37 protein-coding genes and 12 pseudogenes are annotated in these 48,252 nt (G+C 44.4%); 21 read left to right on the forward strand and 28 right to left on the reverse strand.

Annotated elements, in window-relative coordinates; all coding sequences use genetic code 11:
* The 3 genes from BN1115_RS21380 to BN1115_RS01815 form a co-directional block, all read right to left on the reverse strand.
* On the reverse strand, positions 1-438 hold a 438-nt coding region (locus BN1115_RS21380; RefSeq protein ID WP_042655817.1), incomplete at its 3' end, for an alpha/beta hydrolase.
* Between the two features lie 146 nt (positions 439-584).
* Positions 585-1,322 carry an SDR family oxidoreductase gene (locus BN1115_RS01810; RefSeq protein ID WP_208597743.1) on the reverse strand — a complete coding sequence of 246 codons (738 nt, stop codon included), beginning with the start codon at positions 1,320-1,322 and terminating at the stop codon, positions 585-587.
* Positions 1,323-1,398: 76 nt separating this feature from the next.
* The gene (locus tag BN1115_RS01815) at positions 1,399-2,493 is read right to left on the reverse strand and encodes an NADH:flavin oxidoreductase/NADH oxidase (RefSeq protein ID WP_042655818.1); all 1,095 of its coding nucleotides are present in this window, start codon (positions 2,491-2,493) and stop codon (positions 1,399-1,401) included.
* 173 nt (positions 2,494-2,666) lie between these two features.
* Between BN1115_RS01815 and BN1115_RS01820 the strand changes: the two genes are divergently transcribed.
* Complete coding sequence (locus tag BN1115_RS01820) at positions 2,667-3,593, forward strand: AraC family transcriptional regulator (RefSeq protein WP_042655819.1); 927 nt, start codon at positions 2,667-2,669, stop codon at positions 3,591-3,593.
* Between the two features lie 45 nt (positions 3,594-3,638).
* Here BN1115_RS01820 and BN1115_RS22500 read toward each other — a convergent pair whose 3' ends face one another.
* The 3 genes and pseudogenes from BN1115_RS22500 to BN1115_RS21385 form a co-directional block, all read right to left on the reverse strand.
* Positions 3,639-3,827 carry a hypothetical protein gene (locus BN1115_RS22500; protein ID WP_167335541.1) on the reverse strand — a complete coding sequence of 63 codons (189 nt, stop codon included), beginning with the start codon at positions 3,825-3,827 and terminating at the stop codon, positions 3,639-3,641.
* 319 nt (positions 3,828-4,146) lie between these two features.
* A complete protein-coding gene (locus BN1115_RS01825) occupies positions 4,147-4,611 on the reverse strand; it encodes an antitoxin Xre/MbcA/ParS toxin-binding domain-containing protein (RefSeq protein WP_341833825.1) in 465 nt (154 codons plus the stop codon).
* Positions 4,612-4,731: 120 nt separating this feature from the next.
* Positions 4,732-4,884 (reverse strand): annotated as a pseudogene (locus tag BN1115_RS21385) (IS630 family transposase); the annotation flags it as partial.
* A 62-nt stretch (positions 4,885-4,946) separates the two neighbouring features.
* On the opposite strand from BN1115_RS21385, the pseudogene BN1115_RS01830 reads away from it, so the two are divergent.
* The 3 genes and pseudogenes from BN1115_RS01830 to BN1115_RS22940 form a co-directional block, all read left to right on the forward strand.
* Positions 4,947-5,189: pseudogene (locus tag BN1115_RS01830) on the forward strand (transposase); the annotation flags it as partial.
* 70 nt (positions 5,190-5,259) lie between these two features.
* Positions 5,260-6,411, forward strand: a complete 1,152-nt coding sequence (locus BN1115_RS22935) for an IS30 family transposase (RefSeq protein WP_042655822.1) — start codon at positions 5,260-5,262, stop codon at positions 6,409-6,411.
* A 9-nt stretch (positions 6,412-6,420) separates the two neighbouring features.
* Positions 6,421-7,308, forward strand: a pseudogene (locus BN1115_RS22940) (IS3 family transposase); the annotation flags it as partial.
* 45 nt (positions 7,309-7,353) lie between these two features.
* Here BN1115_RS22940 and BN1115_RS21390 read toward each other — a convergent pair.
* Positions 7,354-7,598 (reverse strand): annotated as a pseudogene (locus BN1115_RS21390) (IS21 family transposase); the annotation flags it as partial.
* 90 nt (positions 7,599-7,688) lie between these two features.
* On the opposite strand from BN1115_RS21390, the gene BN1115_RS01845 reads away from it, so the two are divergent.
* The 3 genes and pseudogenes from BN1115_RS01845 to BN1115_RS22505 form a co-directional block, all read left to right on the forward strand.
* A complete protein-coding gene (locus BN1115_RS01845) occupies positions 7,689-8,456 on the forward strand; it encodes a DeoR/GlpR family DNA-binding transcription regulator (RefSeq protein ID WP_042655824.1) in 768 nt (255 codons plus the stop codon).
* Entirely contained in the window at positions 8,453-9,442 is a 990-nt protein-coding gene (locus tag BN1115_RS01850) for a Gfo/Idh/MocA family protein (protein ID WP_042655825.1), read from the forward strand. Before BN1115_RS01845 ends, BN1115_RS01850 begins: the two co-directional genes overlap by 4 nt.
* Positions 9,443-9,504: 62 nt before the next feature.
* Positions 9,505-9,611: pseudogene (locus BN1115_RS22505) on the forward strand (IS5/IS1182 family transposase); the annotation flags it as partial.
* Positions 9,612-9,659: 48 nt separating this feature from the next.
* On the opposite strand, the pseudogene BN1115_RS21395 reads toward BN1115_RS22505, so the two are convergent.
* Positions 9,660-9,998 (reverse strand): annotated as a pseudogene (locus tag BN1115_RS21395) (GGDEF domain-containing protein); the annotation flags it as partial.
* A pseudogene (locus tag BN1115_RS22745) lies at positions 9,975-10,079 on the reverse strand (IS5/IS1182 family transposase); the annotation flags it as partial. The pseudogenes BN1115_RS21395 and BN1115_RS22745, both read right to left, overlap by 24 nt.
* Before the next feature lie 157 nt (positions 10,080-10,236).
* Between BN1115_RS22745 and BN1115_RS01855 the strand changes: the two are divergent.
* The 3 genes and pseudogenes from BN1115_RS01855 to BN1115_RS21405 all read left to right on the forward strand — a co-directional run bounded on the left by BN1115_RS01855 (position 10,237) and on the right by BN1115_RS21405 (position 14,556).
* Positions 10,237-10,689, forward strand: coding sequence for an antitoxin Xre/MbcA/ParS toxin-binding domain-containing protein (locus BN1115_RS01855; RefSeq protein ID WP_042655826.1), 453 nt, complete (start codon positions 10,237-10,239; stop codon positions 10,687-10,689).
* 854 nt (positions 10,690-11,543) lie between these two features.
* Positions 11,544-13,838 carry a cytochrome c peroxidase gene (locus BN1115_RS21400; protein ID WP_082034773.1) on the forward strand — a complete coding sequence of 765 codons (2,295 nt, stop codon included), beginning with the start codon at positions 11,544-11,546 and terminating at the stop codon, positions 13,836-13,838.
* 267 nt (positions 13,839-14,105) lie between these two features.
* Positions 14,106-14,556, forward strand: a pseudogene (locus tag BN1115_RS21405) (GGDEF domain-containing protein).
* Between the two features lie 739 nt (positions 14,557-15,295).
* Here BN1115_RS21405 and norR (BN1115_RS01865) read toward each other — a convergent pair.
* Positions 15,296-16,837: a nitric oxide reductase transcriptional regulator NorR gene (gene norR / locus BN1115_RS01865; RefSeq protein ID WP_042655827.1), complete on the reverse strand. Its 1,542-nt coding sequence runs from the start codon at positions 16,835-16,837 to the stop codon at positions 15,296-15,298.
* 161 nt (positions 16,838-16,998) lie between these two features.
* Between norR (BN1115_RS01865) and ytfE the strand changes: the two genes are divergently transcribed.
* From ytfE to BN1115_RS22755, 3 genes and pseudogenes are all read left to right on the forward strand, one after another.
* On the forward strand, positions 16,999-17,661 hold the full coding sequence (ytfE, locus tag BN1115_RS01870; protein ID WP_017408664.1) for an iron-sulfur cluster repair protein YtfE: 663 nt from the start codon (positions 16,999-17,001) through the stop codon (positions 17,659-17,661).
* A gap of 841 nt (positions 17,662-18,502) precedes the next feature.
* Positions 18,503-18,850, forward strand: a pseudogene (locus BN1115_RS22750) (methyl-accepting chemotaxis protein); the annotation flags it as partial.
* On the forward strand, positions 18,851-19,252 hold the full coding sequence (locus tag BN1115_RS22755) for a CZB domain-containing protein (protein WP_371317204.1): 402 nt from the start codon (positions 18,851-18,853) through the stop codon (positions 19,250-19,252).
* A 63-nt stretch (positions 19,253-19,315) separates the two neighbouring features.
* Here BN1115_RS22755 and BN1115_RS21410 read toward each other — a convergent pair.
* Positions 19,316-19,518 (reverse strand): annotated as a pseudogene (locus BN1115_RS21410) (hypothetical protein); the annotation flags it as partial.
* A 2-nt stretch (positions 19,519-19,520) separates the two neighbouring features.
* Between BN1115_RS21410 and BN1115_RS01880 the strand changes: the two are divergent.
* Positions 19,521-20,113 (forward strand): annotated as a pseudogene (locus tag BN1115_RS01880) (IS1595 family transposase); the annotation flags it as partial.
* A gap of 72 nt (positions 20,114-20,185) precedes the next feature.
* Here the strand turns inward: BN1115_RS01880 and BN1115_RS21415 are convergent.
* Positions 20,186-20,554 (reverse strand): putative zinc-binding protein, encoded by a 369-nt coding sequence (locus BN1115_RS21415; protein ID WP_050555278.1) that lies wholly within the window; start codon positions 20,552-20,554, stop codon positions 20,186-20,188.
* A gap of 63 nt (positions 20,555-20,617) precedes the next feature.
* Entirely contained in the window at positions 20,618-21,199 is a 582-nt protein-coding gene (locus BN1115_RS21420) for a flavin reductase family protein (protein WP_162516531.1), read from the reverse strand.
* A 101-nt stretch (positions 21,200-21,300) separates the two neighbouring features.
* Between BN1115_RS21420 and BN1115_RS01885 the strand changes: the two genes are divergently transcribed.
* Positions 21,301-21,723, forward strand: coding sequence for a MarR family winged helix-turn-helix transcriptional regulator (locus BN1115_RS01885; RefSeq protein WP_042655828.1), 423 nt, complete (start codon positions 21,301-21,303; stop codon positions 21,721-21,723).
* A 563-nt stretch (positions 21,724-22,286) separates the two neighbouring features.
* Here the strand turns inward: BN1115_RS01885 and narI are convergent.
* From narI to BN1115_RS01915, 5 genes are read right to left on the reverse strand one after another with little or no spacing between them, the layout of a single operon-like run.
* Positions 22,287-22,964 carry a respiratory nitrate reductase subunit gamma gene (gene narI, locus BN1115_RS01895; RefSeq protein ID WP_042655830.1) on the reverse strand — a complete coding sequence of 226 codons (678 nt, stop codon included), beginning with the start codon at positions 22,962-22,964 and terminating at the stop codon, positions 22,287-22,289.
* Positions 22,961-23,668, reverse strand: a complete 708-nt coding sequence (narJ, locus tag BN1115_RS01900) for a nitrate reductase molybdenum cofactor assembly chaperone (RefSeq protein ID WP_042655831.1) — start codon at positions 23,666-23,668, stop codon at positions 22,961-22,963. Before narJ ends, narI begins: the two co-directional genes overlap by 4 nt.
* Positions 23,665-25,203, reverse strand: coding sequence for a nitrate reductase subunit beta (gene narH, locus BN1115_RS01905; protein WP_042084597.1), 1,539 nt, complete (start codon positions 25,201-25,203; stop codon positions 23,665-23,667). Before narH ends, narJ begins: the two co-directional genes overlap by 4 nt.
* Before the next feature lie 2 nt (positions 25,204-25,205).
* Entirely contained in the window at positions 25,206-28,970 is a 3,765-nt protein-coding gene (locus tag BN1115_RS01910; RefSeq protein WP_042024866.1) for a nitrate reductase subunit alpha, read from the reverse strand.
* Between the two features lie 38 nt (positions 28,971-29,008).
* Positions 29,009-30,424, reverse strand: a complete 1,416-nt coding sequence (locus tag BN1115_RS01915) for a NarK family nitrate/nitrite MFS transporter (RefSeq protein WP_042655832.1) — start codon at positions 30,422-30,424, stop codon at positions 29,009-29,011.
* A gap of 446 nt (positions 30,425-30,870) precedes the next feature.
* Between BN1115_RS01915 and BN1115_RS01920 the strand changes: the two genes are divergently transcribed.
* Together BN1115_RS01920 and narL are read left to right on the forward strand one after the other, a co-directional pair.
* Entirely contained in the window at positions 30,871-32,493 is a 1,623-nt protein-coding gene (locus BN1115_RS01920; protein WP_162516194.1) for a histidine kinase, read from the forward strand.
* Between the two features lie 9 nt (positions 32,494-32,502).
* Positions 32,503-33,180, forward strand: coding sequence for a two-component system response regulator NarL (gene narL / locus BN1115_RS01925; RefSeq protein WP_017408671.1), 678 nt, complete (start codon positions 32,503-32,505; stop codon positions 33,178-33,180).
* 78 nt (positions 33,181-33,258) lie between these two features.
* On the opposite strand, the gene BN1115_RS21425 is transcribed toward narL, so the two are convergent.
* The 4 genes from BN1115_RS21425 to norV form a co-directional block, all read right to left on the reverse strand.
* Complete coding sequence (locus BN1115_RS21425) at positions 33,259-34,476, reverse strand: 4Fe-4S binding protein (RefSeq protein ID WP_082034776.1); 1,218 nt, start codon at positions 34,474-34,476, stop codon at positions 33,259-33,261.
* A 108-nt stretch (positions 34,477-34,584) separates the two neighbouring features.
* Positions 34,585-34,926, reverse strand: a complete 342-nt coding sequence (locus tag BN1115_RS21430; RefSeq protein ID WP_017408673.1) for a TehB family protein — start codon at positions 34,924-34,926, stop codon at positions 34,585-34,587.
* 62 nt (positions 34,927-34,988) lie between these two features.
* Positions 34,989-36,158 carry an NADH:flavorubredoxin reductase NorW gene (norW, locus tag BN1115_RS01930; protein WP_042024864.1) on the reverse strand — a complete coding sequence of 390 codons (1,170 nt, stop codon included), beginning with the start codon at positions 36,156-36,158 and terminating at the stop codon, positions 34,989-34,991.
* Positions 36,155-37,636, reverse strand: coding sequence for an anaerobic nitric oxide reductase flavorubredoxin (gene norV / locus BN1115_RS01935; RefSeq protein WP_017408675.1), 1,482 nt, complete (start codon positions 37,634-37,636; stop codon positions 36,155-36,157). The genes norW and norV overlap by 4 nt, the downstream gene beginning before the upstream one ends.
* Before the next feature lie 170 nt (positions 37,637-37,806).
* On the opposite strand from norV, the gene norR (BN1115_RS01940) reads away from it, so the two are divergent.
* Together norR (BN1115_RS01940) and BN1115_RS21435 are read left to right on the forward strand one after the other, a co-directional pair.
* Positions 37,807-39,333, forward strand: coding sequence for a nitric oxide reductase transcriptional regulator NorR (gene norR / locus BN1115_RS01940; RefSeq protein WP_042655834.1), 1,527 nt, complete (start codon positions 37,807-37,809; stop codon positions 39,331-39,333).
* Positions 39,334-39,406: 73 nt separating this feature from the next.
* Complete coding sequence (locus BN1115_RS21435) at positions 39,407-40,078, forward strand: response regulator (RefSeq protein WP_080768714.1); 672 nt, start codon at positions 39,407-39,409, stop codon at positions 40,076-40,078.
* A gap of 153 nt (positions 40,079-40,231) precedes the next feature.
* On the opposite strand, the gene BN1115_RS21440 is transcribed toward BN1115_RS21435, so the two are convergent.
* Together BN1115_RS21440 and BN1115_RS01945 are read right to left on the reverse strand one after the other, a co-directional pair.
* On the reverse strand, positions 40,232-40,675 hold the full coding sequence (locus tag BN1115_RS21440) for a CopD family protein (protein WP_082034777.1): 444 nt from the start codon (positions 40,673-40,675) through the stop codon (positions 40,232-40,234).
* 309 nt (positions 40,676-40,984) lie between these two features.
* Positions 40,985-42,046, reverse strand: coding sequence for a YeiH family protein (locus tag BN1115_RS01945; protein ID WP_050070479.1), 1,062 nt, complete (start codon positions 42,044-42,046; stop codon positions 40,985-40,987).
* Between the two features lie 99 nt (positions 42,047-42,145).
* Here BN1115_RS01945 and BN1115_RS21445 point away from each other — a divergent pair, with 99 nt between their 5' ends.
* Positions 42,146-43,021 carry a LysR family transcriptional regulator gene (locus BN1115_RS21445; protein WP_080768715.1) on the forward strand — a complete coding sequence of 292 codons (876 nt, stop codon included), beginning with the start codon at positions 42,146-42,148 and terminating at the stop codon, positions 43,019-43,021.
* Positions 43,022-43,335: 314 nt separating this feature from the next.
* On the opposite strand, the gene BN1115_RS22085 is transcribed toward BN1115_RS21445, so the two are convergent.
* The 4 genes and pseudogenes from BN1115_RS22085 to BN1115_RS01960 form a co-directional block, all read right to left on the reverse strand.
* A complete protein-coding gene (locus BN1115_RS22085; protein ID WP_128815196.1) occupies positions 43,336-43,746 on the reverse strand; it encodes a hypothetical protein in 411 nt (136 codons plus the stop codon).
* A gap of 260 nt (positions 43,747-44,006) precedes the next feature.
* A complete protein-coding gene (locus BN1115_RS01950; RefSeq protein ID WP_042024862.1) occupies positions 44,007-44,852 on the reverse strand; it encodes a universal stress protein in 846 nt (281 codons plus the stop codon).
* A gap of 19 nt (positions 44,853-44,871) precedes the next feature.
* Positions 44,872-46,356, reverse strand: a pseudogene (locus BN1115_RS01955) (SulP family inorganic anion transporter).
* 651 nt (positions 46,357-47,007) lie between these two features.
* Complete coding sequence (locus tag BN1115_RS01960) at positions 47,008-47,460, reverse strand: antitoxin Xre/MbcA/ParS toxin-binding domain-containing protein (RefSeq protein ID WP_042655837.1); 453 nt, start codon at positions 47,458-47,460, stop codon at positions 47,008-47,010.
* 253 nt (positions 47,461-47,713) lie between these two features.
* On the opposite strand from BN1115_RS01960, the gene BN1115_RS01965 reads away from it, so the two are divergent.
* A complete protein-coding gene (locus BN1115_RS01965; RefSeq protein WP_049790239.1) occupies positions 47,714-48,079 on the forward strand; it encodes a hypothetical protein in 366 nt (121 codons plus the stop codon).
* The last annotated feature ends 173 nt before the right edge of the window (positions 48,080-48,252 follow it).

Raw genomic sequence — 48,252 nt, forward strand, 5'->3', positions numbered from 1 at the left:
GGTAGTGGCCGGACGCTTACAGATGTCCGCAACTCGCCTCATCGGGTCATCCAAAAGACGGGGTATGCCGCCACTTGCCCCTTGGTGTGATGCGTCAAATGCCAATGTGACAAATCCCTGTTCTGCCAGTTTCTGAGCGTACAGACCCGCTGTCTGCTCTTTAACACCACCGCCGGGATGCACACTTATGACGGCAGGATACTGACTGGTTTCACTAAAATTCTTTGGCAGATACAGATTTCCTGCCATATCGATATCTTTGTTCTTGAAAGTAACACTTAGCATCTTTACTCTATTTTCATTGGTGTTACTGCCCGCGCCCTCAGTTGCGAAAGCGAATGTAGGCATTAACAGGGATGCAACTAGTGCAGCACCACCGATTAAAACTTGGCGACGCCCAGTGTTCATAAGTATGCGTTTGAAAAGTTGGTTATCCATTTTGAGCATCCTCTAGGTTAAGTGGTCACTATCTGTCTATTAAACGGGATTGAGTTAGGCTCTCAGAGATCGAGCTTTTTTACCCTTAGTAGCAGCCCGCTGTACTGCTATGTACGGTTCGCATGAAATTCGCATTAAAGGTGTCACTACATCGCCTGAACCGTGGGTCGTACTAGGATTTCGTTTAACGTCATGCGTGGCGGTCGGCTTATAGCGAACAAAATGACATCGGCGATATCTTGTGCTGGAATCGCCCACTCCAGAGAGTCCTTTGCGGATTTTTTGCTTTCATTATGAGTAATGTGATCAGCTAACTCGGTAGCAATAGCGCCTGGTTCGATAACCATTACTCGAATGTCAGGCTGGAGTTCGACGCGCAGCGATTCCGACCATCCGTTGATCCCCCATTTTGTCGCTGAATAGGCTGCAAAACCGGCGGGCGCGATACGACCAGCGACCGATGAGATATTGACCAAATCACCGCCTCCGTTAGCGCGTAGCTGGTCAAGAAACACGTTGGTGACTGTCATTGCACCAAGAAGATTCACCTCCACCATTTGACGGTGCTCTGCATGCTGCTCCTTGCTAAACGGGGCGGTAAGCATGACACCTGCATTATTGATAAGAATGTCAACTCCACCAAGCTCACGCTGAACACGCTCAGCCGCTGCAACGATTGAATCTCGATCAGTGACATCGGCCTTAATCGCGATGGCGGCGTCGCCTAGCGAATCGACTAAGGCTTGCAGACGGTCAATACGTCGAGCCAGCAGCACCACTTGATGACCATCTGCCACTAAGGCACGGGCCGTTGCTTCGCCGATTCCTGATGATGCGCCAGTAATTACGGCTACTCGGCCAGTCTTTGGTTGGGTATTCATCATTACATCTCACTTTTTCGATTTAGTTTTAAACTTCCCTTACTGTCACCAAAGGCAATCATTTTTAGACCGGTGTCGCTTAGCCTGGCCAGTTTTGTAGCCAAAAGGCGTAGGGCGTAGGTAGAACCGCCTCAGCTTGTCCAATTCCCAGGTCTCGGGCCGCTTGAAACGGCCAATGCGGATTGGCTAACAGCGTTCGGGCCAAGAACACCACATCGATCTGTTCGTCACGAATAAACGCATCGGCCTCTTTGGCGCTGGTAATCATCCAGCTTGTGCCTACCGCCAGTCCGGTTTCGGCGCGAACTCGTTCGGCGTAGGGCACCATGAAATTGGGTCCCCACGGCACCAGCTCGGCAGGTGTCGTTAGCGCAAGGCCGACATCAACCAAATCCACTCCTAAGCGCTTGAGCCAGCGCAGCACTTGAAGGGCTTCGCTGAACGAGTGTTCTGTACCGTTATCGAATTCCGTGACACCAAGCCGTACGGTCAAGGGCAAGTCATCCGGCCAGACGTTGCGAACCGCCGAAACTGTCTCCAGCAAAAAGCGGGCACGGTTTTCCAGCGATCCGCCGTAGTGATCGGTGCGATGGTTAGCGTGTTGGGATAGAAAGCTCTGACCCAGAAAGCCGTGAGCAAAGTGCAGCTCTAACCATTCAAAACCTGCTTCGTAGGCACGCAAGGCGGCGTCAGCAAAATCCTGCTGGGTTCGCTGAATGTCAGTGAGCGTCATCTCTGTGGGTAGGTGCGGTGCTTCAGGCATATAGGAAAGTGCACTAGGTGCCGCTGGTTGCCACGCTTGTGGGTCGGATTTGTCTAATGGTGCGCCCCCTTCCCAAGGTGGGGTACAAGCGGCCTTGCGTCCGGCATGGCCGAGCTGAATACCAGGTACGGCACCGTTGGATTTGATTGACTGTGCAACAGACGCCATGCCTTCAACGTGAGCATGGCTCCACAGACCCGCATCGCCTAGGGTAATGCGGCCTTCCGGGGAAACGGCAGTAGCCTCAACGACCAGTAAACCCACGCCGCCACGGGCTAGCATAGTGTAATGAGTCTGATGCCAGTCGTTCAAAAAACCATCACGGGCCTGGTACTGGCACATCGGCGAGGCTGCGATGCGGTTCCGCATCGTGATGCGCTTGAGACTGAACGGTGAGAAAAGAGACGGCATTGGCTACTCCGAGGTTGATTACTTACACCTCATCATAGTCGGGTAACCTTTACTGGAGTTGCCAATTTCAAGCACTTCATTGCCTAAAACGATGAAGCCTCATCATTAGCAAGAAAGTGACACCTTGGTTAGTGCTATACTTTTAAACACATAGAATGACATGGATGCTTAGCATGCAGCAAAACTACTTGGCCATTACCAATGGAGCCTCTCCAATAGTCATGTTGGCCAACACTATTGAAACTATTGCCCAAAGTGATGGTGACTACGCCACGGCTATACCAGGGCTTTCACTCCATCGGAGGCGTACCCCAACGGAGCCTGTGCACTGTATCTATACGCTGGGCTTGGGGGTAGTGGCACAAGGTGGCAAGCAAGTCACACTGGGGGACGCACTGCTCGACTACGGTAGAGGAGATTGCATGCTCACGACGATCGACCTGCCTGTGATCTCTCACATTACCCAGGCTAGAATCAAAGAACCTTTCCTGGGCCTTATGTTAACGATGGACGCACGAACTATCGTTCAGGTGGCTTCGGAAATGGATTTATCTCCTCTTCAGCGAAACTCTACCTCTCAGCCCATTACTGTGGCAACGCTAGATTATTCCATGATAGATGCACTTACACGCTTGGTTAGGCTGACTAGCGAACCGCTGTTAGCTCCCAAACTGGCACCTCTCATCAAAGAGGAAATTATAGTGCGATTGCTGGCTGGCCCACTCGGATCGCAGTTAAGAAATTTCCTGATCACGGAATCGCCAAGCCATCAGATCACAAAAGCCATTGCATGGCTAAAGCAACACTTCGCACAAACACTACAAGTGGAGGAGTTGGCAGCCTACGTACACATGAGCCCATCCACTTTTCGCCAGCATTTTCGAGCCATTACCGGCACTAGTCCGCTTCAGTTTCAAAAACAACTGCGGCTGCAAGAGGCTCGGCAATTGATGCTCAACCAAAATGTCGATGCAGGAACCGCCAGCGCGTTTGTGGGTTATGAAAGTCCTTCTCAATTCAATCGGGAGTACCACCGCTTATTCGGCGCGCCCCCCCGAAAAGATGTAAAACAACTGAGACAAGCGGGTGTCATGCGCTAGGTTGTGACGGTAAAATTTCGACCGAATTTCAACCAGGTATTCCGGTTACCCAATTTTTTGAAAATGCATATTTCTAATTCCATCCTTGGGGATGAATACAGCCAGATAATTTTGCTTTTCTGCTTTTCTGCTTTTCTGCTTTTCTGCTTTTCTGCTTTTCTGCTTTTCTGCTTTTCTGCTTTTCTGCTTTTCTGCTTTTCTGCTTTTCTGCTTTTCTGCTTTTCTGCTTTTCAAAAAGTGTCGTTGACTTAACGGTCTTCTCAAAGAATATTAATTATGTTCATCAAGAGATGATTTAATTTCTATGTTATGCAATTGTTTTTTAATTTTAAAGCAAAGACAATGTGGGATAGTAGAACTGGTTTCTCTTCGCTGCGTAGCAGCGGAATGTTGAAACGCTGAAATTTAATTCAAGTTCTCATAATTAGTAAATGGACAGTTTTCCGAATTTTTCAAGTGGGGGTATGTGAAAAAATTTTAAAAATCATTCTGTTTAGTGGAAATTTAACCAATTGAGCTGATTTTATCCTCACAGCCCCCCCCGACTTATTGATTATTGGAAAACCCCATGCTCAACCCGTCCCACAAGATCGATAACAGCCTGAACACCCATCGATGTAGTCAATAGATCGGCAGGTGCTATGCCACCAAGGCCCCTGGCTGGACGGTGTAACCATGACAATGCCCTGAGGGCATCGTTTTCCTGAAGGGACAGAGTGGCATCGAGGGCGAGCACTACTCCATACACCCTGGCACCTTGTGATATTGATAGCGCGGTATCTGCTCTGAGCCTGCGAGTCACAGTGCTCCGGCTAATACCAGCTAGCTTACATATCACACCAACATCAGTTTCAACCAGCGCAGCTAGCTTATGGATGATGTCCGCCGGAACCCCTGCCACAATCCACAGGTGAGCACTCAGTGCTTCACGAGGAACACCCAAGGGGTCAAGGAGTGTAGCTCTAAGGTTCGGATTATGGACTGCATCGAATGTCATGTTACATTCCTCTGTCTGCATGTGCTCTTTATCATGCCCTATCTCACCCCACACTGTCGTGCCCAGTGCTCAACAAAGTTTTCACATGTTGCAGGGCCGACTCATGGTTTCCAACCACCTAAATAACTGATCCCAATAGTGCTACACCTTCGCTGTGCCATAGCCATTCCCCGGGAAAGGAGACACGGTATCCATGAAGTGTTTCACTCGGGCCAGCAGGCTGGCCATTCCGCTACATTGATGATTGCGCGTGATGGTTTCATGTAACTTGTGCCACAGCCGTTCTATGTGATTGAATCGCCCCCAGTTCCCTAGACACCTCACAGCCTTAAAATGAGGCAACTATTGGAGGTGTTATGACACGTCAGCGTTATCCAGAAACATTCAAAATCGAAGCCGTTAAACAAATCACCGAGCGCGGACGGCCGGTGGCTGACGTTGCACGAGCCCTTGGGGTATCCAGCCACAGTCTGTATGCCTGGCTCAGGCAGTACGGCAAGCCTGCTGACCAGCAGCTCGAAGAGTCTGCCTTGCAGGCCGAGATACGCCGCCTGAAAGCCGAACTGCGCCAGGTCACCGAGGAGCGCAATATCCTAAAGGAGGCCGCTGTAGATTCAATTGATCAATGCAACAACCATGTGAAAGCATGCCGTTGCGGAGGATTGTTGAATGAAACGAACATTTACAGCAAAGGAAAAAGCGTTTGTTTTTGATCTGTGGAAGCGCGGAACCGGCTTCAGTGAGATAGCGAGAATCCTGGATTCGAAGCCCGGCACCATTTTCACCATGTTGAGGGATACGGGAGGCATAAAACCGAGCGAACGCCGTCGAGCAGTGGCTCACCTGACGTTATCTGAGCGTGAGGAGATTCGAGCCGGTCTATCGGCAAAAATGAGTATTCGTGCTATAGCACGCTCGCTTAACCGCTCTCCGTCAACAATATCTCGGGAAATTCAACGCAACCGTGGCAGGCGCTATTACAAAGCTGTTGATGCCAATAATCGCGCTAACAGCATGGCCAAAAGACCCAAGGCATGCCTTCTGGAACGGAACCCGCGACTGCGCAAACTGGTGCTGGAAAAACTCGAGTTGAAATGGTCTCCAGAGCAGATATCGGGGTGGGTCAGAAGAACGATGCCCCGCCAAAAAGCGATGCAGATCTCTGCCGAAACAATCTATAAAACGCTGTATTTTCGCAGTCGGAGTGCGCTGCACCACCTGCTTGTCAAACATCTGCGTCGCTCCCACAGCCTGCGCCATGGAAAACGCCACACCCGCAAGGGAGAGAGAGGCACCATCAATATCGTGAACGGCATTTCAATCCATGAGCGCTCCAGGCACATCGATAACCGACGCTCTTTCGGTCACTGGGAAGGGGATTTGGTTTCCGGTACCAAGAACTCTCACATAGCCACACTTGTAGATAGAAAATCGCGCTATACCCTTATTCTCAAGCTAAGTGGAAAAGATGCAGGGTCTGTGAATCAAGCACTTACAGATAAATTCCAAGAACTTCCACCAACGCTAAGACAGTCACTGACGTGGGATCGTGGTATGGAACTGGCCAAACATTTGGAGCTTACAGCCAGCACAGGAGTTCAGGTTTACTTCTGCGACCCTCAGAGCCCCTGGCAACGGGGCACGAATGAGAATACCAATGGCCTGATCCGACAGTACTTCCCCAAAAAGACATGTCTTGCCCAGTATACCCAGCAGGAACTGGATCAGGTTGCAGCCCAACTAAACAGCAGGCCGAGGAAAACCCTGAAATTTAAAACGCCAATAGAGATCCTTGAGAAGGGTGTTGCGTTGACAAGTTGAATCTACAGCCGCGTACTTTGCCAGCGAGTCAAGGAAAGGTACGCGTTCATAACCTCCCGACTCGACCGGTACAGTGTCGTTACCCTGTGCCAGACCCTGGGGGTTCACCGAAGTGGCTTCTACGCGTGGCTGAAACAGCCCACATCGCCACGCCATCAGGAGGACGAACGACTGACCGGATTGGTCAAGCAATCCTGGCTGGAAAGTGGTGCTGTCTACGGTTATCGCAAAATCCATCGCGACCTTCGTGACGCAGGGGAAGCCTGCGGCAAGCACCGTGTGGCCAAATTAATGAGGCGAGAAGGGCTGCGTTCGCAAACGGGCTATCAACGCCGCAAGGGGCATTATGGAGGCAAGAGCCCGCAGGCTGCCCCAAACACGCTGGCACGTCAGTTTAAGGTGCCAGCCCCCAACATCTCCTGGGTGACTGACATTACCTACATTCGCACTCAAGAAGGGTGGCTGTACTTGGCGGTGGTGCTCGACCTGTTCTCTCGCCAGATCGTCGGCTGGGCGATGAAGTCACGCATGACGGCAGACTTGGCGGTTGATGCGTTATTGATGGCCGTCTGGCGGCGCAAGCCCAAGCAGCCGGTACTGGTGCATTCGGATCAGGGCAGCCAGTTTACTGGTGGTGAATGGCAGGACTTTCTGAAGGCCCACAACCTGAGTTGCAGCATGAGCCGACGGGGTAACTGTCACGACAACGCGGTCGCCGAGAGCTTCTTTCAGTTGCTCAAACGGGAGCGGATCAAGCGCAGGATTTACGCGACAAGAGATGAGGCCCGCAGCGATGTGTTTGATTATATCGAGATGTTTTACAACCCAATCAGGCGCCATGGTTCCAATGATGGGCTATCGCCGGTAGAGTTTGAAAGGCAGTTTATTTTTCAGTAATAAAGTGTCTAGAAAACCAGGGGCGATTCAGTTGAGCAGGGTCGATTCAAGCCGCACCAGCCCTTCCCGGTTGGCCAACTGGCAACAGACAACAGGCCTCGACCCGTGATGGCGGATACTCACGGCTCAGGCTCAGCAGCCCTAGGCAGAGCCTGTATGCCTGCTCGGCATGGGCTTTCTATGGCAGCCGTTCACTGACCCAGCACAGGGTGCCCAGTCCGATCTCTGCGGCCCACAGCTTGAGACGCCCGTGCGTCCAGCGTTGCCTGCATGCTGTGACATTCCGGCAACAGGACCAGATTATACACCAGAGATAAGTGCCACTTGTTTGATTGCTTGCAATCGCTTACCATCACTTAAGAACGCTTTTTGGATATCCAATGACCCAGTACGAACGGCTGCTAGAACTCAGCGAGATCATTATCCGTCAGGGCAAGGTGACGCTGGAGTTTATCTGCCAGCGTTATGGTATTTCCTACGATTCTGCACGTCGTGACCTGGTGCTATTGACGCAACAGGCCGGCATCTTGCGTATTCGAGGCGGGGCGCTATATCAGCCGGAAAAACCGGCAGGGCGCTCCTATGACGAGCGAGCGCAACCCAGTGCATTGAAAAGTCGCCTGGCACAGGCGGCGTTGGGGCTGATCCAGCCGCACGATGTGATCATGCTGGACACTGGCAGCATCCTGGCCGGGTTGGCGCGCACCATTAAGGTGGATGCCACCCTAATCACTAATTCAGTCGACATCCTGATCGACGCCAGCTATCGCCCGCATCTGCGCAGCATCATGCTAGGGGGCGAATTCAATACCTTCAATCGCGCCATCTATACTGCCGAATCTATCCGTCAGTTGCAGGGCTATGAGGCGGACAAGGCCTTTATCGGCGTACCGGCCTTCTCCGCCGACGGGGTGAGTTGTGAGCAAGAGATGGAGGCCATGTTCAAACGAACGCTGGCACAGCGGGCGGCCTACACAGTCTGTATGGGCGAGCAGGCCAAGTTCGGACAGCGTCTGCTCTATACCGCCTGTCTGTGGGAGACCATCGACTGTGTGATCACCGATCTGCCGCCGCCGGCAGCGATGCGGCAGATTTTGGAAGCGCATGATGTACACGTATTAATCGTGGAAGAAGGAGAAACACTGTGAAATTGGCATTGATTGGTATCGGTAAGATTGTCCAAGATGTACTGGATGCTTTGACCTCTGTTCCAGGCATGACGGCTTGCGCCTTGTTGGCGCGACCTGCTAGTTTGGCGCGGGCGCAACAATTACAGCAGCAATATTGTGTGGAAAAAGTTTACACCGACTACCATGAATTGTTGGCGGATCCTGAGATTGAGGTGGTCTATTTAGGTATTCCAAACCATCTGCATTTTCACTTCGCTGAACAGGCTTTGCGCGCTGGCAAGCATGTTATTTGTGAAAAGCCTTTTACCTCCAATTTGGAAGAGGCGGAGCAGTTGATTCAGCTGGCCAGGGCCCGGCACTGCTTCTTGTTTGATGCCGTGACGGCGATTCATACACAGGGGTTCCGCTGGATGCAGCAGCAGTTGCCGGCGCTCGGGACGATTCGCTTAGTTCAGGGCAATTATTCCCAGTATTCCAGCCGTTATGATGATTATCTCTCCGGTAAGGTGCAGCCAGCGTTTGATCCAGCCATGTCTGGCGGTGCCCTGTATGACATCAATCTTTACAATGTCTATTTGGCCTGTGCACTGTTTGGTGCGCCGCAAAAGGTCGAATATCGCTGTAATTATGGTTTTAATGGCATTGATATCTCCGGTATCGTCACGCTGCATTATGCCGACTTTATCGCGGTGTGTAGCGGCGCGAAAGATTCTGAGAGTCCGGGGCATTTTACCGTGCAGGGGACTGCGGGCTATGTCCGCATTGCTGGCATCCCCAGTGTGTGCCAGGTGGTGGAACGTAGGCTACGTCATAGCGAGATAGAGCGATTCGCTTCGCCGGATGGCAACCGGATGGTGCCAGAATTCAGCGCGTTTGAGGATTGTATCCGACGTCTGGATATGGCGCAGTGTGAGGCATGGCAGGATTTGGCGCTTATTGTGGCTGCGGTGCTGGAGGCTGCACGGCAGGATGCCGGGATCCGTTTCCCGATGGATCAGCCATAGCTCCGTCAGGTCATGGCTACCGCGCGCAGTGATACACAGTGGTTATACAAAGCGCAAGGTGATGGAAAAAGGGACACCCAAGAAATGACGCTGTGCTGGTGATGCACAAGGAAGGGCTGGCGCACTGGAAGAAGATCACCGTCGCTTGCTGGCAGAGACGTCGATGTATCTCATCTGCTTGCCGGAGTAGTTGATCTAAATCAGGAGGCGTACTGGTATCGTAAACAACAATACCCAAAGAACATGAAAGCTGGTACGGCTTACCACTATGACTATTGAAAACACTCATTGCCTGATGCAGACGTTCTTTAATTTTCTGACAATGTTCATTACCAGCCCCAGGTAAAAGAACTACAAATTCATCCCCACCAAGACGAGCAAAAATATCCGCGTCTCGAAATACTCGGCATAATAATTCCGCCATTTGTCGCAATGCATCATCACCAATATCATGACCTAACTTATCGTTTATCACCTTGAAGTGATTCAGGTCTAAAAAGAGTAGTGCTGCTGGAGCTTTTATGCGAAACGCAGACCATGGGAGCAAAGCGTCCATGCGAGCCAAGAATATCTCTTTGCGGGTTTTGCGGCGTTTACCATTGAACTCGCTATCCGCGAAGGTGAGCTGGTGACTCATGCTGAACCTCATCCCTGATGCCAAGTGAGGCTCACAATCTCACATCAGGGACTTGTTCGCACCTTCCCTAGTTCTCAGACCCATCGCCACCGCAGTGAAGAACAGTTAGGATAGGTCACAAGAACAGCATTCATTGTACATCAGAGGAGAAATCACTATGTCTTATGCTGTTTACCGTCCAAGTACGTCAGTGACCTCTTCCAATACTTTATTTACTTCTCTTGGCATACCGAGTGACCCGTTGGGGGCTCATTTCTGGATCGTGGCCGGAGTCACACCGACCATGATTCATGAGTTGGCAGGAACGGTGAAGACAGACGTGGGTTCTATATGCCGATTAGTCGGCATTAGTAGGAGCACAGTTGCCCGCAAACTCAAGATGGAGGTCGCCCTATCAACATCACAGGGTGCCAGGGTATACGGCGTTGTGCAGGCTCTCGACGCGGTTATCTCCCTTCACGATTACGACACCACAAGGGCATTGTCATGGTTACACCGTCCAGCCTGGGGCCTAGGTGGGGCAGCTCCTGCCACATTGCTGACTACACAGATGGGAGTCCAGGCAGTTGTCGATCTTGTGGGGCGGATTGAACATGGGGTTTGCATATAAGCAATAAGTCGGGGGGCTGTGAGCATAAAACCATCTGAATTGGTTAAACTTCCACCAAGCAGAATGATTTTCAAAATTTTTTCATATCCCCCCACTTGAAAAATTCGGAAAACTGTCCATTTACTAATTATGAGAGCTATAAATAAATTTTTTCCATTTCAACATTCCGCTGCTGCGCAGCGAAGAGAGACCAGTTTTACAAACCCACACCCTATTATTATTCAATAGATGAGATGGAACTGATAAATTAAAGTTTATTACGCCAGATAAAAATCAATGCACCATCACTTTGCAATAATTTCTTCTATGAACTAACAGAGAACAGAGAACAGAGAACAGAGAACAGAGAACAGAGAACAGAGAACAGAGAACAGAGAACAGAGAACAGAGAACAGAGAACAGAGAACAGAGAACAGAGAACAGAGAACAGAGAACACATATTCTCAATAAAGTATGGCTATATTCGCCCATGTCAGGCGGAAATAAAAAACGTGTTATTTTTTTAAAAATAAAATCTTTACCTATGCAAGCTCTTCTTTAGACATACAACTATGTTATCAAACGGAGCCCATCTCCTGGGGAGGGTGACCTATTGGTCGTCTTCAAAGAGGTTCATAACTGATCTGCTTAACCCACCCACCGAGACGAGAACCCAAACGGATAGGTGTCTCGCCCACTGCATAAGGAATCATTCAAGTCTCTTCATTTGGCAAAACAACGCTACTCAAACGCTGATACATCAAAATACGACTAATAACAATCGATCTGTATTGATACCGGTCACACTCTCAGTTAGCATAAGTAATGGTAATGGCAATCATTATCATTGAAGTTAACGCTACGTGGGAGTCGAAATGAAAGCCGGAATTTATTTTCTGCTAACAGCTGCAATACTGGCTGGGTGCAATTCTGATACGAAACCAACAACGAATACTGGAACTGGAACTTTACCTTCTCAACCACCACAGATCTTACCAATATCCTTTATCGTTAGTGTACCTGAGAGTCTAAAGACGACTCTCGCGGGAGGCTTGGTTAGCGCTCGTCAATTAAATACTAAAAAAACGTATCAAAGCACATTAGATTCCAATTCTACAGCAACATTTATTGTTGATAGTTACAACGACAGCTACCCTTTTGAAATCACAATTAGTAATAACAATCAGATATTTAAAGTGCTATCTAGTCAACCAAATATTATGCGCGCTCAAACTGAGCGTATAGATAGTAATACCGTCAATGTTCTGGTCACGCCAGAAACAACTGCGCAGTTTGCCTACTTAGATGAAAACCAAGATGGGATGCTATCAACAGATGAAGTTCAGAACCTCTCAACAAAACTTGCAGAAGCTGAATCAAAGGGGCTAGCATTTATTTTTGCAGCTCTAGAAATTTATGGCATTAATGAATCAATAGAAGGCACTCAAGCTATTAATAGTTATCGCCTCGCATTAGATATGTTTCGTTCTGAGAGCTTGTTAAATATCATTAAAGTAAGAAACCAACGTGAAATCAAGCGAATTCTCGACAGAGACCGACCATCTGAAGTTCTTATAGATGACCCAAACCCAGAATCTGATAGTTTCTTGAGGATTGATCAAACTGGTAAACTACTTTCATCTCAGAACAATGAATACTCTACTTTATCTTGGCAGTGTGTAGATGATCTTCGCAGTCGTTCTAAGCCTCTTCGTAATTATGGTTACGGAGTTAACATCTGGCACTATTCTGATAAAGAAACAGCAAGCATAGAATATAACTGGAGTGATGTGGAAAATAAACTTAACTCACTCAATCAACAGAGCATGTGCAATGTAGGGAATTGGTCAGTTCCTACAGTAGAGGAGCTAGAGTCGCTCTTGGATAGCAACGCGGCCAAGTTCCCATTATCATTTCCATTTTTAACATCAAATTTTTATTGGGTAAACAAAGACAACTCTCGCGCAACCTTAAACCACAGAATATACGATATTAGCGCCGGGGCTTTAGTTGATGATCCGACCCAAACTACAGCTGCCGTCCTATATAAATCATTTACGCGTTTAGATAAAACTAGTTTGCAACGTCAAGTAGACCAAACACCTGATGAAATAAAAGCCGCCTATACAAACGTTAAGGCTCTTTACGCAAATCCAGATCCCGCAACCTGGCCTGCACCGATAGTTGATAATGATGTAGAATGGGCTGAACTTGGCATACTACCTAATGTAGAACACCCGAATTACAATCAATACTCTATTAATGCTCATAGTTTAGGGAAACGCCTGTTTTTTGAACCAAGACTATCAAAAAACCGTGATATTTCATGCTCGACATGTCACACACCATCTCAGGGTTGGGATGACAACCTTATGGTCTCTGTTGGACATAATGGAGAGAAAGGTACAAGAAATGCACCAAGTATTATTAACTCAGCTTTCCAGACATCACTATTCTGGGATGGAAGAGCTACCAATTTGGAAGAACAAGCCCTTAAACCTATAGCCAACCCAATTGAAATGAACTTACCGATAGAGGAGCTTGAAGATAGAGTTTCAAAAGGTCTATTTGACGATTATAGTTCAGATACATTAGCAGCATTCGGCAGTGATCATTTAACAACTGAGATCATTGCCAAATCATTAGCTATGTTCCAACGATCGATTATATCGACTGACGCCAAGTTTGATCGTTTTTTGAAGGGTGAGGCTACTCTAACCAACCAAGAACTTTGGGGATTACATTTATTCAGGACCAAAGCGAAATGTATGAACTGTCACTCAGGTCCGAACTTTACTAACAATGATTTTGAAGACATAGGTTTGTCTGACTACAACCTCCCAGCTAGGGACCTAGGCCGTTACAACGTAACGCTTAACCCAGAAGATTCTGGGAAATTTAAAGTCGCATCGTTAAGAGAGCTGGCACATACCGCTCCATACATGCATACTGGTCGATTTAATTTAGAGGAAGCCATTACTGCATACAATAATGCGATGGGTGTAAACATTGTAGCAAGTAAATTAAAAATTAATGAATATAGGTATGATCCTTTATTCCCTGAAGGTTCAGGTAAGTTACATGTATTAAATCTCACAAAGTCAGAAATTTCTGCCATTGTAGATTTTTTAGGAACTTTAAGCAGTAGCACCCCCCCCATCGCCAAATAGATTTCAATTCATTACCCCCTGTACGAGATGATATAAAGAGCCCATCAAAAAGATGGGCTCAGATTTCCTGATTTATATATTCATTCCTATGATGAACATTGTATTATAAATGATTTTGAAGACTACTGATTTCAAAAAAGAAGTGCCCGGATCTAATCTACAACTACAGTTGTGCCAATCTGAAAATCGACACATGAATTATCAGAGGCTCGCTTACAGGCTAATGTTGACCAACTGACAGGTTTATACAACCGTAGATTTTTTGACATAAAGCTATCCCAGCTATTAAAAATAGCAAGAGCCATTTTATTTAGCACTGTTAGATTTAGATGACCTTAAAAAAGTGAACGATACATTCGGACACCAAACTGGTGACTCTGTTTTAAAAAGAGTAGCGAAACTTGGTAATTCAATTTTTTATGAGCATGGCTGGTTCTGTCGATATGGTGGAGAAGAATTAGCAGTGTTGTTTGAAGTGGGGTCTGGGAACTTAGCGATATCTTTACTGGAGGCATTAAGGCATGGTGTTGAGCATCTGGACTGGCGTGAAGATGCTCTTCGAGTAACACTCAGTGGTGGGGTTGCTGTTAGTAAAAAAGATATTAGTGCAAAAGAGCTTATAAATGCAGCTGACATTCTGGTTTACAACGCTAAACGCGATGGTAAGAATCGAATTTACGAGTGCATATCAATAACCACTGTTCATGAAACCATGTAGCGTGAATACCGTATGATTGATATATGTGCAAGAATTAAATTGAAGTTTTACTATTCAGTGCCTTATGCACTAATTTTACCAGTTATTGTGAGGGTATCTCCTTCGATAGAATTCGTTATTAGATTGTTATGACCGTCAATTATGAGTGTTTGTTGATGAAATAATAGCCGTGGGTGTACAAAACTGGTTTATCTTCGCTGCGTAGCAGCGGAATAATGGTGAGCTGCTTAAATTTCATTGAAGCTCTCATAATTAGTAAATGGACAGTTTTCCGAATTTTTCAAGTGGGGTAAATGAAATAAATTTCAAAAAATGATGAGATTGGTTGTTTTTGAAGCTGTACAGATCTAGTTATCACCTGACACCGGCCTCAAACCGGTGTCTTGTTTACGCTACTTTAGTGCGCACTTCCTTTGGCTTCAATTCCAGAGCCTATTCAACGTGCTGTAGGGGGTTATCCTTGCACACCTTTCCCTGTTGGTCAGCCTGCTCCTATGCATCCTCTAAAGCCCAATGAGCTCGCCTGGGGAGTGGTCATATCTCTAAATCCGATTTAACTGAATAAACTGATGCGTTTTTATACATAGAACCATTTGTGGATAGGATAGAGATGGCAAGAATCCTGATGACTCGCGCCCTTGATGGCCACGGTCATATCTACGATTCTCGAGAATGTCAAACTGTCTCTGACCAAGTGGTTTCTGGGAAAGCCGCGTGAACAGATTTAACGGTATCAACGTTATTTTAAGCCTAACCGTTTAGCCAGTTTATGCAAATTACTTGGGTCAAGAACTAACCGACGAGCCACATTAGCCCAATTGCCCTGACAGGCATCCAAAGTCTGACTTATAACCTTACGCTGATAACCATCCACGGCAATCTTTAGCGATACAGTCTGTTCATCATGCGAAACCTGTGACAACAGTATATGTTCGGTTTTTGTCGAACAAATCGCGTTGGCATCCAATGCCAGATGCTCTGGTTCCAATGTGACAATTTCTGTTCTGACAGCTCCCCGACTGAGTGCACGCAAAGCAGCCCGGCTGATCACATGCTCTAGTTCGCGTACATTGCCCGGCCAGTCATAAGTAAACAAAGCCTGTTCTGCTTCGCGTGATAATCGCAGGCTACGAAAACCAAGACGGGCACGGTTTAGCTCTAGAAAATTCCCTGCCAGTAATAACACATCGTTATCACGCTTCCGCAGTGGGGGGATCGGCACTGGATAAACCGACAACCGATGGTACAAATCAGCCCGGAATTGCCCTTCTCTTACCTGCTCATGCAACTGTCGATTGGTTGCCGCAATGATCCGAACATCGACTTTCTGCTGCTGATCTGTACCGAGTCGTTGGATCTCGCCATTCTGTAACGTGCGTAGCAATTTAGCCTGCACAGTCAGTGGTAATTCACCAACCTCATCGAGAAAAAGCGTACCGCCATGTGCTGCTTCAAATCGACCGGGGCGATCGCTTATCGCACCAGAAAATGCACCTTTAACATGACCAAACAGTTCACTTTCCGCGAGTGACTCTGGTAATGCCGCACAATTGACATGGATCAGCGGTGCAATATGTCGTGGTGATTTACTGTGTAAGCGGCGAGCAAATAGCTCTTTTCCTACACCAGTCTCGCCCAGCAACAACACGGGAAGTTCGGAATCTGCTACCACATCCAGCTCATGCAATAACTTCAGCAAAATCGCACTTTGCCCAATGATTTCACCATCACTAGTATTTTGTTCACCCAGCAATAACGCTTCTGATGCTCGATTACCAACTCGTAACGCTAGAATCTCTTCTTCTAAACGGCTCATACGTATCACCACTTCAGTCAGAGAAGCACTGTGCGTTAATTTATCAACTGCTTCATCGTCAAAAACAAAACCCTCAAAAGCATCTAGCGTTAATGCGCCCCACAATTGCCCTCCTAGATAGAGGCTGATCCCCATGCAATCATGTACGGGTAATGGCAGCCCACGTTGTGAGTCCAGTAAACCATCATATGGATCAGGTAACAGACTTTCCGGTTCAAATCGCACTGCTGAACGACTGGATAAAATAGTGGCCAGACGAGGGTGCTGTGCCACGACAAAACGGCGCCCCAATGTTTCATGCACTAAGCCATCCACTGCCACAGGACAAAGGCAATCACCATCCAATTTCAATAAACCAACTGCACTACAACCAAAATTAGTTCGAATCGCGGAAACCAGCCGCTCCTGTCGAACGGAACGCGGTAGTTCAGTAGTGAGATCAAGTAACAATGATGTTTCAAACATGGTATTTATTACCAGAAATGGTTTTTTTAACCCTATCAGGAGATGGTAAAAAACACCACAAAAATATATAATCCATATATTTCAATGTGTTAGATATGGCATGATTTATGCTTTTACTTATCGAGATAAAATTACTCTATTATTTATCAAGGAGCGCTTTCATGGTCTTACTCGAACAAACTATTGCCAATATTGCTTGTGAAATTCCTGGTGCAACACGAGTATTCCACAAATTTAAACTAGATTTTTGCTGCGGTGGTCAACAACCGTTAAAAGATGCCATCGCTCACCGTAACCTCGATGCCACGCTGGTTATTACTGAATTAGAGCAAGTACAACAGTTACCAAGCCACGAAATTGATTGGCGTACTGCAACACCTTCTGCGCTAATTGATTTTATCCTGGAACGCTTCCATGCTCAGCATCGAATTCAATTACCAGAACTGATCCGCCTTACAAATCGAGTGGAACATGTCCATGCGGATAAAATAGGCTGTCCGTTAGGTCTGGGGGCTCATCTGGTTGATATGCTGCGGGAGCTGGAAGGTCACATGCAGAAAGAAGAGCAGATCCTATTCCCTATGCTGAAAAAGGGTCTTAACAACTCAGTACAAGGCCCAATTGCTATGATGCGTATTGAACATGAACAGCATGGTGAATGTTTGGACGAAATAATGCACCTGACCAATGACATTACGCCTCCGGTAGACGCTTGCGTGACATGGCGTGCACTCTATACCGGCCTGACACAATTGCGAGAAGACCTGATGCAACATATTCATTTGGAAAATAATATTTTATTCGCAAACGCCACCACCAATTAATGACCAGTCATCTATTATTCTCGGGGATATCTGCATATCCCCGTGGATTTGGTAGTCGCGTATTTTGGTTATGTTGACTTTGTGAGAAAATAAGAGAAAGCATTTGTTCAATGCATGTTCATCCATAATATCGAACTTAAAAATAGGTTTAATCGGAAACGAGAATTAAGGTTGGCAGCAAGAATCTCTTGTGGTCTCTTGTGGTAGTTATTGTTCATAAAGTAGGTAATGTTTACGATCCATCTTTTTTATCTATCAGTATCGCTCATAAACACACTTGCTTATATTGTCAACAAAAATATATATCTAATCAACTAATATGTTTATCACATTTGAATCCGTGCTGTATTAAAAATCACCCTACCTGGGCGGCTTCTGGATAGGCTGGAACCCATTTTTATTGTTTAGAACGCGCATAAATCACTTCATTTTATCTACGTTCCATAGTTTAATTGGCAACGTGAATGTTTTTAAATGCGCATTATTTTTTTCGAGGTAACTTATGTTTGGCTTAAAGCTTAAACAACAATATCAGATCTTATCTGATGAAAATCAGATGCTAAAAGAAGAGATAGAGCAGTTACAATCCAGCTATAAGATAGCATGCGAAGAAAGTCAAGAAATTCAGATAAGGCTAAGGAATACACAATCTAGAGAGCGATTTTTCCTTGGAATGTTTACCAATATTGCAAATTTTGGGCAATCACTACATGGGCTCGGTGATTCTTTTTTGGGCCTAGCTGTACAGCTGAATCAACAAAAAATAACTGCTATTTCATCCTCTCGGGAATCAGAAACAAATCGTCTTGCTTTTCAGCAAATGGCTAACAATCTGCACACGATGTTTGAACAAATCACGGCAGCCTCAGAAAATGTGGCCTCGCTACATGAGCGCGCTAGTCAAATCAATGGTATTGTTCAATTAATAAAAGGTATTGCCGATCAAACAAATTTATTAGCGTTAAATGCAGCAATTGAAGCCGCCCGCGCTGGCGAACAAGGGCGCGGATTTGCTGTAGTGGCTGATGAGGTTAGAAGTCTGGCGGAGCGGACCAGCAAAGCGACAACAGAAATTGCTGGGTTGGTGAGCGAAATCCAGTCCGATACCCAACAGGCCAAAAACGTTATGGAACAAGGCGCCATCAATGCTCGTCGTTACAGTGCAGATAGTCTTTCTGCAACTAATGGCATGTCGCAATTAACGGAGCTTTCGCAAAATTTAGAGCAATCAATTACAGGAGCTTCGCTGCTTTCCAATGCGGAATTAGCCAATCTGGAAGAACTCAGTCTTAAATTAGAAGTGTATAAAGTATTAATGGGATTATCCAACCTAACTGCGGAGCAGCTTCCTGATTACACTGAGTGTCGACTCGGCCAGTGGTATTACGCTGGTGAAGGTAAAGCCAGTTTCTCTAAATCATCAGGTTATCGCGAGATGGAAAAACCACATCAAGCTGTACATGACAATGCCAGAAATGCGGTAGCTCGTTTCCATAGTGGCGATTACGATGGGGCACTTTCTGCTTTAGCTGCAATGGAGCAGGCAAATATAACGGTCATGAAGGGTATGAGCCATTTTCTAAAATTATAACTCTAACAACGATTCCTGATTACCCATGATTAGCAGTCACTCCGAACGGCGTTGCTTCCCAAATCAGTCGTAAGAACGTAGCTTCCCCAGCCCCAAGTGACCGTTACACTTGGGCTTTCTGACCAGCAGGCCAAGGTCGTCAGTTTGTTTATCACACTCACATACGCCATCACTTCCCCCACTTGGTCGTTGTAGTTTCGTTGACTGATTCTTCCCACCATCAGCTGTTTGAACCGGGACACCGCCGTCTCTACCAACGAGCGACGGAGATCTCGCCTGGATGCTCAAGCGCAAGCTGCTGCAAGCGATGAAGGAGTCTGACGACAAGCATCCCATCAGCGGTATCATTCAACTCGATGATGTCTACTGGGGCAGTGAACGCCGTGGTGGCAAGCGGGGTTGTGGTACCGTTTGCAAGACACCTTTGTGGCGGCAGTGTCCCTGAAGAAGGAAAGAAATCCAATCAAAATGTGGATGACGGTGGTTGATGGGTTCAAAACTAAGACCATTGGCAAGTGGGCTAAACGACATCTTGCTAACGGGAGTGCCGTGATATCTGATGAGTTATCCCGTTTCAGGGCAGTCAAGGAAGCCAACTGTGAGTACCTGAGTGTCGTCACTGGAGGCAACCTGGATTTACTGGAGCATCTTGCGTTCAACTGGGTAAGCACGATAATAGGGAATGTGCAGAACTCGCTGCGGAGCAGTTGCCATACGCTTGGAACCAAGCCTCTACCAAATCATCTGACGGAATGATGCTTCCGATTTAAGCATCGTTTTGGCATCAAGAGCATGCTGGTTGAATTGAACCACACGATAGAGGAAATCCATCTGATGCCATATCGGGAAGATCATGGGTAATCGGATAGGTGGTACCCCATATCTATAGCCACGTATGAATAATACATACCGATAAATTTGAGGAGCAACCTCTTATAGAAGAGTTAATAACTGTGCGATCTCAAAAACAAGCCTATCCGCTTCATCAGAATCAAAATCTGTTTTCTGAAGTTTTTTGACTCCATGCTCATTCAATAAGACATGATTTGTAGGAGTGAGATTGTGAATAGCCAAACAACTTTTGACACATTGTAAAGGACATCCATCGATAGCAATGATCGATCTACCAGACTTTGCTATACGGACTAAATGCTTTACGTTTCCACCAACACCTGCAATGCAGGACATTTCTGCATCACCTCGTTTATCTAGCTGAATAGCCATATAGTTTGCCATCTGCGCTGCACTTGAACAACCAGAGCATGAATAAACCAATGGTAAAGAACGTAAACATTCACTCATAAAACATCCTTTAAAAATCATAGTCCCATGAAGATGCCCTTAATAAATAGGGCATCTGCGAAATCAATTATCAAATTTAAAGTTTCTACCAATAGCGCTGGTAATTCCGTGGTAACTCCTGAAATTATAAATCAGAGGGCTCCACAAATCCGCGTCAATAACGTCATCTTTTTTAAGTAAAGATGCATCTGCATGCACATGAGTGGCTCGCAATTCAACGATAGCAAAATTATTGCGCTTTGTTATATGTTCAACTAAACACTCGACCTGAATTAAACATTCTTGGATACGAGATGGTTTAACGGTACAGGACGCCAGCTCTGTAAATCCACCAAGAGCAAATTTATTACCACAATAACTGAAACCTATCTTTTCAGATGGGACAGGATCCTTTCCGGTCAATTTGGCAATAGATTCAATTCTATCCGAAAGGTTGTCTGATGCAACATTCAATACGACTTCTGGACAATTCTCAATGTTTTCGATAGCCTTTGAATTTAGACTGAGGCCGATGACAATATTATTCGAAAGAGACCAACTCGATGATATTGGTGTAATGTTAGTTGTATCAGTATCATCGATGGTACTCAGTAGAATTACGGTGTTTCCCCAATAAAGTGATTTTGGGTGAACTTGCTTATGCATTGCCATCTCCTTTGTAACAGAAACACTACAAATTATATATCACAATGTGATATAATTGAACTTATTGTATTTCACCTAAGAAGTCAACAACCGAGTAAGCTATGTTAACAAAAGCTCAATTTGAGGCACTCTCTGAGTTTCGCTATCAGTTAAAGCGTTTTCTTCACTTCAGTGAAACTGCGGCCAAGGATCTCGGGCTCACACCATTACAATATTTATCCCTCCTGCACATTCAAGGATACCCAGGGCGCAACTGGGCAAGCGTGGGTGAACTAGCGGAAAGGTTACAAATGAGTCATCACGCTACCGTAGCTTTACTTACGCGATGTGAGGAGTTGGATCTCGTTGAACGGCGGAAAAATGAAAATGACAAGCGCAAAGTAGATGTGCATCTAACAGATAAAGGGAGAGAATATTTACAGCAATTGGCACAGCAGCATAAAACAGAATTGCAATCGCTTCAAAATACTTTCCAAGTGGCACGTATTACAGCACTGAATGAAAACTATGATGCTGACCAATAAAAACCTTATTTACTAAAAGTATGAGCAAGTGAATTGCTCATACTTAATGGTCAGAATACTCTAGTCATAATTCACATTGAACTGTTTACAATAAAATATGACTTGTGAATATATTTTTTCGTGGTCTTCAAAAAGAATTAAGTCAATAGTTTCGTTATCAGGAAGTATATTTAGTACTCTAGAGCCAGGCTTGCTTTCAACCAACTTAATTAAAGTTATTTGGTGCCATGAGAAAAATAGATGTTTTTTATGGCAATGAAACTCAATGCCGCTGAAGTTCAATTCCAGTTTTACTTTCCTTGCTATACAAATGTATCTTATATCTATAAATGCAGTAATAATGAATATTAGCAATGAAAATAAAATGGTATTGCGATATAACTCTTCAGTTATTGGCAAACCGGTCACTTCGGATACCAACAACAGCAGTGTTGGCCAGAAAACTGCAACAAAGAAAGGTTCGACTAACTTAGTCAAAAACTTTTTATTTGATACATGATATACCATACTACACCTGATAAATAGTAGTCGCAGTTTACACTGCGACTACTACCCTAATCATGTTACCGACGAGACCTTACGATCTGGATGCGTCTAGTTAAATATTCGAGCGGTACACTCCAAACGTGTACCAATCGACAGAATGGAAAGACAACAAACAAAGTCATACCTAAAATCATATGAATTTTGTAGATAAACGATACCCCTTCTAAATTTTTAGATGCCCCTGTTTGGAACGTTACAACATCTTGTGCCCAACTTACGAGCTTCATCATGACACTTCCATCAAGATGGAAAGCAGAAAATGGAATTGTCAGAAGACCAAGCGCTGCCTGGGAAACTAATAGCACTAAAATCAAAATATCCGCAGTCGATGATGTTGCTCTGATCCTTACGTTTGTCAGACGCCGCTTTAAGAGCAGATAACCACCGTACAATGTCATTGCACCAAAGATACCGCCAGCACACATCGCTATGAGTTGTTTTGCTTGCAATGATAAGAATGACTCATATACCCAGTGAGGTGTCAGCAAGCCAAAAAAGTGGCCGAAGATGATACCAAGAATGCCAATGTGGAACAGTCCAGATGCCAGCCTCATATTCGAGTTATCAAGCAACTGGCTTGATCCTGCTCGCCAAGTGTACTGCCCATAATCGTAACGAACCCAACTACCAAGTAGAAAAATGGTAACTGCAATATATGGGTATATATCAAAGAAGAAGCTATGAATATAGTTCATTTGTTTGCCTCACCAATTTCAAGGTACTGTGGTACGACTGCATTCTTAAATCGGTTGCTATGAATCGATTGAATTGAACTGGGACATGATTCTCCTCCTAAAAACTTCACCTGCTCTTCCTCCCAAACAGCATCTAACGCAGCGGGTGTTGCATCATCAGCCTCTTTCATAACTTGTGTGCTTATAAGAGCGCTATCGTACTCTGCCATGGATAGATCAATTAGAACCCCAAATAGAACATGATATTTGCTTTCTCTTTTGAGTAGCCTCTCTTTAAGCAACCCCAAGATCGGAGTGATAAAACACAACCCCTCTATAATTTCAGCGTTATTTCTTGTTGAAAGGTATTCCAAGTAAACAGGAAGAAAATCCGGTAATTCTCTTTTGTTAAGAGAAAATCCTGCATCTTCATATTGCTTAAGCAGGTCTACCATTGCTTGTCCGCGATCACGCGACTCACCATGAACATGCTCAAAAAGAAGCAGAGAGGTGGAACGGCCACGGTCGAAGATATCACAATATATTTCTTGGAATGAAAGTAGAGAACGATCAAACGCATATGTTACAAAATCACATATTGATGATTTTTGTGCCGATGTCAGCTCATTACATTCAGCTATGCAATCAAAGATTTCATCCTTGTTTTCCCACAGATCAATATCTGGGTAGTCCAAGAGGATTGATATGATCTTTAAAGATTTCATTTTTTATCCTCACTTGGATTTGTAGATACATTAATGGCATTAATTCTCTGGCTATTAAACAGGTTGTACTTAGTGTCGCTACCTTTACAACCATCACCAAAGCTAAAGCCACACCCTTTAGCTTCAGGAAATGCTTCTCGTGCTAGCTCGCGATGACTGGAAGGAACTACAAAGCGGTCTTCATAGTTAGCTATAGCCAAATAACGATACATTTCCTGCGCTTGGTGTTCAGTTAAACCAACCTGCTCTAATGCGCTGGTATCCACCTTTTTATCTACAGTTTCAGCTCGCTTATAATGACGCATTGCCAACATACGATTCAGTGCACTCTTAACAGGTGCTATATCGCCAGCGGTCAACAGATTCGCCAAATACTGTAAAGGAATTCGCAAGCTAGAAATATCTGGTAGAACACCATCATCACCTAAATAGCCTGCATCTTTGGCTGATTGGATAGGGGAAAGAGGTGGTACATACCATACCATCGGTAACGTGCGATACTCTGGGTGTAATGGGAGTGCAAGCTTCCATTCCATCGCCATCTTGTACACAGGTGACTTCTGAGCAGCATCTAGAACATTTTGAGTGATGCCTTGCTTTAAGGCTTCTTCAATGATAGCAGGATCATGTGGATTTAAGAAAATCTCCAACTGCTTGTTGTATAAATCCTTGTCATTTTCAGTTGATGCTGCTTGCTCAATACGATCTGCATCATAAAGGATTACTCCCAGATATCTAATTCGTCCTACACATGTTTCAGAGCAGACGGTTGGTTGACCAGACTCAATTCTGGGGTAGCAGAAGATACATTTTTCAGATTTACCACTTTTCCAGTTAAAGTAAATCTTCTTGTAGGGGCAACCAGTAAGACACATACGCCAACCACGACATTTGTCTTGGTCAATAAGGACAATGCCATCTTCTTCACGTTTATATATTGCCCCACTAGGGCAAGTAGCCACACATGCAGGATTCAAGCAATGCTCACAAAGCCGAGGGAGATACATCATGAACGTATTTTCAAACTGTCCATACATCTCCTTTTGGATGTGGTTGAAATTGTAGTCTTGTGAACGCTTAGTGAATTCCCCGCCCAAGATTTCTTCCCAGTTTGGGCCATTGTTGATCTTGTCCATACGTTGACCAGTAATCAGTGAACGTGGACGTGCTATTGGCTGATGCGCACCTTGTTTAGCATTATGTAAATGCTCATAGTCAAAGGTGAAAGGCTCATAATAGTCATCAATAGTCGGCATGTCAGGGTTGTTAAAAATCTTGGCTAAAACGCCAATCCGGTTACCCATTCTTGGAACGATTTTTCCATTGATATTTCGAACCCAGCCACCCTTCCATTTATCCTGATTTTCCCAATCGTTTGGATAGCCCACGCCTGGCTTGCTTTCTACGTTATTAAACCAGGCGTATTCCATTCCCTCGCGACTTGTCCATACGTTCTTACAAGTAACAGAGCAAGTATGACATCCGATGCATTTATCGAGGTTTAGCACCATTCCAATTTGCGCACGAATTTTCATTTTTACTTCTCCCCTGCCTTGTTACTGTACATATTGTCAGCCTGTGTATAGTCATTATTTTCGTCATCAAGCCATTTAACCTGATTCATGCGGCGGACGACAACAAACTCATCACGGTTAGAGCCCACTGTGCCATAATAGTTGAACCCATAAGCCTGATGTGCATATCCGCCAATCATATGAGTTGGTTTAGGACAGACACGAGTAACGGAGTTATGAATCCCACCACGTTGTCCTGTTATTTCGGAGCCTGGAATATTCACCAGGCGCTCTTGAGCGTGATACATCATTACCATTCCAGCAGGGACGCGCTGACTCACCACTGCACGAGCAGTTAATGAACCATTGATATTAAATGCCTCTATCCAGTCGTTATCCTCAATTTTTAGATCTTTAGCATCATCTTCACTTATCCAAACAATTGGCCCACCCCGAGACAGTGTAAGCATCAACAAGTTTTCGCTGTATGTTGAGTGGATACCCCATTTCTGGTGCGGAGTGATCCAGTTCAGAGCTTTCTCTTTGTTACCGTTACCCTTCTTACCCATAATATTTTTAATAGTCTGGGTATTGATTGGTGGTCGATATGAAATGAGACTTTCGCCAAAATCACGCATCCATTGGTGATCCTGATACAGCTGTTGACGACCAGTAATGGTTCGCCATGGAATTAGCTCATGAACGTTTGTATAACCTGCGTTATACGAGACATGCTCGTCTTCCAAACCAGACCATGTTGGGCTAGATATGATTTTTCTCGGCTGAGCCTGAATGTCACGGAAACGAATTTTTTCCTCTTCCTTGTTGATAGCAAGATGTGCATGTTCTCGGCCAGTCAGCTTACTTAATGCATTCCAAGCCTTAACAGCCACATGACCATTAGTCTCTGGGGCTAAAGTAAGAATTACTTCAGCCGCATCAATTGCAGTGTCAATCTTTGGCCGCCCAGCATTCGCGCCATCATGGTGTGTGTAGTTAAGTTTTTTAAGAAGGTCTACTTCGGTTTCTGTGTTCCAATTAATACCCTTGCCACCATTTCCTTGCTTATCAAGGAGTGGGCCTAACGATGTAAATCTTGCGTAGGTGTTAGGATAATCGCGCTCAACGGTCATTATATGTGGTGCAGTTTTTCCTGGAATGAGATCACATTCACCCAATTTCCAGTCTTTTACTTCAAACGCTTGGGCTATTTCTGCTGGAGAGTCATGCTGCATTGGCAATGTAACCACATCGGTTTCAACGCCAAGATGTCCTTTACAGAGCTCAGAAAACGCTTTTGCAATTGCCTTATAAATTTCCCAGTCGGATTTTGCTTCCCAGGCTGGATCTACAGCTGCTGACAATGGATGGATGAATGGATGCATATCCGAGGTATTCATATCATCTTTTTCATACCAGGTTGCAGTAGGCAACACGATGTCTGAAAACAGACAGGTACTCGACATCCGAAAATCTAGAGTCACAACGAGATCAAGCTTGCCTTGGGTTGGGGTATCTTTCCAATCAACTTCAGATGGTTTGCTATCACTGAATGAGCCGAGATCTTTTCCTTGAATGCCATGTTCTGTGCCCAACAGGTACTTGAGCATGTATTCATGACCTTTACCTGAAGACCCAAGAAGGTTTGATCTCCAAATAAACATATTGCGTGGATAATGATCTTCGGGACACTCAGCAGCAAAACGAATACTGCCGTCCTTCAGCGAGTTAACCGTGAACTCTACAGGGCTTACCCCAAGCGCTTTTGCCTGTTCAGCAATACTCAGTGGATTAGTATTCAGCTGAGGGCTTGAAGGAAGCCAACCCAGCCGCTCTGCTTTCACGTTCATATCAATGAGATGCTTACTATATTTACTTGCATCAGCTAAAGGTGAAAGCAATTCTTGGGCATCTAACTTCTCATATCGCCATTGACTAGAGTGGTTATAGAAGAAAGACGTACCATTCATGTGGCGTGGAGGCTTTTGCCAATCTAGGCCAAATGCCAACGGTTGCCAGCCCGTCTGGGGACGAAGCTTCTCTTGCCCTACGTAGTGAGCCCATCCACCACCGCTCTGTCCTACGCAACCACAGAATACCAGCATGTTAATCAAACCACGGTAATTCATATCCATGTGATACCAGTGGTTCATGCCTGCACCAACGATGATCATTGAGCGCCCATGTGTTTTGGCTGCATTGTCAGCAAACTCACGAGCGATGCGGATAATCTCATCTTGTGGTACACCCGTTATTTTTTCTGCCCAAGCGGGTGAATATGCCTTCACTTCCTTATAGGTATGTGCGCTGCTAGGGTCATCAAACCCTCTTTCTACACCATAGTTAGCCACGGTGAGATCGTAGACGGTGGTCACAAATTCTTGGCTTCCATCTGCCAACACGATGGATTTAGCTGGAATTTTTCTTCTGATAACTTCTTCTAATTCAACAGGTGTGAAATGCTCACTTTCCAATCCACCAAAATATGGGAAAGCCACCTCAACTAAATGTTGAGGTTCCTTTATTCCAACAGACAAAGTGACTGGTGTCTTGGACTGCCCAGCGGTCTCTTCAAGATTCCACTTTCCATCCTCTCCCCATCTATAGCCAATCGACCCTTGTGGCGCGACCAGATCACCAGAAACCTCATCAATCGCTATGGTCTTCCATTCAGGGTTGTTCTGTTCACCTATGTTATTGACCAAATCTGATGCTCTCAGGAAGCGTCCTGCTTCATAGCTACCATCTGGTCGTTTGGTCAATCTGACCAACATCGGAAAATCGGTATATTTCCTTGCGTAACTAACAAAATATTCATTTTTATGTTGAACGTGGAACTCGTTCAAAATGACATGGCCCATAGCCAATGCTAACGCGCTGTCTGTACCTTGTTTGGGGTTAAGCCAGTGATCACAAAGCTTAGCTACTTCAGCATAATCTGGAGTTATGGCGACAGTTTTGGTGCCTTTGTATCTAACTTCAGTAAAGAAGTGAGCATCAGGAGTACGAGTCTGAGGAATATTTGAGCCCCAGGCTATGATGTATGAGGAGTTGTACCAATCTGCTGACTCTGGTACGTCTGTTTGCTCTCCCCAAGTCATCGGTGATGCGGGAGGAAGATCACAATACCAGTCATAGAAGCTAAGGCAAGAGCCACCGATGAGCGATAAATATCTTGCACCTGCGGCATAGGAAACCATAGACATCGCTGGAATTGGTGAGAAGCCAACAACGCGATCTGGGCCGTGCTCTTTTACGGTGTAAACGTTTGCCGCTCCAATGATCTCATTAACTTCATTCCAGGTGCTACGAACAAAACCGCCTCTACCTCGGGCAGCCTTATACTTTTTGGATACATTCTGATCGGAAGCAATCGCACCCCATGCTAGAACAGGGTCTTTGTGCTTACTTTTTGCGTCTCGCCAAAGTTCAATCAACGCTTTCCTGACCATTGGGTACTTCAGTCGATTGGCGCTGTACAGATACCACGAGTAGCTTGCCCCTCTTGGGCAGCCGCGAGGCTCATGGTTTGGGAGATCTGGCCTGGTCCTAGGGTAATCAGTTTGCTGCGTTTCCCATGTAACCAAGCCGTTTTTTACATAGATTTTCCAACTACATGAACCAGTACAGTTCACGCCATGTGTTGAGCGTACAATTTTGTCATGTTGCCAGCGGTCTCTGTAACCATCTTCCCAATCTCTGTTCGTATTGTACGTTTGGCCGTGTTCACCAGAAAACTTTTCACCTAATGTCTTTAAATAGTTAAACCTGTCAAGAAACTTGCTCATTTTACTGCTCCATATGCATATGCATTAATAGTAACATTCTATTTATTGAGTTCTTTTCCATATACAAACCATGTTATTAGCCCACAAATAACATAGAAGACTAAAAAAGCTTTCATCGCATTAATTGGTGTTCCGCTGAGAGCTATTGATAAGCCGAATGCGTTTGGAATAAAGAAACCACCAATTGCACCTATTGCTGAGATGAACCCTAATGCTGTTGCTGTATCATTTGCTGATTTTTTTAAGGCTTGAGCTTCTGAATCATATCGCTGTAGATTCCTTTTTATCATCATCCCCCTAAACAAAACGGCGATCATTTGAAATGTAGAACCACTCCCAACTCCTGCGCATGAGAACAAAGCCATAAAGACAGCTAGAAAATAGGTGAAGTTGCCATGCCCTGCATCTGATGGAAGAGTTGAAAACAAAAACGCAACTAACGTAGCCATTAAGCAAAAGCTAACAAAGGTGACTTTAACACCGCCCAGCTTATCTGATAAAACGCCACCAACTGGCCTCATCAATGCGCCGAATAATGGCCCTATGAAAGCATATTTCATTATTTCAATATCAGGGAATTGAGTTTTAGCGAGCATTGCAAACCCCGCAGAGAATCCAATGAATGAACCAAAGGCAGCCAAATATAAAACACTCAAAATCCAAAGATGTTTTTGTTTTAACACTACCCATTGCTCTTTAAACGAGGCTTTGGGTGCTGCAATATCATTCATAAAATGCCACGCTGCAATACTCAATATCAATATTACTGGTATCCATATTAAGGATGCATTGCTGAGCCATATTGATGCATCAGGATTTCCTTGACCTAAACCGAAAGGGCCAAAGATATTTACAGAAATTACGATAGGTACAAGCATCTGCATGACACTGACACCCAAGTTACCTAGCCCCCCATTTAAACCAAGAGCCTTTCCTTGTTGAGTTTTTGGATAAAACAAGCTGATGTTAGCCATACTAGATGCAAAGTTGGCACCACCAAACCCACATAACAAAGAGATTATTAGAAATGTTGAATACGGCGTTGTGGTGTCTTGCACTGCAATGGTCAACCATGACATAGGTATCATAAGCAACAAGGTACTGAATGCTGTCCATCTCCGGCCACCAAAAACTGGGATCACAAATGAGTAAGGGATCCGTCCTAAAGCTCCAGTAAGTGACGGGAGTGCAGTCAGCAGAAACAGCTGGTCTGTTGTAAAGGTGAAACCAGCTAAAGGCAAATTCATTGCTACTACGCTGAATATCATCCACACAGAGAATGAGATCAGTAGACAAGGGATAGATATCAGTAGGTTTCTTCTGGCAATATGAGAACCATTCTCAATCCAAAAGCACTTGTCATCAGGATTCCAGTCAACGAGCGTTTTGCTGTTATTTCTTTTATTTGTGTGACTGTCTTCACATCCATCTTTGTATTTTTGATATATGGACATTTTGCTCACCGGTAAGTGTTGGGGTACACAATGTCCAATAAACAATTTAAATGGATATTTTTTATTGACTTAGATCAACTGAACATATGTATTACAAAAGATGAATATTTCGATAACTACCTATTACAGGGGGGGCGGGTTGAAATTAACCACAACAAAATCATGCACTTAGCTTCAACAAGACTTTCTTTATCATGAGCTGGCTAATGTCTGGAATATTGTAGGTATTTACTTTGAGGTATTTTTATTAGGGTATCTAAAAGGTATAAACATCAGTAGTGACAATCTTAGGAAGTGTCAAATTCGTGAACATACTATTGAAGTATTGGAAGAAACTGTCTATTACAATTTCTATAACGTCAATTATATGTACACTATGCCTCATATCTATATTTAATATGAGTGCATCGATTTATTTGTCATCAAGCATCCAAGGGAATGCATATGTGATAAATAGTATTGGTTCAATTAGAATGAAAGTCTATGCACTCCTCTCAGGAACACTGTCTGTTGATGAAAAAGTGCAAGCGGTTAATAGCGTTGAATCAATTCTGCATGATCCTTTTTTTATTAATACGGCTGAAAAGCACAACCTTAATAAAGAATACATACAACTCAACAGTTTGTGGGATCCAAAATTAAAAAACATTCTTTCCCACTTAAAATCTGGTGATGTAGCAACACCATTAAGCATTAACCGCTCTAAAGAGTTTATTAGTTTGCTACAGAAGATAATCAAAAGCATTGAGAACAAAACAGAATCTAAGATCGTAGTGATTAATGGCCTTCAAAAAGCATCTTCTTTAATTGTTATATTGTTTTCCTTCATCGCAATTTATAGCTTAAATAAGCGTTTCTTTAGACCGTGGTCAAAATTATTGTTAATGGCTAAAAACATTCAGCATGGTGATTTTAGTTCAAAATTTGATTCTGAATCACATGATTACCGCGATGAGATGTGGCAGCTTGGCAATGCATTAAACAATATGTCAGAGGTTGTTAAGCATACCTACAGCGATCTGGAACAGATGGTAGCTGAAAAAACGCATAAACTTAACTTGCAGAATTTGCATTTAGAATTCCTTTATCGCAGTTGTAGATTATTTCAAAATCAAGAATTCAACTGCAAAGTTTTAGCTCCTTTCATGAAAGAATTAATCGGATACACTGGGGCTGGAAAAATAAAAGTATATATTCATGATCCACATAAAAATTCGGTCAAACATTTATACACCTTTGGTGAGAACGTGAGGCCATTACATTGTGCCTCTATGCGTTGCTCATTATGTATTAATAATGCAGATGTCACATCCCCTATTGAGAGTGAATATAATAATAGGTTATGGAACATTGGAGATGCGCATAATGATTATGGTTACATAGAATTTTTCTTTTCAAATGAAGTCACTATATTACATGATACAGAACAATTAATATTTGCATTTTGCAACTTGCTGTCTCAATCCTTATCTCTTTACTACAAAGAGCAACAACAACAACAACTATTATTATTTAAAGAAAGAAACACAATTGCTCAAACACTTCATGATTCGATAGCACAGTCTTTATCATACTTAAAGATAAAGATTAGCCTTCTTCAAAGGGATCCAATCATCATTAGTTCTTCTCAGGTTGATAATGTTTCAGAGATGAGGTGTGAGTTAAATGAAGCTTACTCAAACATCAGAAAACTAATTTCTACTTTTAGAATTCCATATAAGAAAATCGAAACGTTAATTTTATTAAAAGATACGATAGCAATATTTAATGACACATATGGTTTTAACATTAGGTTGGAATATAAAGATTTTTATGAAGACTATTCGCATGAGCAGGAAATACTCATACTGAACTTCTTCAATAAATTATTCGAATGTTTAAGGATAAGTATGCCTCCATCACGGATTGAGCTGCATATAAAATCCCTAGCTGAATATGTCATTATCATCCTGAAGGGTGAAGCTGAGTTCGAGGATTCAATATCGAGCTTAGTTGTTTTTCTAAAATCAGAAAATATTTCATTCATTAATGAACGGACGCAAGTGAAAATTGATCTTCACGTAGTTTGAGGAACACACATGGAAAAAGCTTTAACAACCAACGCAGATGTTTTTTCAATTTTACTAATTGATGATCATCCTGTCCTACGGAGCGGGATTAAGCAACTTTTACGTACAAATCCCTTTTTAACTATTGTAGCTGAAGCCAGTACAGGACAAGATGGTGTTCAGCTAGCATTAGATTATGAACCTGACTTAATTTTGTTAGATCTTAATATGCCTGAGTTTAGTGGTATAGACACATTAAAGTCATTACGAGCGCATAATGTATCTAGCAGAATCGTAATCTTCACAGTATCAGATTATGAAGATGATGTTTCGGATGCTATCCTTGCTGGAGCAGATGGTTATCTACTCAAAGACATGGAACCTGAAGACCTGATTAGCTCGATTGAACAGGCGTGCATGGGAAAACTTGTGATAAGCCCAAAACTAACTGCAATCCTTATTGAAAGTATGCAGTCAAGAAGAAAAAACCGCCTTAAAGACAAAAATCTACAAGTGTTAAGCCATCGCGAAATAGATGTTTTGAAATTTATTGCTCAAGGCTTGCCTAATAAGGTTATATCAAGACGTTTATTCATTTCTGAAGGAACAGTTAAAGTTCATGTAAAAAACATTCTTAAAAAATTAAATCTTCATTCAAGAATTGAAGTTGCAGTGTGGGTTCATAATGAGAAGATTATTTTCGACTAGTAGTGATAACTATTGCGTTATTGAATCATTTGCAGAAATAAAGCGTCACCGAAAAGTGGCGCTTTAATAGCTATCACTCTAATGTGAAAGGCCAGGAAGGATTTCCAATAGATAACGGCGCTGTTCTAATGGTGTGTTGCTTGTCCAAAAATCGAAAATCACATGAGCTAGCAATGGAATTAATAAAAGTAAAACACACAACATTGCAAGTAGCGTTCTTGCAGAAATCTTTTTATTCGCAGTGCCAAAATGAATAGCATTAGCTTGTTTTGGGCATGCAGAGATACAAGTTAAACAGTTTGTACACTCAAGATTTCTGACTGATATAAGTTCATGAACCTGTATTCTTGATGGACATGCTCTACTGCATTTATCACAATCGTATCCCTTGCTTCGTAAACAGCTGCTGGAAGACCTGCGAATACGCAATGGTGTCAGAAGCCCCAGCAAGGAAAGCCATCCACCATAAGGGCATAGGTATCTACAGAAGCCTTGCTTGAAAAGCATCGTGATACTTAATACCCAAACAACAAAAATACCTGATATGAAGTTCAAGTTGAAAAAGAAGGCTCCCATTTTCATGTCAGCAGCTTGGTGATACTGGCTCATCAAGTACCCTGGCAGTGCAACATTTGGAACAGCAAGAATAACTATGAACATCAGAAATGATAGAACTAGAAATTTCTGAGATTTGAGCAGTAGGTCTAACCATTTTGGCGGAGCCCACTCACCTGGTAGCAGCAAATTTCGAAAATGATGCAGCCATTCACCGACAACCCCAAGAGGGCAAAACCATGAGCAGAAGGCACGACCTAAAATGAGTCCAGATAAGGAAATAACCAAGACTGTGATTGTTGCAGCTGGATGGTGGTAATCAGTAATGCCCAAACTCAACAACGCCCGCAAGCCAAGACCGCCCGCTATAGGTAGAAAGCCATCTACGATATCAGGTCTAGACAGCCAAGGTAGGTCACCCTGGTGGAGTTGAAAAATATAAACACCATACTGTATTGTTACAAATCCCCACGATGTAACTAAGAAATATCTAACTAAACTACGAAGTTGTTGATCTCTTGAATCATAAAATGCGGATATTAATTTATATCTATAAAGCATGACAATAGCGACAGCAAGCACGATTAAACTACTTAGTGGTGGCTTGGCTGCTACCGTCAACCATACAGCGGCGGTTAGCATCAGGAACAGCTGCCAAGACCAACCTGAACGCTCATGCCACTGGAACAACAACAGATACACCAAGCCACTCAGCATGGTTATGGTTTCAATCCCACTCATCTAGCCAACTCCCATCGCAAAAACAGCCAATCATAAACAACATTACAGTTATTTATTTTGATCTGGATGGGCAGTTGGCCTAGTTTGTGGCGATGACAAGATTGTAATTTATTCTCTTGTCTTAATGAGTGGGGTGTCTGAGCTTACGTTTTCAGCCCAAAAATGGATATTGAATCTAGCATCTTCAGACAGTTCAACCCTGTGCCAATACTGAGGTGGGCTGGTTGCAAACTCTCCGGCTCGGATTACAAGCGTAATTTCAGGTATCTCCGCTGTTTCATCAGCAAAACCGTAATATGTTACCGTCCCCTCCATTACACATAACTGACCGAATACGCCAGCAGCTGTATTGTGATGGGTTAATAGAGCCTGTGGTACGTTTTCATTTGTAAAGAATGGGGTTGAACGGCGAACAACCCAATGAGCTGGTATACTATGCAGTAGCGACATGTTTTATCCTTAATAATCTATGAAATTAAGTAAGGCTGAGCATATGCTCAGCCAGCAATTATTCATCTAGAAAGAAGGCGTAGAAGTGGGAATGCAGCTCCCATTTGGTCTCCACCTACGACAAAGCCGCACATTTCACCATCCTCGCTGCGAGCTTCTGCGACCATTCCATTTTTATTCCACTTAAACTGCCATGAAAGGTCTGTACCTTTTGTTCTACCAGCTAACTGCAAAGGATATTGAAGTGTTTTTACCTTCACTAGCATTGGAGGAAGCGTTAGTGGTGTTGGCTTACCAATCAGAGTTTTAGATAATGCATTGGCACCGAGAACAATTGGCTGCAAAAAGGGGCGTAATTCACCTTTCCACTCAACGCAATCACCAAGCGCATAAATGTGCTCACTCGATGTTCTCAGGTATTCATCCACTACAATTCCACGCCTTACAGCCAGTCCCGCATTCATCGCTAAGGATAGATTCGGTTGTAGACCTATAGCTGAAATGACAAGATCCTGTTCACTGAAACTGCTGTCAGTGAGCTCTATCGTAAAGGATTCGTTGGCATCTCCTCTTTGTATCGACTTGATACCTCGACCAAGTTTTAGGTCAACCCCCTGCTCCCGTAAGGCTTGCAGTAACGGTTGACTCAATGCAGCTGGCATTAATGTACTTAGGGGGCTGTCCGCCAGATCTACAAGCGTCACAATTCGGTCTTGGCCCACCATATCCATAGCCAACTCACAGCCGATCAAACCTGCTCCGAGTACCATAATGCGTTTTGCATTCTTAATTAATTGTTCGGCATTGGCATAATCATTTTGGCTATTGAGGGTTACCATTTTATCCGAGTTGGGAACGGGAGGCAGTATAGAACTGGCCCCAGTTGCCAGCACTAGCTGGCCATAAGAAAAATCGCCATTATTTGTGTGTACCATTTTGTTATTCGGACTAATGCTATGCACAATCGTATTAGGTGACAGAATGATACGTTGCTGTTCAGCAAATTGAGCCCCCGTCAACTTTGTCATTGCGCTGGCGGTGTAACCACGACTGACCACATGACTCAAGTCCGGTTTGTTATATTCATTGCCATTATCAGCGGTAATAAGACGGATCGGTCTTTCACCATCTAATTTACGCAAGCTTTTTACCAACTGCTGAGCGGCAAAGCCGCTACCGATGATGACTATATCCTGGCTGGAACCAGCATAATGCTCATTTAATGCGCTCATACACATGCCTCCACTGCGCATGGTTCGAATACCTCCTTGCCGATGCCGCAGCCAGGGCAAAGGAAACTCTCCGGTACAAGGCTCCAGGGAGTGCCAACCGCAACCAATTGATCCGGTTCACCTAAGGCGGGGTCATAAACCCACTGGCAGACTGTGCAAAGCATTGCTTGCTCATCGTCTACTCCGGCTACAACTGACTGGGTGGTCTCCTCTACAGGGGAGATATCAACAGTGAATGGCACTTGATGGGCTGCTTTTTCTGGGCGAGGCACCTCAATAGGATGTAACGCCCATTGACGAGCGAGCTGGCGTCCATGCTCGCGGCATTCTGCCAGTGCAGAACCATCTGGTCGCCATTTGGCTTTCAGAGAGATGCTGATATCAAAGCCTGCATCCATCAATCGGGTCTGGATACGATCTACTGCACCACCAGTCCAGCCGTAACTGCCGAATGCAGAAGCACGCTTGTTTCTAAAGCGCAGGCCAGTTATCTCCTCCAGCATGCCTGCCACCTTAGGCATCATGACGTTGTTCATTGTGGATGAGCCCACGAGTATTCCCTTGGAGCGGAACACTTGTGTCAGGATCTCGTTCTTATCGTGGCGGGCTACGTTGTAGATCTTGACTGCGACCCCAGGGTCAACTTCGTGAATACCCTGTGCGATGGCATCGGCCATCATACGGGTGTTGTTTGACATCGAGTCATAGAACAGGGTGATACGATCTTCTTGGTAGTGGTCTGCCCACTCCAGATACTTGAGAATAATTTGGGTCGGATCCTCACGCCAGACAATACCGTGGGAGGTTGCCACCATGCTTACTGGCAGGTTGAATCCAAGCACCTCTTTGATTTTAGCTGTCACAAGTGGGCTGAATGGGGTGAGGATATTTGCGTAGTACCGTTGGCACTGCTCCATCAATTCGGTTTGATCTACTTCGTCATTGAACAGATGCTCATCACAATAGTGTTGACCGAAGGCATCGTTAGAAAACAACACTGCGTCCTCAGTCATGTAGGTCATCATGCTGTCGGGCCAGTGCAGCATAGGTGTTTCAATGAACACCAGCTGCTTGCCATTACCGATGTCGAGACTGTCGCCTGTTTTGACTGGATGGAAGTTCCATTCAGGATGATGATGGTGTCCCGTGATTGAGTCGATAGCGTTGTGAGTGCAGTAAATCGGAGTGCCTGGGATACGAGCCATCAATTCGGTCAGTGCCCCTGCGTGATCTTCCTCAGCATGGTTGATCACCACATAATCGATAAGGTTAAGGTCGATCTCTGCTGCAAGGTTTTGAACGAACTCTCGGCTGAACTTATGATCGACTGTATCAATCAGCACGTTCTTCCCTTCACGGATGAGATAGCTGTTGTAGCTCGTCCCCTTGTTTGTCTTGTACTCAGTACCATGAAAATCTCGAACTTCCCAGTCCCGTTGGCCGACCCAGTGAATGTTGTTTTTGACATGAATGGTCATCTGGCAATTCCTCAGTATGTAATAGTTGGTATTTCTTGATATCAACTATTGCAGCTAACATGCCAACTCATAACTCATTGTTTTTATGAGGCTTAGTTTATTTTCTTGTTAAAATGACATAGTATTGATATTGTTTAAATGACAGCATTAATGTCATTTGGACACTAACAATGATTTCGACAGACAGTTTGGCTCGTATTGCTATAGACATACAGCTGGGGATTTCACATCAAGACAGATTCCACCGCCTTATCCAGAGTATTCGCAGCCTACTGAACTCAGATGCGTCAGCCTTGCTACGGTACGAAGGAGGCCAGTTCATCCCGCTCGCCATCGATGGCTTAATGCAGGACGTATTAGGACGCCGTTTCGCCATCAAGGAGCACCCACGCATGGAGGCAATTGCCCGTGCTGGTGACGTAGTACGCTTTCCGGCAGATAGTAGCTTGCCAGACCCCTATGATGGCTTGATCCCTGATCATGCAGAATTTAAGGTGCATGCTTGTGTTGGTTTACCTTTGTTCTCCGATCAAGTCTTGATTGGTGCATTGACCATCGATGGAATGAATCCTGCCCAGTTTGATGACATTAGCGATGAAGAGTTGCGTCTAGTTGGTGCGCTAGCGGCAGCGGCGTTAAGTAACTCATTACTACTAGAGCGTTTAGCTCGCCAGAGCAGTGAGCCATTAATACCTTCAACACCAACAGGTGCAGATAGATTCGAGATAATCGGGCATTCTCAGGCGATGCAGCAGCTAAAGCATGAGGTAGATATAGTTGCTAACTCTGATTTAAACGTCCTGATTTTGGGCGAAACGGGTGTAGGTAAGGAGTTAATAGCAAAAGCAGTACATCTTGGCTCGCCACGGGCAGATCGCAAATTGGTATATCTCAATTGCGCAGCTCTACCGGAATCCGTAGCAGAGAGTGAATTATTTGGACATGTGAAGGGAGCGTTTACAGGCGCTATTCATAACCGTGCGGGTAAATTTGAATTAGCGGATAAGGGCACGTTGTTCCTGGATGAAGTTGGTGAATTATCCTTATCATTGCAGGCAAAATTGCTACGTGTCATTCAATATGGAGACTTGCAGCGCATTGGTGATGATACCCCACTGAAAGTCAATGTACGTGTGCTTGCTGCAACGAACCGAGACTTGAAGAAAGCAGTCATCGATGGCAAGTTTCGAGCAGACCTCTATCATCGCCTGAGTGTTTTCCCTATACATGTACCAGCCTTGAGAGATAGAGAGGATGATATCTCCTTGTTGGCTGGCTACTTTTGCGAGTGCTGTCGAGTGAGTATGGGGTTAGAGCAACTGCGGATCCAACCTCAAGCACTGCATCTTTTGAAGGGCTATGACTGGCCTGGTAATGTGCGCGAACTGGAGCATGCCATTCATCGTGGTGCCGTATTGGCTAGAGCAGAGCAACGAAGTCCGGTTCTGACGCTTGCAACCCATCATTTCAGTATAGCTATGCCACCAATGCCTCAATCTAGTATAAGCCCTGCCGAAAATATTGATGGCTTCACCACTAACCAAATGGGTTTGAGAGCGTCAACTGATGCATTTCAGTCTGCGCTAATTACGAAGGTGCTAGCAGATCATAATGATAATTGGGCTGCAACAGCACGAGCCTTAGATATTGATTGTGGTAATTTACACCGCCTAGCCAAGCGGTTGGGACTGAAGTAAATATCAGTATTTTTTACATTTTTGAAATTTCGATTTGAAATCAGAGCATTAATAATATAATAGAGCCCTAGTTATGGATAACATTGAATCAAACAGACCACCATCGCCACTAAAAACTTTATTGATTGATGATCATTCCATTCTACGCAGTGGAATAAAAGAGCTTTTATCTACAGATCCTGACATTAAAGTCGTTGCAGAAGCAGGTGATGGCCAACAAGGGCTAGAGCTGGCTATTACTTACGAGCCGGATGTAATAATATTAGATCTTGATATGCCCATACTGAACGGTCTTGAAACGTTAAAAAAAATAAAGGCACATGGGCTGAAATGCAAAGTCATAATTTTCACATGTTCCGACCTTGAAATGGATGTAATTGAGACTTTCAGGGCAGGAGCAGATGGATATTTGCTCAAAGACATAGAGCCATCTGATTTTATAATGTCAATAAGATCAATTTATTCTATTTCATTTGTGGCGAGCCCTTCAATATTAAAGATTTGTAATTCAGATCATTATATTAAGCAATCAAAAAAAGCAGCTAACTCGATAAATTCTTTAAGCCATAGAGAAATAGATGTGCTAAAGCTTATGTCAAACGGCTTTTCAAACAAGCTAATCGCTCAAGAATTATTTATATCTGTAGGAACAGTCAAAATTCACGTGAAAAATATACTAAAAAAATTAAGCTTGAAATCAAGAGTGGAAGTGGCAGTGTGGGCACATAATCGAACTATAAACTAGGTGTATGGGATAGCCCCCTATATTTCCTATAAAATATCACATCATATGTATGCCTTGTATTGGGTTAAGAAGAAATCACCACTTGGCATACATAATATTATGCACCTAAGTGATGATTTATCTAACATTGCTTTTATTAGTTTCATTATAACTTTAATACAACCATCCTGTTCTGAATGAAACGCCTACAAAAACGAATAGGATAGATATGATCGTCACTGCTCGAATGTGCCATCCCATTAAAGCTAAATTAGACTCATTTAAATTCGGAATTACACGAAATCTAGCATTTATTGCAAAACAGGTAGTGAGTGTAAGTAATGCCAATTTAATGAGAATAACATTTGTAACCCTGTTATCAACGTTAAACCAATTTAGTACATCACTCTCAATGTTCAATGCCAGGTAAATACCCGTGACTATCTGCGTTATTAAGGCAGGCATTCCAATTCTCTCGTATACAGATTCAAAGTCTAGTAATATTTTCGTTGACGATTCCTTTAGTGCTTTAGGGAGAACTATTAGAGCGAGTATAATATGCCCGCCAGTCCAGATTGTTGCACCTAAAATATGCAAAAATAACGCAACTCCATGCATGTCAAACACCTTCGATGTTACACATTAAATTGGCATTCAGGATGTTCATTAAAGCACTTTTTGCTAATGATTTCTACTAAAAAAAATTCAGTAGTTAGTAACTGATTTAATTAAAATCACAGTAAGTGTGATGCATTATTATTGATGCTCTACATCACAATGCAAGATGTCTCTGAAAGATACATCTTGCATTTGGATGCAATGTATTTAATTGCACTCTTGATTTATATTTTTATATGATGGGAAAAATTTTTATATTAAAGTGGGATTACATTATCAAATGAGATCTTTGCCATTTTCTTTTAATATTCAAAATAAAATTAATACGGCTAGATTTATAAAAAAACCACCTACACAAAGGAATAGAAATAGTATGGCAGCAAGAATCAAAGGTTTTACACCCGCTTGATGTATTGCACCAATGTGAGTACGTAATCCAAGAGCGGCCATAGCCATTGCAAGCAATATACTGTCGATATCAATCAAGTAATTGACAATGTGTGGAGGTATAATGTTAAGGGAATTTATTCCACTGGCGACAATAAATAATACCGCAAACCATGGTATAGTAATGCTATTGCTTTTATGGGACGTATCATGAGTCTCTTTACCGATGCATGTAGATAATACTATTAAAAATGGTGCGAGCATCATGACACGAATCATCTTAACAATCACGGCCGTATTTGCTGCATCCTCGCTGACACTACGGCCTGCTGCCACTACCTGTGCGACTTCATGAATTGTTGAACCAGCAAACATGCCGTATTGTTCAGCACTTATATCTAAATAGGGATAAATTAGTGGGTATAGAAACATAGCAATAGTTCCAAATACAACCACCGTAGCAACAGCAACTGAAACCTTATGAGCTTGGCCCTTGATCACAGGTTCAGCAGCCATTATCGCAGCTGCACCACAAATGGAACTTCCTGCACCAATTAGCATTGTTGTCTGTTTATCAAGTCTTAATAGTTTTGTTCCAATATAATAAGCCAAGATAAACGTACAGCTGATCATTAATATGTCTATGATAATTCCTGCCCAGCCTATCCCCTCTATTTGCTGGAAGGTTATTCTGAAGCCATAAAGAACAATGCCAACTCTAAGTAATTTATTTTTAGCATAATCTACACCTATAGCAGTATGATTTGCTACACGAGGGAAGAAGGTGTTTCCAATAAAAATCCCAAATACAATAGCCAAAGTAAGCGCACTAAGGCCCATATGAGTTGCAACATCCAGTTTACTAGCTAAAATACTCATTGCGGCAATTATCGCTACGAGTATGATGCCTAGCCACCACTGGTAGCTTTTTAGGCTACTTTTCAAAAACGAATTATTATCATGTACAACAGACGAATGAGGCATTGAGTGGTCTTCTATACTTATTTACTGTGTTATAGCATTATATGCCTTGATAATTGATAATAAAAATACATAATAATTAACAATGGATAACCTACAGTTATGGTTATAAACCTACACCTTTTGCGCATTTTTTATACGGTTTCAAGTGAGGGCGGTTTTTCCAATGCAGCCACACATCTTTGTATTAGCCAGCCAGCGGTATCAAAAGCAGTTAGTGAGTTAGAGCGTCAGATAGGGCTTCCATTACTAGAAAGAGGTTCAGGTAGAAGCCGAAAAGGGATTCATTTGACTGAGCATGGGCAAGTGCTATTTGACCATGCGCATGCAATATACATGTTAGAGCGTGCTGCCATTGATGATATGCAAGCCAGAATTGGAATGAAGAAAGGGCGCTTGACAATTGGAGCAAGTAGCACAATTGCTGGGTATTGGTTTCGACCATATTTATCAAAACTTATACAACGTTTTCCTGATATTGACCTAAAAATAACTACGGGAAATACGCAGTATATAGGACAGCAGTTATTAGACTGTCAAATCGATATCGGATTGGTCGAAGGAACACTGAGTGATCCTCGCCTCTTATCATGTCATTGGCATGATGATGAGCTTTGTCTTATTACATCCCTAACATCAGATACATATGAACATGATTGGGCACAACACACTTGGTTGTTAAGAGAACCTGGTTCAGGAACGAGAGAAGCAACAGAGTTATGGTTAGAAAATCAAGGCATTATCCCTATACGGTGCATTGAATATGGTAGTACTGAAGGAATAGTCAGAGCTGTTGCTGAGGGACTAGGAGTTTCGCTGGTGTCTTCTCGGGTGGTGCGTGAATCAGGATATGCTGATGATGTTTCTGTTATGCCTATTTCTATTAGATTTCGCCCATTATTTATCGTTTTATTGAAAGACAGGCCGATTTCTCCTCTTGTAGAAAAATGTTATAATATCTTGATGAGTCAAAGTTGATATGTAATCTTCAAGCTAATAAGCGTTGTAGAATTTCCTACTCTATCTGCGTTGACGATTTTTCTAAAAGAAATAATCTATCGCATAAAGAAATCCATATTTCAATCCAAGGTGTGATTTGAGCCGGAATATATAGTCATTACTGCTATTTCAAGATCTTTTAGGTGGTTTTTTAGCTTCATGCGGACTGTAACATCTAATATGATATAAGTAGATATGTATACTTATTGGAAAGCTGCTTATAGATACTAATTTTCTATAGCTTGCATTTCTAGACTAATTCCATGTCTTAAATTCAGTATCACCGCACTTAATCACACTATATTATTTTGTTTTTTTAGTTTCTCTACAATCCATGCGCAGGCTTCATCAATTCTTAAAAAACTTTTTACTTCATGCAGCTTAAGTGACGGGAGCCTACTTATCGAAATTGAGTACAACGTTGGTGAGGATATTACATGCGCCTGGCACACTAGCATGCTATTTCCCAACCATTGATGAAAACTATCTGCCGCTTCAAGGGCGTCTTCTGTCGCACCAGCATAATGTCTTACATCAATAAGTAGGCCAAATGGTTTTTCTTTTATTGTTTCAATAGTCGAATGCATTTCTAAAATCCATGCTGCCACACCCTCCTTATTGAATGTACCTATTAACTCACATATGACGATACAATCAGCATGAAGCTCTATTGAATAACGTCCGTGTTCGAGTTTTTTAGACATAATATCTCCAATGCATGAAACACCACTTTATGCGTTTTACACTAAGTAATTGCATTTGCAAACGGTTATTAAGAGGGGACATGCGATACTTATCAAATTGTTAGGTACAACAGTCAAAGATAGCATATCCTGATCTCGTGCTAGTATGGTAAATATGTACTATTAGGAATCCATATAGAATAGGAATTATTTATAATATCCGTAATGTAAGAGATGAGTGGTTGTTCCACTCATCCTTTTTGTATTTAGCGCACGACTAACTATCTTAACAGCAGTATGCTTCTTTCCGCCATTTTTAAAATGGCCGTTGTCGTACTTCCAACAATAAATTGCCTAATGCGCGAGTGACCGTAAGCCCCCATCACAATAAGGTCGCAGCCTACCTCTTCTGCATGCTGGCAAACAACTGGCACCACCTCTCCTTGCAGCAGCATTGCTTCAACCCTGATACCCGCACTCTTCAACAACTGTTTGGCTTGTGCCAGCTGGCGCTCGTGCTCATCACTCGGTTCGCCGACCATCACCAAGTCACACTCCAGCCCCTTGAGCAGAGGACTGCTTGCGATCAATTCCAGCACCTTCTTGGTGGTCGGGCTGGCGTCATAGGCAAACAGGAAGCGGCTTGGGGCCTGAAAGCCCGGCTGCACTACCATGATGGGATTAGCCAAGGTACGGATGACGTTCTCGATATTGCTGCCAATCAGTTCGTGGGCATGGGCGGTGCCCTGCTTGCCCATGATCAACATCCGCATACCGGATGAGAGTTCCAGGGTCGTCTCGACCAACTGGCCGTGGCGTTGCAGGGCCTCGACCCCTGACACCCCCAAGCCAGCCAGATATTCCTTGCCACTGTCCAGCAGAATGCGCCCCTGTTCATGGGCGAGACGGCTGCGTTGGTGATCCAGCTCGGCGAGCTCCTTGAGCAAATGCTCGCGGCTGCCCAGGCCGATGTTGCCGGAGAGATCGGCTTGTCCTTCAAACTCATTTTTTTCCAATACGTGCAGTAGAGTGACAGGTAACCCAGTGTTGGCTGCGGCCCATGCCGCAGCATCACACACAGCTGTCATGGCAGGTGAACCATCGATACAGGCAAAAATGTTTGTCATGGTAAATTCCTTCTTGTGATCAGTGTCCAGCCAGCAGCTTTTCAACTTCTTCCGGTTTATCGTGAACGCCAAAGCGGTCAACGATAGTGGTACTCGCTTCGTTCAAGCCAATCAGCTCGACTTCGGTGCCCTCGCGGCGGAACTTGATGACCACCTTGTCCAGTGCGGTGACAGCGGTGATATCCCAGAAGTGGGCATGGGTGAGGTCGATCACCACTTTCTCTACCACCTCCTTGAAGTCTAATTCGGCAAAGAACTGTTCAGCACTCGCGAAGAATACCTGGCCCCGTACCAGATAGGTGCGTACCTCACCTTTTCCGCTCGCTGTCGCTTTTAACCAGCATGAAGCTGGCAACCTTGTTGGCAAAGAACAGGGAAGGAGCAGTACCCCGACAAGTACCCCGAGCGCCAGGTTATGGGTAGCAACAACCACTGTTGCCACCATCACGATATTGGTTGAGGGCGGGTGCTTTTTGAGATTGTGCAGTGAATCCCAGGAGAACGTCCCGATAGAGACCATGATCATCACGGCCACCAGTGCTGCCATGGGAATCTGGCGGATCCACTCATCCATGAATACCACCATCAGAATGAGCAGAGTACCCGCGACAGAGGTGGAGAGGCGGCCACGCCCACCGGATTTGATGTTGATAATGGACTGACCAATCATGGTGCAGCCCGCCATGCCACCCATCAGGCCAGCGCCTATGTTGGCAATCCCCTGGCCCTTGCATTCACGATTGCGGTCGCTGCTGGTATCCGTCAGATCATCGACAATCGCTGCCGTCATCATGGATTCGAATAGACCCACCACAGCCAGGCCCGCAGAGTAAGGGAAGATAATCGCCAGCGTTTCCAGATTGAGCGGCACTTTGGGCCACAGGAAGATAGGCAGAGTATCGGGCAGCTCGCCCATATCGCCAACAGTGCGGATATCGATGCCCATGGTGATGGCGACTGCCGTCAGGATCACGATGCAGAGCAGCGGAGAAGGCACTAGCTTGCCCACCACCGGAATAAGCGGGAACAGATAGATGATGCCAAGGCCCGCCGCCGTCATGGCGTAGACCTGCCAGGTGACGTTGGTGAGCTCCGGGAGCTGGGCCATAAAGATGAGGATCGCCAGCGTGTTGACGAAGCCGGTCACCACGGAGCGGGAGACAAACCGCATCAGGCTGCCCAGTTTCAGGTAACCCGCCGCGATCTGGAGTACCCCAGTGAGCAGAGTCGCTGCCAGCAGATATTGCAGGCCGTGCTCTTTGACCAGGGTCACCATCAAGAGCGCCATAGCGCCTGTGGCTGCCGAGATCATGCCTGGACGACCGCCGACAAAAGCGATGACCACGGCGATACAGAAGGAGGCATAGAGGCCGACCTTGGGGTCTACTCCGGCGATGATGGAGAAGGCGATGGCTTCTGGGATCAGCGCCAGGGCGACCACAATTCCGGCTAACAGGTCACCACGGATGTTGGAGAACCATTCTTGTCTTGCACGTTCCAGCATGGGGGGATTTTCTCGCTTGTTTAGGATCCATAGCACAACGCATCCATCGACTTGGGGGTCAGATGGAGTTCGGGCAGGATCAGATTGTTGTATTGGGATCTAATGGGTGTAAAAAAGCGCTCCGGTTGTGACAACCAGAGTCAGGCGGCAGGAGCCGCAGAGGTAGAGGTTAAGGCGGCGTCACAGTCACGCCAGTATGCGATTTGTTCATGGGTTGAGGATGATAGAGCTTGTCTAGATAGAGCTCTCATTTTTGAAAAAACACTTTTTTAACTTTCCGCCCTACAGGGCGAACATAACCATTCCTTTACTAAGGTTAATTTTCTATTTTCTATACGTTTATAGATTTTCAATTCATTACTAAGTGATAGAGCATTAATTTATTAAATCAACTTAATTAATCTTAATTTATAAAAGCGACTTTCATTTGCTCTCTTCAATAAGATCGTGTGAGGGGTTGTAAAACTGGGCTCTCTTCGCTGCGTAGCAGCGGAATGTTGAAACGCTGAAATTTAATTCAAGCTCTCATAATTAGTAAATGGACAGTTTTTCGATTTTTTCAAGTGGGGGGATGTGAAAAAATTTCCAAAATCAATTTGATTGATTAAAATTTAACCTATTGTGCTGATTTTATGCTATTAGTCCCCCGACTTATTGGCAAACCCCATGTTCAATCCGTCCCACCTGATCGACAACAGCCTGAACCCCCATCGGTGTAGTCAACAACTTAGCTGGGGCAACGCCACCAAGGCCCCAGGCTGGACGCTCTAACCATGATAATGCCTTGGTGGTGTCGTACTTTTTGAGGGAGAGCACCGCATCGAGGGCCTGTACAACGCCGTATACCCTGGCACCCTGCGATGTTGACAGGGGAGTCTCTGTCTTGAACTTGCGGGCAATTGTGCTTCGGCTAATGCCTGCTAAGCGGCATATCAAACCAGCGTCTGTACTCATCAATTCAGCCAGTCGATGAATGATGCCAGGAGCTACGCCAGCAACAATCCATAGATGTGCCCCCAACGGGTCACTCGGTATGCCAAGAGAGTCAAATATTGTCTTAGTAGAGGCCGTAGCCTTACCTGGATGATAACTGGCATAGGACATAGTCTCTCCCCTGAATTTGCAATGCGTGATTACCGCATCCTATCTGTTCCCTGTGGCGGTGGCGAGGGGGATGAGGACTGTGTTGGATGAGGCACTGGATGCAGAGGTTGAAGAGCCCCATTCGGACAATACCAACTTTTTCGTGAATCTCTGGGCATAATTCTATCTGAGGTCTTTATGAGGCCCTTTTTATGATGTATTGACTATGTTCTAACCATCATACTAGCTAGCGCCGTATACAGAGGATGACGTCATGAGTAAAGAACCGTCCGCACATGAACTAAAACAGACGTGGGGACTACCTGCTCACGCAAAAATGCTGGGGTGGCTACTGCATGACCCCTACAAGGACGAGTTTCTGGTTAAGTACACATCAAACTCTGATATGACGGGTATGTGGTGGGGGTTGAGCCCTGAAACAGCAAAAGCCTTCAAAACGCTAAAGAAGGCAACTGCCGTCCTCGAATCATTGGATCTTGCAGGGCGAGCTGTTGCTGCCCCAGCTTTTGATATTGGAAAGCAGATCATCGTTCTGACGGATGATATTGGTGTTGAAAATCCGCTGAGAAAAGTGACTCGTTTAATGCAAGAAGCTGAGCGTGATGATGCTAATAACTAAACATCCGGTCGAGAGAAACATCGATGGCTATCAATTTTGATTATCGTTGTGGAATCTTAGAGGCAGCCGACACAAAAACTGGCCGAGAATGGTGTTGGTACAAAGGCGACCCCGAGGTTACCAGAACTGAAAACGGCGAGTTATTGAGTTCGATAGGGAAGGTGCGAATAAGC

This window comes from Aeromonas allosaccharophila, assembly GCF_000819685.1.
Classification (GTDB): domain Bacteria; phylum Pseudomonadota; class Gammaproteobacteria; order Enterobacterales; family Aeromonadaceae; genus Aeromonas; species Aeromonas allosaccharophila.

Excerpts from the sequence above, each read along its gene's own strand:
- BN1115_RS21440 (WP_082034777.1), bottom strand. The coding sequence starts at position 40,675 with ATGCATGGAGTTGCGTTATTTTTGCATATTTTAGGTGCAACAATCTGG.
- BN1115_RS01950 (WP_042024862.1), bottom strand. The coding sequence starts at position 44,852 with ATGACAAACATTTTTGCCTGTATCGATGGTTCACCTGCCATGACAGCT.
- BN1115_RS01960 (WP_042655837.1), bottom strand. The coding sequence starts at position 47,460 with ATGTCCTATGCCAGTTATCATCCAGGTAAGGCTACGGCCTCTACTAAG.
- ytfE (WP_017408664.1), top strand. The coding sequence starts at position 16,999 with ATGGTCTTACTCGAACAAACTATTGCCAATATTGCTTGTGAAATTCCT.
- BN1115_RS21435 (WP_080768714.1), top strand. The coding sequence starts at position 39,407 with ATGGATAACATTGAATCAAACAGACCACCATCGCCACTAAAAACTTTA.
- narL (WP_017408671.1), top strand. The coding sequence starts at position 32,503 with ATGGAAAAAGCTTTAACAACCAACGCAGATGTTTTTTCAATTTTACTA.
- norW (WP_042024864.1), bottom strand. The coding sequence starts at position 36,158 with ATGAGCGCATTAAATGAGCATTATGCTGGTTCCAGCCAGGATATAGTC.
- BN1115_RS01915 (WP_042655832.1), bottom strand. The coding sequence starts at position 30,424 with ATGTCCATATATCAAAAATACAAAGATGGATGTGAAGACAGTCACACA.
- BN1115_RS22085 (WP_128815196.1), bottom strand. The coding sequence starts at position 43,746 with ATGTCTAAAAAACTCGAACACGGACGTTATTCAATAGAGCTTCATGCT.
- BN1115_RS01945 (WP_050070479.1), bottom strand. The coding sequence starts at position 42,046 with ATGCCTCATTCGTCTGTTGTACATGATAATAATTCGTTTTTGAAAAGT.
- norR (WP_042655827.1), bottom strand. The coding sequence starts at position 16,837 with ATGTTTGAAACATCATTGTTACTTGATCTCACTACTGAACTACCGCGT.
- BN1115_RS01815 (WP_042655818.1), bottom strand. The coding sequence starts at position 2,493 with ATGCCGTCTCTTTTCTCACCGTTCAGTCTCAAGCGCATCACGATGCGG.
- narI (WP_042655830.1), bottom strand. The coding sequence starts at position 22,964 with ATGAACTATATTCATAGCTTCTTCTTTGATATATACCCATATATTGCA.
- norR (WP_042655834.1), top strand. The coding sequence starts at position 37,807 with ATGATTTCGACAGACAGTTTGGCTCGTATTGCTATAGACATACAGCTG.
- narJ (WP_042655831.1), bottom strand. The coding sequence starts at position 23,668 with ATGAAATCTTTAAAGATCATATCAATCCTCTTGGACTACCCAGATATT.
- norV (WP_017408675.1), bottom strand. The coding sequence starts at position 37,636 with ATGACCATTCATGTCAAAAACAACATTCACTGGGTCGGCCAACGGGAC.
- BN1115_RS22935 (WP_042655822.1), top strand. The coding sequence starts at position 5,260 with ATGAAACGAACATTTACAGCAAAGGAAAAAGCGTTTGTTTTTGATCTG.
- BN1115_RS01845 (WP_042655824.1), top strand. The coding sequence starts at position 7,689 with ATGACCCAGTACGAACGGCTGCTAGAACTCAGCGAGATCATTATCCGT.
- narH (WP_042084597.1), bottom strand. The coding sequence starts at position 25,203 with ATGAAAATTCGTGCGCAAATTGGAATGGTGCTAAACCTCGATAAATGC.
- BN1115_RS01855 (WP_042655826.1), top strand. The coding sequence starts at position 10,237 with ATGTCTTATGCTGTTTACCGTCCAAGTACGTCAGTGACCTCTTCCAAT.
- BN1115_RS01885 (WP_042655828.1), top strand. The coding sequence starts at position 21,301 with ATGTTAACAAAAGCTCAATTTGAGGCACTCTCTGAGTTTCGCTATCAG.
- BN1115_RS21400 (WP_082034773.1), top strand. The coding sequence starts at position 11,544 with ATGAAAGCCGGAATTTATTTTCTGCTAACAGCTGCAATACTGGCTGGG.
- BN1115_RS21420 (WP_162516531.1), bottom strand. The coding sequence starts at position 21,199 with ATGCATAAGCAAGTTCACCCAAAATCACTTTATTGGGGAAACACCGTA.
- BN1115_RS21430 (WP_017408673.1), bottom strand. The coding sequence starts at position 34,926 with ATGTCGCTACTGCATAGTATACCAGCTCATTGGGTTGTTCGCCGTTCA.
- BN1115_RS01965 (WP_049790239.1), top strand. The coding sequence starts at position 47,714 with ATGAGTAAAGAACCGTCCGCACATGAACTAAAACAGACGTGGGGACTA.
- BN1115_RS01810 (WP_208597743.1), bottom strand. The coding sequence starts at position 1,322 with ATGATGAATACCCAACCAAAGACTGGCCGAGTAGCCGTAATTACTGGC.
- BN1115_RS01825 (WP_341833825.1), bottom strand. The coding sequence starts at position 4,611 with ATGCAGACAGAGGAATGTAACATGACATTCGATGCAGTCCATAATCCG.
- BN1115_RS21445 (WP_080768715.1), top strand. The coding sequence starts at position 42,146 with ATGGTTATAAACCTACACCTTTTGCGCATTTTTTATACGGTTTCAAGT.
- BN1115_RS01820 (WP_042655819.1), top strand. The coding sequence starts at position 2,667 with ATGCAGCAAAACTACTTGGCCATTACCAATGGAGCCTCTCCAATAGTC.
- BN1115_RS01910 (WP_042024866.1), bottom strand. The coding sequence starts at position 28,970 with ATGAGCAAGTTTCTTGACAGGTTTAACTATTTAAAGACATTAGGTGAA.
- BN1115_RS21425 (WP_082034776.1), bottom strand. The coding sequence starts at position 34,476 with ATGAGTGGGATTGAAACCATAACCATGCTGAGTGGCTTGGTGTATCTG.
- BN1115_RS21415 (WP_050555278.1), bottom strand. The coding sequence starts at position 20,554 with ATGAGTGAATGTTTACGTTCTTTACCATTGGTTTATTCATGCTCTGGT.
- BN1115_RS22755 (WP_371317204.1), top strand. The coding sequence starts at position 18,851 with ATGTCGCAATTAACGGAGCTTTCGCAAAATTTAGAGCAATCAATTACA.